Source organism: Virgibacillus dokdonensis, from assembly GCF_900166595.1.
GTDB lineage: Bacteria > Bacillota > Bacilli > Bacillales > Amphibacillaceae > Virgibacillus > Virgibacillus dokdonensis.
On sequence record NZ_LT745763.1, the window covers coordinates 4055756 to 4113426 of the forward strand.

General features: G+C 36.4%; 53 protein-coding genes and 3 pseudogenes (1 of these 56 cut by a window edge). 7 read left to right on the plus strand and 49 right to left on the minus strand.

From position 1 onward, the window contains the following. The 26 genes from B2C77_RS20450 to B2C77_RS20570 all read right to left on the minus strand — a co-directional run. Positions 1-406: the 5' portion of an LPD25 domain-containing protein gene (locus B2C77_RS20450; RefSeq protein WP_077706706.1), read on the minus strand. It extends 1199 nt beyond the left edge of the window; 406 of the gene's 1605 nt are visible here — the first part of the coding sequence; it begins with the start codon at positions 404-406; its stop codon lies off the left edge, out of view. 181 nt (positions 407-587) lie between these two features. Continuing rightward, positions 588-812 carry a hypothetical protein gene (locus B2C77_RS20455; RefSeq protein ID WP_077706707.1) on the minus strand — a complete coding sequence of 75 codons (225 nt, stop codon included), beginning with the start codon at positions 810-812 and terminating at the stop codon, positions 588-590. A 5-nt stretch (positions 813-817) separates the two neighbouring features. Then, a complete protein-coding gene (locus tag B2C77_RS20460) occupies positions 818-2944 on the minus strand; it encodes a type IA DNA topoisomerase (protein WP_077706708.1) in 2127 nt (708 codons plus the stop codon). A gap of 26 nt (positions 2945-2970) precedes the next feature. Then, on the minus strand, positions 2971-4077 hold the full coding sequence (locus B2C77_RS20465; protein ID WP_077706709.1) for a JAB domain-containing protein: 1107 nt from the start codon (positions 4075-4077) through the stop codon (positions 2971-2973). Then, positions 4055-4210 carry a hypothetical protein gene (locus B2C77_RS21830; protein WP_176087386.1) on the minus strand — a complete coding sequence of 52 codons (156 nt, stop codon included), beginning with the start codon at positions 4208-4210 and terminating at the stop codon, positions 4055-4057. Before B2C77_RS21830 ends, B2C77_RS20465 begins: the two co-directional genes overlap by 23 nt. Positions 4211-4391: 181 nt before the next feature. After that, positions 4392-5222 (minus strand): nucleotidyltransferase domain-containing protein, encoded by an 831-nt coding sequence (locus B2C77_RS20470; protein WP_077706710.1) that lies wholly within the window; start codon positions 5220-5222, stop codon positions 4392-4394. A gap of 105 nt (positions 5223-5327) precedes the next feature. Beyond that, positions 5328-6581 (minus strand): MobP2 family relaxase, encoded by a 1254-nt coding sequence (gene mobP2, locus B2C77_RS20475; RefSeq protein ID WP_077706711.1) that lies wholly within the window; start codon positions 6579-6581, stop codon positions 5328-5330. Positions 6582-6584: 3 nt separating this feature from the next. Further along, positions 6585-7055: a hypothetical protein gene (locus B2C77_RS20480; protein WP_077706712.1), complete on the minus strand. Its 471-nt coding sequence runs from the start codon at positions 7053-7055 to the stop codon at positions 6585-6587. A 1-nt stretch (position 7056) separates the two neighbouring features. Further along, complete coding sequence (locus tag B2C77_RS20485) at positions 7057-7389, minus strand: hypothetical protein (RefSeq protein WP_077706713.1); 333 nt, start codon at positions 7387-7389, stop codon at positions 7057-7059. A gap of 218 nt (positions 7390-7607) precedes the next feature. Further along, positions 7608-8708, minus strand: coding sequence for a hypothetical protein (locus B2C77_RS20490; RefSeq protein ID WP_254844019.1), 1101 nt, complete (start codon positions 8706-8708; stop codon positions 7608-7610). A gap of 49 nt (positions 8709-8757) precedes the next feature. Continuing rightward, positions 8758-9870: a M23 family metallopeptidase gene (locus B2C77_RS20495; protein ID WP_254844020.1), complete on the minus strand. Its 1113-nt coding sequence runs from the start codon at positions 9868-9870 to the stop codon at positions 8758-8760. Continuing rightward, positions 9870-10592, minus strand: a complete 723-nt coding sequence (locus B2C77_RS20500) for a hypothetical protein (RefSeq protein WP_077706714.1) — start codon at positions 10590-10592, stop codon at positions 9870-9872. The genes B2C77_RS20495 and B2C77_RS20500 overlap by 1 nt, the downstream gene beginning before the upstream one ends. Before the next feature lie 3 nt (positions 10593-10595). Then, a complete protein-coding gene (locus B2C77_RS20505; RefSeq protein WP_077706715.1) occupies positions 10596-12566 on the minus strand; it encodes a VirB4 family type IV secretion system protein in 1971 nt (656 codons plus the stop codon). Positions 12567-12573: 7 nt separating this feature from the next. After that, positions 12574-13269 (minus strand): TraC-like domain-containing protein, encoded by a 696-nt coding sequence (locus tag B2C77_RS20510; protein WP_077706998.1) that lies wholly within the window; start codon positions 13267-13269, stop codon positions 12574-12576. Positions 13270-13274: 5 nt separating this feature from the next. Continuing rightward, a complete protein-coding gene (locus tag B2C77_RS20515; RefSeq protein ID WP_077706716.1) occupies positions 13275-13598 on the minus strand; it encodes a DUF5592 family protein in 324 nt (107 codons plus the stop codon). After that, complete coding sequence (locus B2C77_RS20520; protein ID WP_141130778.1) at positions 13570-15429, minus strand: pLS20_p028 family conjugation system transmembrane protein; 1860 nt, start codon at positions 15427-15429, stop codon at positions 13570-13572. Before B2C77_RS20520 ends, B2C77_RS20515 begins: the two co-directional genes overlap by 29 nt. Positions 15430-15633: 204 nt before the next feature. Continuing rightward, the gene (locus tag B2C77_RS20525; RefSeq protein WP_077706718.1) at positions 15634-15960 is read right to left on the minus strand and encodes a hypothetical protein; all 327 of its coding nucleotides are present in this window, start codon (positions 15958-15960) and stop codon (positions 15634-15636) included. Beyond that, a complete protein-coding gene (locus B2C77_RS20530; protein WP_077706719.1) occupies positions 15957-17828 on the minus strand; it encodes a DEAD/DEAH box helicase in 1872 nt (623 codons plus the stop codon). The genes B2C77_RS20525 and B2C77_RS20530 overlap by 4 nt, the downstream gene beginning before the upstream one ends. 171 nt (positions 17829-17999) lie before the next feature. Then, entirely contained in the window at positions 18000-18545 is a 546-nt protein-coding gene (locus tag B2C77_RS20535; RefSeq protein ID WP_141130779.1) for a hypothetical protein, read from the minus strand. A gap of 70 nt (positions 18546-18615) precedes the next feature. Continuing rightward, the gene (locus B2C77_RS20540) at positions 18616-18852 is read right to left on the minus strand and encodes a YdbC family protein (protein ID WP_077706721.1); all 237 of its coding nucleotides are present in this window, start codon (positions 18850-18852) and stop codon (positions 18616-18618) included. A 21-nt stretch (positions 18853-18873) separates the two neighbouring features. Continuing rightward, positions 18874-21132: a VirD4-like conjugal transfer protein, CD1115 family gene (locus B2C77_RS20545; RefSeq protein WP_077706722.1), complete on the minus strand. Its 2259-nt coding sequence runs from the start codon at positions 21130-21132 to the stop codon at positions 18874-18876. 34 nt (positions 21133-21166) lie between these two features. Then, positions 21167-22207 carry a toprim domain-containing protein gene (locus B2C77_RS20550; protein WP_077706723.1) on the minus strand — a complete coding sequence of 347 codons (1041 nt, stop codon included), beginning with the start codon at positions 22205-22207 and terminating at the stop codon, positions 21167-21169. After that, positions 22200-22844, minus strand: coding sequence for a hypothetical protein (locus tag B2C77_RS20555; protein ID WP_077706724.1), 645 nt, complete (start codon positions 22842-22844; stop codon positions 22200-22202). The genes B2C77_RS20550 and B2C77_RS20555 overlap by 8 nt, the downstream gene beginning before the upstream one ends. Before the next feature lie 87 nt (positions 22845-22931). Beyond that, positions 22932-23111: a hypothetical protein gene (locus B2C77_RS20560; protein WP_066189366.1), complete on the minus strand. Its 180-nt coding sequence runs from the start codon at positions 23109-23111 to the stop codon at positions 22932-22934. A gap of 39 nt (positions 23112-23150) precedes the next feature. After that, positions 23151-23384 (minus strand): pilin, encoded by a 234-nt coding sequence (locus B2C77_RS20565; protein ID WP_066189364.1) that lies wholly within the window; start codon positions 23382-23384, stop codon positions 23151-23153. Between the two features lie 35 nt (positions 23385-23419). Next, the gene (locus B2C77_RS20570) at positions 23420-23695 is read right to left on the minus strand and encodes a hypothetical protein (protein ID WP_077706725.1); all 276 of its coding nucleotides are present in this window, start codon (positions 23693-23695) and stop codon (positions 23420-23422) included. 456 nt (positions 23696-24151) lie between these two features. On the opposite strand from B2C77_RS20570, the gene B2C77_RS20575 reads away from it, so the two are divergent. The 3 genes from B2C77_RS20575 to B2C77_RS20585 all read left to right on the plus strand — a co-directional run bounded on the left by B2C77_RS20575 (position 24152) and on the right by B2C77_RS20585 (position 25822). After that, positions 24152-24367 (plus strand): WYL domain-containing protein, encoded by a 216-nt coding sequence (locus B2C77_RS20575; protein WP_077706726.1) that lies wholly within the window; start codon positions 24152-24154, stop codon positions 24365-24367. Between the two features lie 104 nt (positions 24368-24471). Further along, positions 24472-24687 (plus strand): YolD-like family protein, encoded by a 216-nt coding sequence (locus B2C77_RS20580; protein WP_438272981.1) that lies wholly within the window; start codon positions 24472-24474, stop codon positions 24685-24687. Positions 24688-24982: 295 nt separating this feature from the next. Next, positions 24983-25822: a tyrosine-type recombinase/integrase gene (locus B2C77_RS20585; protein ID WP_077706728.1), complete on the plus strand. Its 840-nt coding sequence runs from the start codon at positions 24983-24985 to the stop codon at positions 25820-25822. A gap of 168 nt (positions 25823-25990) precedes the next feature. On the opposite strand, the gene B2C77_RS20590 is transcribed toward B2C77_RS20585, so the two are convergent. The 10 genes from B2C77_RS20590 to B2C77_RS20635 all read right to left on the minus strand — a co-directional run bounded on the left by B2C77_RS20590 (position 25991) and on the right by B2C77_RS20635 (position 36270). Next, entirely contained in the window at positions 25991-26842 is an 852-nt protein-coding gene (locus tag B2C77_RS20590) for an AraC family transcriptional regulator (protein WP_066189353.1), read from the minus strand. A 460-nt stretch (positions 26843-27302) separates the two neighbouring features. Beyond that, the gene (locus tag B2C77_RS20595) at positions 27303-27893 is read right to left on the minus strand and encodes a DUF1989 domain-containing protein (protein ID WP_066189330.1); all 591 of its coding nucleotides are present in this window, start codon (positions 27891-27893) and stop codon (positions 27303-27305) included. A gap of 481 nt (positions 27894-28374) precedes the next feature. Beyond that, the gene (locus tag B2C77_RS20600; protein WP_066189347.1) at positions 28375-29082 is read right to left on the minus strand and encodes a Crp/Fnr family transcriptional regulator; all 708 of its coding nucleotides are present in this window, start codon (positions 29080-29082) and stop codon (positions 28375-28377) included. A gap of 64 nt (positions 29083-29146) precedes the next feature. Further along, positions 29147-29380 carry a heavy-metal-associated domain-containing protein gene (locus B2C77_RS20605; protein WP_066189344.1) on the minus strand — a complete coding sequence of 78 codons (234 nt, stop codon included), beginning with the start codon at positions 29378-29380 and terminating at the stop codon, positions 29147-29149. 66 nt (positions 29381-29446) lie between these two features. Next, the gene (locus tag B2C77_RS20610) at positions 29447-29746 is read right to left on the minus strand and encodes an iron-sulfur cluster repair di-iron protein, ric (RefSeq protein ID WP_066189342.1); all 300 of its coding nucleotides are present in this window, start codon (positions 29744-29746) and stop codon (positions 29447-29449) included. 47 nt (positions 29747-29793) lie between these two features. After that, on the minus strand, positions 29794-30027 hold the full coding sequence (locus B2C77_RS20615; protein ID WP_066189340.1) for a heavy-metal-associated domain-containing protein: 234 nt from the start codon (positions 30025-30027) through the stop codon (positions 29794-29796). 193 nt (positions 30028-30220) lie between these two features. Next, positions 30221-32074 carry a heavy metal translocating P-type ATPase gene (locus B2C77_RS20620; protein ID WP_066189335.1) on the minus strand — a complete coding sequence of 618 codons (1854 nt, stop codon included), beginning with the start codon at positions 32072-32074 and terminating at the stop codon, positions 30221-30223. 413 nt (positions 32075-32487) lie between these two features. After that, positions 32488-33921 (minus strand): IS1182 family transposase, encoded by a 1434-nt coding sequence (locus tag B2C77_RS20625; RefSeq protein WP_077706730.1) that lies wholly within the window; start codon positions 33919-33921, stop codon positions 32488-32490. A 149-nt stretch (positions 33922-34070) separates the two neighbouring features. After that, positions 34071-35285: a group II intron reverse transcriptase/maturase gene (gene ltrA / locus B2C77_RS20630; RefSeq protein WP_077706731.1), complete on the minus strand. Its 1215-nt coding sequence runs from the start codon at positions 35283-35285 to the stop codon at positions 34071-34073. A 697-nt stretch (positions 35286-35982) separates the two neighbouring features. Next, positions 35983-36270, minus strand: coding sequence for a hypothetical protein (locus B2C77_RS20635; protein ID WP_141130780.1), 288 nt, complete (start codon positions 36268-36270; stop codon positions 35983-35985). A 468-nt stretch (positions 36271-36738) separates the two neighbouring features. Between B2C77_RS20635 and B2C77_RS20640 the strand changes: the two are divergent. Beyond that, positions 36739-37976 (plus strand): annotated as a pseudogene (locus B2C77_RS20640) (IS110 family RNA-guided transposase). A 153-nt stretch (positions 37977-38129) separates the two neighbouring features. Here the strand turns inward: B2C77_RS20640 and B2C77_RS20645 are convergent. From B2C77_RS20645 to ltrA (B2C77_RS22260), 4 genes are all read right to left on the minus strand, one after another. Beyond that, positions 38130-38525, minus strand: a complete 396-nt coding sequence (locus B2C77_RS20645; RefSeq protein ID WP_077706733.1) for a hypothetical protein — start codon at positions 38523-38525, stop codon at positions 38130-38132. A 182-nt stretch (positions 38526-38707) separates the two neighbouring features. Next, positions 38708-39754 (minus strand): DUF2332 domain-containing protein, encoded by a 1047-nt coding sequence (locus B2C77_RS20650; RefSeq protein WP_438272982.1) that lies wholly within the window; start codon positions 39752-39754, stop codon positions 38708-38710. 897 nt (positions 39755-40651) lie between these two features. Next, positions 40652-41344, minus strand: coding sequence for an HNH endonuclease (locus tag B2C77_RS22255; RefSeq protein ID WP_254844022.1), 693 nt, complete (start codon positions 41342-41344; stop codon positions 40652-40654). Next, complete coding sequence (gene ltrA, locus B2C77_RS22260) at positions 41341-42450, minus strand: group II intron reverse transcriptase/maturase (RefSeq protein WP_254844023.1); 1110 nt, start codon at positions 42448-42450, stop codon at positions 41341-41343. The genes B2C77_RS22255 and ltrA (B2C77_RS22260) overlap by 4 nt, the downstream gene beginning before the upstream one ends. Before the next feature lie 887 nt (positions 42451-43337). Between ltrA (B2C77_RS22260) and B2C77_RS20660 the strand changes: the two genes are divergently transcribed. After that, positions 43338-44252, plus strand: a complete 915-nt coding sequence (locus B2C77_RS20660) for a class I SAM-dependent methyltransferase (RefSeq protein WP_077706735.1) — start codon at positions 43338-43340, stop codon at positions 44250-44252. A 231-nt stretch (positions 44253-44483) separates the two neighbouring features. On the opposite strand, the pseudogene ltrA (B2C77_RS20665) reads toward B2C77_RS20660, so the two are convergent. Both ltrA (B2C77_RS20665) and B2C77_RS20670 read right to left on the minus strand, forming a co-directional pair. Beyond that, positions 44484-46294 (minus strand): annotated as a pseudogene (ltrA, locus tag B2C77_RS20665) (group II intron reverse transcriptase/maturase). A gap of 537 nt (positions 46295-46831) precedes the next feature. After that, positions 46832-47245, minus strand: a complete 414-nt coding sequence (locus B2C77_RS20670; RefSeq protein ID WP_077706736.1) for a hypothetical protein — start codon at positions 47243-47245, stop codon at positions 46832-46834. Between the two features lie 273 nt (positions 47246-47518). Between B2C77_RS20670 and B2C77_RS21835 the strand changes: the two genes are divergently transcribed. Continuing rightward, a complete protein-coding gene (locus B2C77_RS21835; protein ID WP_017186665.1) occupies positions 47519-47668 on the plus strand; it encodes a hypothetical protein in 150 nt (49 codons plus the stop codon). A 1-nt stretch (position 47669) separates the two neighbouring features. Then, positions 47670-48985 (plus strand): annotated as a pseudogene (locus B2C77_RS22620) (ISL3 family transposase). Positions 48986-49071: 86 nt separating this feature from the next. Here the strand turns inward: B2C77_RS22620 and B2C77_RS20680 are convergent. From B2C77_RS20680 to B2C77_RS20710, 7 genes are all read right to left on the minus strand, one after another. Then, a complete protein-coding gene (locus B2C77_RS20680; RefSeq protein WP_054789290.1) occupies positions 49072-49797 on the minus strand; it encodes a hypothetical protein in 726 nt (241 codons plus the stop codon). 16 nt (positions 49798-49813) lie between these two features. Then, on the minus strand, positions 49814-50653 hold the full coding sequence (locus B2C77_RS20685; protein ID WP_077706737.1) for a hypothetical protein: 840 nt from the start codon (positions 50651-50653) through the stop codon (positions 49814-49816). A gap of 947 nt (positions 50654-51600) precedes the next feature. Next, a complete protein-coding gene (locus B2C77_RS20690; RefSeq protein WP_254844025.1) occupies positions 51601-53523 on the minus strand; it encodes an ABC transporter permease in 1923 nt (640 codons plus the stop codon). Then, positions 53507-54292, minus strand: a complete 786-nt coding sequence (locus B2C77_RS20695; protein WP_077706738.1) for an ABC transporter ATP-binding protein — start codon at positions 54290-54292, stop codon at positions 53507-53509. The genes B2C77_RS20690 and B2C77_RS20695 overlap by 17 nt, the downstream gene beginning before the upstream one ends. Before the next feature lie 175 nt (positions 54293-54467). Next, entirely contained in the window at positions 54468-55502 is a 1035-nt protein-coding gene (locus B2C77_RS20700) for a sensor histidine kinase (RefSeq protein WP_077706739.1), read from the minus strand. Positions 55503-55533: 31 nt separating this feature from the next. After that, positions 55534-56217 (minus strand): response regulator transcription factor, encoded by a 684-nt coding sequence (locus B2C77_RS20705; RefSeq protein WP_176087387.1) that lies wholly within the window; start codon positions 56215-56217, stop codon positions 55534-55536. A gap of 1045 nt (positions 56218-57262) precedes the next feature. Further along, positions 57263-57511: a hypothetical protein gene (locus tag B2C77_RS20710; RefSeq protein WP_077706740.1), complete on the minus strand. Its 249-nt coding sequence runs from the start codon at positions 57509-57511 to the stop codon at positions 57263-57265. Between the last annotated feature and the right edge of the window lie 160 nt (positions 57512-57671).

Sequence of the window (57671 nt, forward strand, 5' to 3'; positions counted from 1 at the left end):
TGCCCTTTCCAAAATACAACCCACTTCCCTTTTTCTCTAATTCCCCTTTGTTGATTAATTCTTTTTCCTGCTCTGTCGCCTTTTTGATACTTTTCCATCTGCCGCTTTCATCTTTAAATTTCGGCTGCGTCTTATTTGGCACTAAAATTTGAATGGCTTTTTCTCCTTTTTGCACCTGAAAGCCTTTTTCCTGCCAAAACTTATAACTTCCTACTGCTTGCGCTCCCTTAAATTGACTCTGAATTAAGGCTGTATTTCGTAATGAATATTGATAAAACTGCATCATGAAAGCTAGATGTTCGGCCATTTGTTCAGGTGTTTCAAAATAGGATTCAATGGACTGATTCATCGTTTCTGTTAATTGCTTCACTTCTTCCTGTTTTTGTTCGAATGTTTTCCTTTTCATGAAATATCATCCTCCCGAAAAATAAAAGGGACTCCCACCAGGAAGCCCCTTAGATATATCAGCAATTTATTTGCTCAGCCTATTAATGTTTCATTATGCAAAATAAAAAGACCGCTATATCAGCGATCAACATCACTTTTTACATACAGTTTTCACTAAACGGCTTCCCCTTAGTGGTATTTCAAGCTGGTGCACCATCCAAGATGACTGCCTTCTCCTTTATATCCAATGGAATCAATGCTTCTTCATCTGCCTGATTTATCATTGCTAGGACATCCTTTGTGACTGCATCTACTTCAACTCCTATTTCCCCAGCGTCAACAATGAAGACAACACTAGCCTCTTTAATTTCCTTTACATACCCTAAATCAACCATCTTATTTGCTCCATTTACATACATATCCATCACAATCATCCTTTCGGGAATTCAAATATCATTTTTTGTTCGGTTTGATCATAGCGTAAATACGCATCAAACTTTTTTCCTTTTTTACTCGTAAAACCTTTAATCAAGTTGGATTTTTCGCCGTTCAATATCTTTTTAATGTTTGTCTGGCTTATGGATTTGCCTAGGAATTTCTTCGGTAACGTAAATGTACATCCTTCACGATAACGGCTGCATCCATAAAATTTTACTTTACCTTGAATCTTTCCATCTTCATGATTACAACAGGGACAATCACCAATAAAAGATTTTTCATTCACCTGTTGCAATGCCTTTTCCATGTCACCAATCTTCTTAGGTGCTTCTTGCATCAAAGACTCAATCATTTGTTTTATTTTATCGAGAAACACTTCTTGCGATCCTTTATTTTCCCCAATTTTATTTAGATACGTTTCCCATTTCGCTGTCATCTCCGGACTAGCAAGTAACGTTCCTTCTACGGCCTGACAAAGTATTTTCCCTTTGTCTAATACAGTTACTTGATTCTTTCTAATCTCAATATACAATTGGTGTTTTAAAGTTTCTATGATACTTGCTCTCGTTGCCTCAGTTCCAATGCCTTCGCTTTCTTTCAAAGTATGCTGCAATGCTTCGTCATCTACCTCTTTTCCAGCGTATTTCATCACATTAATCAGTTGCCCCTCGGTATAATACTTAGGGGCTTTTGTCTGTCCTTTCGCTATTTCTACATTAACTTGGCAAGCTTGATCTTTTTCCATTGCTGGTAAGACCGTTTCTTTTTTCCTTGCCTGTTGTTGATTCTTAAATAATGATTTCCAGCCTATTTGTTTTTCTACTTTTCCAGTCACTTCAAAGTTAATCCCTTTCACACCAACCTCTACCTTCGTTTCTTCATATTCATAATCCGGAGCAAACATCGCTAAAGTAGTTGCAATCACTTCTTGATAAATATTCTTTTCTTTTTCGTTTAAAGCACTAAAATTTGGCGTTTGTTTTGTTGGAACAAGGGCATAGTGTTCAGCAACCTTCGTATTATCTACATATCGCTTCTGGGCATCAGGATAAACAACTTCAACATCTACCCCGATACATTCTTGATAGTTCGATAAATTGTTTTTGATATAACCAAATTCGCTATCAGTTATAAAGTGACTGTCCGTCCTAGGGTAAGACAGAACTTTCTTTTCGTATAGGCTTTGTGCAATCTTTAATACTTCGGACGGACTGTACTTCCATTGCTTGTTTGCCGTACTTTGCAAGGAAGATAAAGAATGTAGCTTTGGTGACTTTGTTCTTTTCAGTTCTTTTTTCACTTCTTGAATAATACCGTTATTCATGCCAAGCAGAATGCCTTGTTCTTGCAATACTTTTTGGGCCTCTTCTTTTGTTGCAAAGCGTTGTTTATGTTTCGCTTCAAACGAACCATTTGGCACTTGGACTTTCCCTTGAAAGGTAAAATAGTCTTGGGAAACAAAATCCTCAATTTCCTTTTGACGTTTGTATAATAAATAAAGGGTAGCTGTTTGTACCCTGCCAACGCTGAATACGCCTTTCATCCCTTTCTTTTGTAATAGCAATGTATATAATCTGGAAGCGTTCATTCCTACTAGCCAATCGCTATATTGCCTTGTTTGCGCTTCTTTATATAATAAAAGATAATTATTTCCGTTGTTTAAATGACGGAATCCTTTTTGTATCTCATCCACTTCTAAAGAGTTAATCCACAATCGTTTTGTTGGTTTATGTGATGCGCCAGCAAGTGATAAAATACATCTTGCAATGTTTTCACCTTCTCGGTCACAATCGGTTGCAACAATAATTTCCGCTGGATCATTTAAAAGTCTTTTCACTATATTGAATTGCTTTTTCTTATCTTTACTAACCTGAAATCGAAACTGGTCCGGAAACATGGGTAATTGATCTAACCTCCATACTTTCCATGTCTCGTTATATTGTTCAGGGGAAAGTAGTTCAACTAAGTGGCCATACCCCCAAGTGATATATGCTTTCTCCTTAAAAAAGCGACCATCATTTACTTCTATATAACCATCTTGTTTCTTTGTATGTTGAAGAGCATCTGCATACGCTTTTGCTTGACTCGGCTTTTCAGCTAAAATTAATGTATGTCCCATTAAAACGTTCTTCCCCTTTCTTTTGCTCACATTTCTATTTCAAATGCATGTTGTTTACTGTCTTTTGTCTTTGCCTGCTTTTCAATGAGTTTTCTATAATCTTCATTGCTGCTTACATATTCGGGAATATCTTTCGCAAAGGAATAGACATTCTTTTTTCCGACAATAAAATGATCCAAAAGCTGTACATCCAATTTTTCGGATATCCGTTTTAAATCTCTAGTCACATTTTTGTCTTCAGCACTTGGTTCCGGTATGCCTGAAGGGTGATTATGAAAAACGGCAACCTTTGATACATCTTCTCGCGACAATAATTCCTTTGTAAATACCTTCTTATCCACTATACTTGCATTGGGTGACCCTTTGAAAAGTTCTTTAACAGCTAGAACTTTCCCATCAGCATCACAAGCAATTACTCCAAACGATTCTTGCCAATCATACTGATAACCAACTTTCAAGCTTTTCTTCACCTTTGCATTATCTTTCAACATATGAGATCCAACAATCTCTTGATTAGCGAAAAAAGAAGTAAATTCGTCAAATCCTTGGTAGGTGTTTATGCCATTTTGCAGATTGTAAGCTGTCTTGGTATGACTTTCACTTTCGGCAACATTATTTACAGATGGTGCATATTTATCACGACTATATGGAATCATTTCCTTACTGGATGTGATTGTGTCACTGAATTCGTTATAGATAAATCCATCAATCACATCTATCCCAAATGTTTTAAAATAATTGGTCATTTCCGCTTCCTTACCAGTAGACGTAGAACTGTTTGATAAATTAAACATGGATACACCGCCTGCATGTAAACCTTCTTTCAACACTCTTTTCAAATCATCTTGATCATGGTGCTTATATCGGCTTAAATGCAGTGGCTCATTTTTGGTGGAACAAAACACAGATACCATTTCATCCTTGTCGGGCATTTTATTCTTCATCACGAATTCTATAAAATCTTGCGGGGAAGAGATTCCTGCTTCTTTGCTGCTCATTTGTCCTTTTGAAAAATCTATAAAATCCACTAAACTTCTTACGGAATCATCATCCTTTGTTACCTTTTGATAAAGTTCCTCTTTGGACGTGCAGCCAAAATGCTCATACAAATTATTCATCTGTATCACCGCCATTTTCTATACGGATGAGCAATTCCTTCAATAAAAGAACATCCTTATCTTCCGAATTCTCCTGCATAAACTTCAGTAATTCTTTTTGACTGTTAACACCAAAGTAATCTAAAATATTCTTTTGGCTATTCTTCACTTAAATCATTCCTTTCTGTTGTGAAATCAATCGATAAGTTACATTAAAAAAACTGCATACAAAAAGCACAGAATTAATTATTAACAAATAATGTCTGTGCTTTTAAAAGTGCTATTTACTTTTATAATCTTGTGAGATGGATGGATACCATCTTAAACAATCGCGCCCGATTGCGGAAGATTTATAGTGCTTTGGTTTCAGAAATTAATTCTTTTAAGTTTTCTACAGCTTGGCTTGTCTTATTGCTATCTGTTGAGAGAAGAAAAACAATTTCATCAATACGTTTTTTGTAGTTCATAGGCTTTATCGGAAAATCTTGAATCATGGCTACAGCCTTCTTTTCATTGATGCAGTACACCTTGTTTTTCGCAAAAATAACTTGATTCAAACAAGAAATACTTCGAAAACAATGACCCATTACATATGAAATATCATCTTTATTAGCATTGGTCTCCATAAACATCAGGGAAAAAGAAGCTTCAAAAGAAAAGTATTGAATCATCGCTTCTCTAAATTTCTCGGGATAGGGTTCCGTTTTCTTTTTTAATTCAGCTAATGTGCCTTCAGGGTCAGATAAAACATTACAAATAGCTAATTCACCCATGTACATAGCATTCAAATAACCATGAGGGTGTCCTGTTTGATAATGAATGGATACTAGACCTGACAAACAGTCATCAATAACTTTACTGACTCGTTTAATATCACGAAAAATAAGATCTACATGGTAACCCTGTACAACTAACCAGCCACCACCATTTATCCATTCACCCCATTCACCTAAGGAAGTGATTAAATGCTCTTTTTTTTCGTCATTAAGATTTAATGCTGATTTTTCGATATCATTGGTATTAAACCCTTTTGATTCATCATAGTAAATTCCAATATCTATATCAGAATCCGGACTATGAGTTCCTCTTGCCCTAGATCCACCTAACACGATTCCTACCACACCTGGCAGTCCATCTAGTTCTTCTTTTATGTCTTGAATTATATTATTGACAGTTGCCATTATGTTTCACTCCAATCTTATTCAATAATCTGGCCCGTTAATTGAACACCACAATCTAACAAAAGTATATCAAACATGCCGGAAAATTGTTAGGCTTCCATTAAATTATTCCTTCTCCATCAGTTGATCAAATTCATCCATATGTCTCTCTCGCTTGTAATCATGAAATGTTTTTCGCATCGCTTGCTTCAAACGAATAACGGAAACATGTAAATCATTATTTCCTCTTCCGTTGTACTGTTGGAAAAATGATTGCTGGTTTTCTTTTTCCAGTGCATGAAACTGTCTTATAGCTATTTTTTGTTTGAAGTCCGACATTCTTTCTTTCTTATCGACCGCACGCATTTCAGTTAGAATAGCGTTTCCCATACGCTTTTTAAGGTCATCTAATTTGGTGTTTTTATATTGTTGGTAATCACTTCCTTCACCGTACATTTCTTGCATCACATCTACTTCTTCATCCAATTTTGTTTCTAATGCTTGGATCTCTTCTGGATGAAACTGTTCTAAATAAATTTTATTTATTTCATTTATATATGGCCTGGCTTCATTGATAGATTTATAACCATAACGCCACTGTTTTCGGTCATCAGGCAAACGGTTCATCGCTTCTTTAAATAATGTTTCTGTTTTTTGGAAAGATGATAAGGAAATATTATTTTCCTTTTTGTATCGTATGGTCTCACGCAGCAATTCATCTATCTTATTCCGCTCATGGGCACGATCTAAAATAACATTGGCAACTTTAGACTTCATTTTGTCCAGCGTTTTAGGTTTTCGTTTGGCCCGATATTCTTCATGCCATGTATTCGATTCTTTATCCAATACATTCATTCGTTCTCTTGTTGGATGTGGCTCTACGGTTGCGACATGTACATGAATGTTATCTGTATTGTAATGCAGGGATGCCGTCCAAACTGCTGATTGCTGCATCCCTTCTGCCTGCAACATGGCTTGCATGGTTTCACGCACAACACTTCTCATTTTTGTTTCGTCAACGGTATGAGTAACTGCATTGTATAGTCCTTGCTTACTCAACCATTCATTATCAAAAGAGATCACATCTTGCCACATTGGCGATTCATTTTGCTGCGCTAATTGAAATAGTTCTTTAACTGTTTGCTTTTCTTTGGCATCCAATCTGTCTTTACTAGAGGTAAATAACTCCCCTTGCTTTTCCTCATCATCCATATAATCCATGAATTGATAGAACACATCAAAATCATTTTCTTTATCAGATAAGACATCCATTTTTACATGTTGTTTCGCATCCTCACGATCCATATAATTAATGTAATCGTTAAATGCACTCGACCTAGGTGTAACAAATTTACTTCTCAATACAACTGCTGGACTCATTGTTTACTCCTGACTTTCCGATTGAACTTGTTGCTTTAATTCTTTTTGCCGTTCATAATCTAATTTCTTTTTCCTCTGTTTATGAATCCGTTTTTGAACTAATTCTTCTGCTTGTTCCATTCCTTTTGTTTTAAATTCTTCCGTTGTAATTAAATTTTTGAATTTATTGACCAAGTAGTAATGGTTCATGAATTCCAGAATAATTTTCGTGTCACGATCAATGACATTACTTGCTACTTGAATGCGATTCATTTTCTCTTTGAGGAATGATAATTTTTCATCCAGCAAATCAGAAATCGTTTGTTTGAATAGAACATATTCTTCTTCTCTATTTTCAAAATAAGCATCTACCATTAGGGCAATGGCATTCGCTTGGGACGTATGTTTTTCGTTCGCTATCACTTTAATATTTTCTTTTGTTTCTGGACTTAACAAAAAGTATGATCCCTGTTTTTTCTCTTCTGTCATGCTCATTTTAATTCCCCTCCTTGTCATCTATTGCAAATGTTTTATCTAAAATGTGATCGGCTTCTTTTGGATTTAATCCAAGTGCATCACATAAAATTATATACAAATTAAGTGTACGTTTTTCCAAATAGCTTAAACGTTTGAACGTCATTTCCAATCCATCTGCAACTCGACTCACGGTCACATCTAATTCTTTTTCTGCTAACTTAATGCCATCAAATTTCACTGCATCCTCTACCATTCGTTTCAGTAATACATTCCTTGATACCTTTTGTTTTTTAGCTTCCTCATCCAACACTCTTACGGCACGAACATCTACATCCCGAATTTTTATTTCCATTCAAATCCACTCCTTCCGCACATCATATAGAAAATAGTAAAATCCCCGTTCACAAGAACAGGGATTGTTGAACAGGATAAGGGGAAAGTGTACCCACATAGCGTGGGTGACTAGGCAGCGCCTAGTTTTCCAGTAAGCCCATTTTTCCAGTCAAATATATACCTTTCATATAGGTGTTTCTTGCTGAATATATAGGTTTTATATAGACCTTTTAATGTTTATTTCCCCTCTTTTTCTGAAGGCTTATCTTTGTTTTTCTTCTTTTGCTGTTGCCTTTTCTGCTCCTTTTTAGATTCATCCTTTTTATTTTTGTCCTGCTTTTTCGCATCCTGCTTTTGGTGTTTTTCATGTTTCTTTTTCGCTTCTTGCTGCTGTTTCTGCTCTTCCGACTCTTGATTTTCTTCTACTGATTGACGTTCAGGATGAAGCAATTTATCGAGTTTTTCTTCCCGATTATCGTACTTTTCCTTGAGCTCTTTTACCTTTGATTTGTATGCTTCAATTTCTCCTTCTGCGCTGGAAATGGCATTCTCCTTTTTGTCAATTTCCTTTTCTGTTTCAGTTTGTTCTTCCTTCGTTTCAAATTCCATTTCATTTTTTAATGATGTTTTCTCCTTTGTTAAAGTCGCAATTAATTCCTGTTGGAAAGGAATATTTTCATCTATAATTGTAGATATTTCTTGTTTGATTCGTTCCATGTCTGTGGCAATTACTTCTCTTTGATATGCCTTATCCGATTTTGCAACAAGGTTCTTATTTACTTCAATCTCACGATAATCCCCCACAATGATCACATCTTCTGGCTTCGGCAAATCGGACTTTTCAATTTTATCTGTCTCCGTTGTAGCAACATCACTATCATTTTCCAGTTGTCGTTTATACTCTTGTTTCAATATTTTGTCGTCCCGATGCTCTGTCACAAATAAACCGATAACACGGTATTCAGTTGGAACATGTTCAATGTGAATGACCATCACATTGTCGGATTCATACACTTTTTTTGCTGGGTAGGTTTCTTTTGATGCCTTTCCCTTTGCTTCAAATGTAAATGTTGGTAGTTCTACTGCATCTGTACCCGTATGAACTGTTTCAATTGTTACCTCCATGAGTTGATTCTTCGGATTATATTCCCAACTCCTTAAAATTAATGTTGTCTGATTTAGTCCGTTAATTGATTTATTATATGGCGTTTGTGCGATTGCACTGTCATCATACATCCATGATTTAGACGTTAAAAAAACACCAAGCAAAATGCCTAGTGTAACGATAATACCAATATAGACTTTATTCTCTCTTCTGCGATTGAATTTACTTTTCACGCGACTAAATCCTCCTTCCCCTATCATTTTTTGCCTGTTAAAAATGATTTTACATACGGCATAGGTCAACCTTCTCTCCTTCCATTAAGATCTCAATATGAAGATGAGGTGCAGTTGATGCCCCAGTTGAACCAACATACCCTATTACATCACCTGCTTTTACTTCACTTCCAGCAGGAATACCTTTCTTGTCCATATGAGCATAACGGGTTTTAATGCCATTGCCATGGTCAACTTCTATATACCAGCCATAACCGTTCCCCATGTTTTCTATAGTGGAGTCAAATGTTGTTCCGTTCGATTCACTTATGGTCACTTTCCCATCTGCAAAAGATACAATCGGTGTATTCCTTATCCCAGCACTTGCAATGTCTATTCCAGCATGAAATGTGGTGCAATTTCCACATCCCGACCGATAACCAAAGCCGGAAGTAATGGTTTTGGTATATGGTGAAACCCAAGACTTACCACCGATTAATTCCATATCAACATGATCTTCTGCTTCACAATTCATGGTTAATCCACCCATGTTTGCAGTTAACTTTTTCATCGTTGGTATCCAATGTTTGTTTAAATTGTTTGGATCATTTTCTGCGCCAATCGGAGCATACACTTCCCCCAGTTGTTCAATTGTTACTAATCCATCTACAATAATACGATTATATAAAGTATCTGCCATGGCTTCTAAACCATCTTTTAATGTTGGAAAACGTTGTAGTGCTTGCCAATCTGTTGCAGGATCCATTAAGCCTCCAGGATTATTTTTATCAACTACCCCACTGGAAGTTCCGTAACCTGTTTCATGTAAAGCGATAGCACCAAAAAGAATTGGATCAATTCCCTTTTCTTCAGATAGTTCGATAATATCATTACCATATCCTTTGAAAACGCCTGAGCGATCTTCATGCTTAAAGTAACTATCCCATTCTTTTTGATTCATATCACCTGTTGGCGAACAAATATAACCACCTCCATCATCATCATCTTGATCATTATGTTGATGATCAACACTACCACTTAATGCACCAATAACCGCCATCAACAATGTACAAAGAACAAGAAAGATTAGGACAGGAATAATGTTCGCAATTAAAAAGCTACCCGTTCCTATGAGTAGCTTCTTCCTTATCATATGTTTTGCAAATTGTTTTAAATGCTTCACTACTTCTCCTTCCCCTCTCCTTCCATGTTTTGATTATTCGGTGTCACCATGTTGCTGACAATCCACTTATCACCTTCCTTTTGTAACGTCATATAGTATAACTGCATTGGTTTAGATGTTAATTTTCCTTTCACGGTGACATGCCATGTCGCATATGCGCCATACGTTATTTCTCCATCTTTTAAAGGTTGGGAGGCAAATAGATCAATTGTATTCAATTCTCTTTTTGCTTTTTCGTCTTTAAAGTTTTCAATTTCCTTTTGCACCTTTTCAAGATAATTTGCTGTAACTGTCCCATTCCACTTATCCCAATCCGTTATTTGTAGCAAATAAAGAGCAAGCACTTTTTCTGCCTGCTCTTTCGCCTGTTCCACCTCTTGTTCACTATATTGGATAATATATTTTTGTTCTAAATCGGCCTCTTCCTGAATACTTTCCGTTTGTTCATTCTGCTTATTTTCATCTTTTGTATTCGTTTCCTGTGCTTCTGAATTCTTATCTTCCTCATCTATTAATACATCGTTAATTTTAGCTTCATCTAAACCAGCCGATTCATTCATATCCTCTTGCTGTTCCGTTTTCCCAAACATTTCTTCCGGATCTTGTTCCTTTGGATCATCGGCAGTCCATTTCCATATACAAACAATCACAATTAAACCTGTCACTACTAATAGAAAGATAAACTTATAAAACATTCGCTTTTCATGATTATCTTCTCGCATCGTTTACAACCCTCCAGTGAACAGCTTTAATTCTTCTTCACTCGCTTCAATGGATAACATAATGTTTCCGACACCTGAAATACTTAATAAACAATCTCCCTGCTGGAGTTGAGGGACGTGTTCCAATTCGCTTTCCGTTAGCTGCCCTTCAAAAATTGTTCGTAAAGAGTCCAATGTGTTTGAATCTTGCTGCATCACAAACTTATATTGAGTTAGTTCAAATAACGTACGTATTTTTGTCACGGTTGCAGTGTCTTTATTATCTGGAACAAAGTCTCTGATGGATTGACTTGCTAAAATCATCCCACCAAAGTACTTACGGGCTTCTCTTGCAAAATCTGTTAAAAAAGAGACAGCTAACATATTTTCAGCATTAACTAAACGATGTGCTTCATCAATCATAATTAAAAATCGGACGGCATCATCAGGGTCAAACGTTTCACTCTGATACATCTGTTTCATTTGTCTTGCTCCCACTTGGATCAAGTTATCCCAGATTAAATTTAATGTATTATACATTTGTGCTTGAAACACATTCTTTTCCAATTTCGTCAGGTTACGGATAGAAAAGAAAATCACTTGTTCATCGGTGATATCCTGAATCGTTGTATGACCGTTAAACAATGAAGCGTAGCTGTTCACTAAGTTATCAACGACTAATTCAATTTTCTCCAACCGATCCACCCGTGAAATAGATAATTCAGGACGTATCGTTCGTTTCTCTGGGTTGTCATATAGCTGCTCTCGAATATATTCTAGCAAGTCGCTAAAGATTGGATATTCTTTGTTTCCCAATGTCGTCACACCTGTTGTTTTAGTTTTTTCCATAAAGCCCAGCGATTCATAAAACATGCGTAAGATCTTTTTAAATTCTTCAATTTCCTCTGTAGAAGGACTGCCAGCAAGAAATTCATAAAAGATAGCAACCTTTGATATATGTTGCATAAAGCACTGCTTTTCATATTGTTCAAAGCTTACCTGTTCTTCTTTGTAATTGCTTTTATCATCTGCCCGATAAATTTGGAGTGGATTAATAATCCCATCACTTCCATCCAAGCTAATGGATTGACCTCCTAGTGCACCAACTAAGGTTTTAAATTCCCCTGTCACATCAAACCCTCGAATGAAATTTCCTCTAGCTTCATTATCCATAAGTAATTTTTTTAACGTAGTCGATTTACCGGCGCCCATTTTCCCAACAACGACTGCATTGTAAAAGCGTCTTAATTTATCTTTATGAAACAAATCAAATAGAACATTTCCACCAGTAAACGATGTACCTAAAAAACTGCCTGTTCGATCATTTAACTCTGAAAAGTGATACGGTAATCCAGATGCAAGCGTAATGGCTGGCATCCCTTTTCCCTCTCTTTTATTCGGAAATCTAATTTGCTGCTCATAGGGCAGGAATAATGATTGCCATTCGTAGTAGGTTTCGTTCAAAAATATTTGCCCCTTAAATCCAATGGAATTGAGTTTAGATATGGTTTGCTCCACCTTCCTTTCTAATTCCCAAATTGTTGGTGTAGCAACAAATAAGCGAATATGGAGAAGCTTAATAACTTCTCCCATTTCGGAAATTTGCTGATATAAATCTTCCATTTCTTTATAACTTCGTTGAGCGTCCATCCGGTCAGATTCTTGTTTCGCGCTACGAAAACGGACATCATGTTCCACCATACTCTTATTAATCGAACTAATCGTTTCATCCTGATCCATCGTGGTCACATCAGCTACCACAGTAACATCATACATGGCCATCACTTTATCCAACCAAAGCAAATTGACGTTGGAAGGATAATCCCACACATGGACGCACGCTTCATAACCGTCTCCTTTTTGAATGTACTTATCTTTAAAAGTCATGCCACCTTGGGGTTGTATTTTCGTTAAAAACGCTTTATCCAGTTTTGGTTTCTTAGAATTCTTTTCTTCCTCAATAAAAGTATTTGTATGTTGTTTCACACTTACCATCCTTTCTTTAAAGCTGCGTATTTTGATTGTTTAATAGAAATAATATCTGTTCCTTTTTGTTCTTGGATATTCTCTGTAATGGAAATGAACTTTGCATCCCCTGCATACAGTCACTTTTTCGGTCTTCCAGTTCTTCTTTATCATCTGCATAGATAAACATGAAAAACTCCCGATTATAACGTTCTCTTTCTAAATAGTCGAATTCGAATAACTTTTGATCAATATACTTTAAACGTGACGGATTCTTCGCCTGTTGCTGTTTTTTCAACCAATATGCCCGCTGTACTTCCGTATTGGTTGGGAAGTTTAAAATGACTTCCTTGAAAGAACGAAAATAACTTCTGAGGAATTGCGCTCGATTTAATAGTAAGTAATTTAAGTCCGCATCATTTAAAGCATGAATATTTTTCGTCTGTACCTGAAAAATGTCCATGACTCCTTCTTTCAACAAAATGTACTCATCATGTAATTGCACAAAAGGAAGAATAGCAGATGTCTGTTTTAATAACTTGGGCTTTTTGCCTTGTTCTTTCATACCTTTTTGAAATTCCTTTTTCACTATCCTCTGATGTTTAAGTTTTTGCAGTAGCTGAACCATTTTGTTAGGTTTTTTATTTGTATCTGGAAACCTTTCCTTCACTTCTCCATTTGTGTCCTCATCTGGCTTTTCCGGATCTGATTTAATTAACTTTAAGGGTTGCATTCTGATCAATCACCCTCCTTGTCTTTTAAAAACTGTTCATTCTCTACTTCATTTCGATCCATTGCATGGTACACTCCCTTTTTATGCCGAAACATCAATAGGATAGATTCATAATTTCGCTTCTCGGGATTGTTACCGCTCGGCAGAAACAAATAAATCATGCCTATGATGGCTATACCGAAATAAAATAGAATAAATAGGCTATGCACCAATTCCCGTAAGACCGTTAATAATAAAAGAGAGCTAATCAAAATAATGACCAGCTCCCTCATTTCTAATCCTACTATTTTCGGCTTGGATTTAATCTCTTTCGGTATCTCGTATTTCATTGGATTTCAATCCCCTTTTTTCGATTTTAATTTGCTTTGCCTGTTGTACGTTCCCCTTAAATTGGCTCAATTTTTGTCCAATGTCATAACCTGTATTATGCGCTCGGGAAAGAAAATGATTTGCACGTTGTACAGTTCGATTTCCACCAAGTAACGTATGTTTGCTTTGTGGATGAATATGTCCTTGCCCACCAGCATTGATAATCGGCTTATGCTGACTAGATGAAGTTGCACCTTCACCTACATTACTGGACCCGCCACTATCGCTTCCTGACACATTACTTGTGTTGACAGGGATACTACTTGCCAGCGAACCACTGCGACTAGGAATACTTGCATTTGGCTTTGTTGGAACAGTGTTTGTTTTTGAATCAACACTTGGATTGTTTATCGCATTTGTTGAAAATTGTCGTTCATGTTGAGAAGTTTCTTGATCTGGATTGCGCGGAGGAACAGGCTTCGTATTGTTGTTTCGCATACCAGCTTTCATCCCTTTGTATGCACCAACTCCACTTGCACCAATACCTCCTGCCGTTTTGCCACCAGTTTTAACAACTTTCCCGGCTCCTTTTCCAACCATAGATGCACCAGCGCCAGCCATTTTCGTACCAGCATATGCGCCCATCATCGCCTGCCATCCTGAACGGAGTCCAGCATCTATTCCCATTGTTCGTTGTACGATATCCGGAGCATCAATAAGCGCCCATGCTCCAGCAATGAGCAAGATAATGACACCTACAATTCCAATCTCTTGCTCCAAATCGTTCGCCCACTGTGCATAGATAATGAACAATTTCAGAAGTACAATCATCACAAAGATAACGGCAAACGTACTAACAATTTCAGTTAATACTTTCTTCAATCGTTGACCACCTGTTATGTCTGTTGATGCGGTGAACATGGCGTATATTTGATGAAAAGCTAAATCAAACATGGCACGGCCAATTTTTAATGTTGTTACTATCAAGGCAAATCCTGTCACAGCTAATATCGTAATGGCAATAGCCCAATTGACGTGATAACGATAATAACTTTGCTGCCCTAAGTTTGTCGCTGGTACCGAGTTTTCACTTAATTTTTCAATTCTTGAAGTACCGTCTCCATTTTGAACAAGTCTGTTTTTTAAAAATTCCTTTTCATCGTTCGTCAATTCTTTAACCCAATCTTCTGTAGTCCAGCTAAACCAACCTTCATCTTCATAGATATCAAGCTTTTCAGTTACATCGATCAAATCGGGGTTCTTCAGCTTATTTGCATAATAGTAATTACTCGTTCCAATATCCTTTTCTGTTCGATGAGGAGGATGTGGCAATGTATTCTCATCCCCCATTACAGTGTCTTTGTTTGTCCCATCTGCATAATTGAAATCACTATCGAGATAGTACTTTAAATCAGAGATATTTCGTTTTAAGACATTATCAGAAATGTTCCCATTTGCATCCACCGTATCCAGTCCTTTATGCAGCAAATCCTCCATCATTCCCATTAAACTAGGCAAAATAACAATGACACTCACTGCAATTAACACATTCATAATGATTTCATTCCGTTTTTCCACTTTATTCAGCATGAACATAAAACCAAGGACTGTTACAGAAACGACAAACAGCCCGATTGCAAGGGGCTGCAAGATATCTATGAAGCCACCCATGTCTTCACTATCATATAAACCACCTAAGGTAATTACTTTCGTAGCAACGCCTTCAATCCAATCATTAATCCATACTAAAAGCTGTATAATGCCCCAACCGATATTTCGGAGAAGATCATCATACAGCCAACCACTGGAAATATCGAGAATATCCGATAAATCCTCATATAACTTTTTCATTGCCTCATCGTTCATATATTGTTTTCACCACCTTTTGGAATTAAAAAAAGAACCCATGAAATGGATTCTTAACAGTTTACTATAAGCATGAGATACTCAGAAAATAGTATAAAATTTTCTGTCTCAAATTCCTTGAATTTCCGTATCTCAGCAATTAATCTGTTTGTAGAAGAAGATATTGACCTTAAAAAGGCCCTTATTAAATTAAACTGCTTGCACTCTAAATTCCATATATTCTTTTATTTCTTTATACTTACGTGTTATTTCTTTACTCCTGTCATAAATAACATCGATTTCCCCATCTATATCACCTACTAATGTAAGTAATCGCTTCTCTTTATCGAATTGATACTTATACTTAGCCTCTATATCCTTATCTACGATGCATTCAGTGGTAACCATTAGTCCAATTTGATTCGACACAATGTTTACTGAAATATAATTTGGTAAAGTGGCATTGTTAATTAATTCCTCGGGGTTTACTTTAGGCGAATAAAGTTCGTCATACAACTGTTCAAGTATTTCCTTCATTCATCTTCCTCCTTGTTTTTATCCACTATCTCACGAATATATCTATCAAGAGACTTGGCTAATTCAATCGCTTCCTCATATTGATCTAGTGTCCATTGGTCACGCGGAACTTTCAATTCATTTTTTAAGTATGCATTAAAATATGTCCCTAATAAAGCCCCATTTGTCTTAGCGGTTCCGTAAATCCATCCGTAACTTTTTCTAGGCAAAATATACCTTCCTTTTACCAACTCCACACCGTCTACATCAAGATTATAATCAGCTACGAATTCAGGGATCAGTTCTTCACGAATTAGTATATCTAAATCTTTTCTTCTTTGGAAGTAAAATTTATCCGGACGAAGCAACCTTTCTGAATCTGTGCTCTTTTTAGACTGCCTAATAAAATCTTTGGCTTTATCTTCATCTACACCTAATAATTCCTGAAGTTCCCTAATTTTCTTATTCTCTTCTTCTAACTTCTCTTTTCTTTTCCTTATTAATTCAGTTTCCACAAAGGTGTCTTTTTCAATTCTAAAATCTTCTGATTCATTAGCTACTCCCTTTGTTAAATTCTTTGAACCAAATCCACCTAAATCTAAGTTTTTGTCTTCCTTTATCTTTTTTATAGCATCCCGCTTAACTTTTTCTTTTTTATAATAATCCCACAATGGTTCGAGTCCTAATTCCTTATGATGTATAAGTACAGCTGTGTTATCCTCTTCTGTGAAAGTTCCATCTTCCATTTCAATCGATCTTAAAGTACGACCGACGAATTGGGCATACGGAAGCAGCGTTTTAAATGGCCGAAAAACTGCCGCTATTGATAAAAACTTGTGGTCATATCCTTCGCCTAGCATCGCAACGTTTATAACCACATCAACTTTGTCATCATTTATCTTTTTGAGCTCCCTTTCTTGCTCAAATTTTTCAAGTTTACTATGGACGATTGATGACTCATAACCTTTATCTTTATAAATATTTTGAATATCTTCTGCATGCTGGATACTACATGCTACGGCTATAACCTTATGCGGATTATTTGTTAATTCCTTCTTCTCTTTCAGATGCTTAATCGAAAGGTCAACAATCTTCTCATTACTTTCTCTAGATAAGGCAACGGATCGTTGTATCCAATTTTCTTCCCTAATATTGCCTTCCCTTAATTCATCAAGTGTATATGTCCTACTAGGGTCGTTATCTAGTGTAAAAAACATTTGATCAGGAATATGATCAATTTTTTCCAAACTTTTTATATAACCTTTAGCCATAGCTTGAGCTAAACTATATTTATATATTTCTTTTCCTTCTAAGCTTCTACCATCACTTCTAAAAGGTGTCCCTGTAACCTTGAGTATTTTACTTCCTTCGAAATACTCTATTGCTCTTTTCCACGTTTTAGCTTCAGCATGATGTGCCTCATCAATAATTATCATATCGAAAAAATCAGGACTGACCCTTTTTATCAATGAGGAATCTAAGCGTTCTTGTAATTTATGAACATTTAACACCACTATATCTGCTTGATGAATTATTTCATCCGTCAATATTTTCTCGTATTCTATTAAACTAGGTAAGTGTTGGACTTCATCAAATACTCTTGAAAACATCCAGAAATTTTTTGGATGAGTTGGATCTAATGATCCCAGAACCGAATCTCTTATTACTGTTTGGGGAGTAATAATTAGTACTCTTCCTCTCGCAATTTTAAAAGGTGCTATACCCATCAAACCGGTCTTACCGGTGCCAGTTGGAAGTGTAACTAATGCATGTTCCACACTTTTTTCATTTACAAAATGATTATATATGGCTCTGTATGCATCCTCTTGTGGTTCCCTTAAAAAACTATTACCTACAATGTTAGCAGGTGCATCTAGAAAATATCCCATTCATCAAACCGCCTCTCAGGTATAAATTACTTTCATTATATCAGGTTTCCTATTATTAGAAACACTTTCACACTACCTTGGCAAGCTTGTTGGGGAATATAATTTTATTTAATCGTTTTAAGATATTACAAATATCAATCAACCATAAATCCGTATGGTATCCTAATACCATCAATAACTTAATTCAATATCATTTTGCTTTGCGAAATCCAATGCACTAGCAATCCCTGCATCTATGTCATCCATGTATTCCATGAAGCTAGTTTCATAGCCGTCATCTCCATTTGCTGTGCCTTCAATTAATGATTGAGATAACAATGTTTCTCTTGGATTTTTCATCACAGCCCCATCTGCAATTAGAACCAATCCATCATCTTTCGGTTCCCATACATCCCCTTTATAGTCGGAAGGGGTATATTTTTCACCTAATTGATCAAGGGTGTCCTGACTTTCCCCATCGAAATTCACATAAAAAGCCGTCTGTTCTTCTTTGCTTAATGACTTGTCAAATGCCTCTACTAGTTCCGATTTTTCCACATCTTCCTTACTTGCTGAGAATGTTACTAAAAGAAATGATTCTTCATTATCTAATTTTTCCTTTAACTCTTTTAGAGTCATTTCATTCATGCCAACTTCTGCTTTATTGCCACACGCACTTAAAACAAGCAGAAATGACAATAAAATCAAGCTGAACCACCTTCTTTTTTTCATCTTCACCCATCAACTCCATTTTTGTTCATTTTTTTCAGTATAACAATAATGGTCTGCGGTAGAAAATATTTGCCTATTATATATGAAGTGCTTCTGGTAAAGTGTAATACAGTATTTTTAATTCCTCTTTGGTAAAAGTGAACCCCTTACCAACCCTTGTTTTATCAGGATTCCACCACCTCACGTCAAACTTTGGATTATCTCCATTCCAACTGATCAAATTTAGCTCTTTTGCCCAGCCTCCTTGGCTTCTATGCAATACAACAATTTCCTCAATAACTTCCCAATCCACACGATAGCTCTTTTCCTTCATTCAAAACAATCTCCTCCCTCTTTAATTTGCGCTAATAGCCTTTTGTATTAACGCTTCCTCTTCATTTTCTTGTTCACTTTCATTTTTTTGCTTCCTCAGTTCAAGTTGGTGTTCCATTCTCTCATTTATTTTTTCTTGCCAGCTAGACACAGTATCCTCTGGCAAATATTTATATACCGGTTCCATCAATTTCAAGTGCAATGCTTCAAGATTTGGATGATAGACAAGGTAACTTAAATAATGTAAAAATGACCATTCTTCCACTTCCAGCATTTGTTTTTGCAATGTACTTCTATCTTTTTGCGACAGCCCTTCTACTTGCATTAAATTACGTTTCAGTCTTATAAAGTCATCGGATTCCATTACATCTGCCATTCGTAAATATAAATCGTCCCGTACTTTGGCTGAATATACCATTTCATTTAAATTCATTTCATAATAAGCATCAGAAGCAATCGGCAAGGATAGAATGGACTTGCTTGTATCAAAATCATTTGCTAGGTATTCATAACGGAATTTCTGCTTCGTTTGGACTTTATTAAAAATCGGTTTCGGTTCAATTTTTCTTCGTTTCGTATCTTGTCGTTTGTTTACTCGAATCACAACGGATTGTCCTTCTTGTAATCTCATCAATTCATCTGAGGTCAACAATGCCCTCTCCTTGGTTGATTCACTATGCGATTTATCAAACGAATGTAATTCCCCACTTCGACTCACATCTGTAATCGTTCTTGTTCCCAACATACTCGAATAATGTTCGGCAGTGCTTTTATCTTCCGTTAGAATATATATTTGATTGGAACAGTTTCCAATGATGGTGTCTGATTCTTCGCCATACATTGATTTAACCTGGGAGTAAGCTTGGATAATTAAGTGATAGCGAAAACCTCGCCCAGCACCAACTGTCACCATTCCGGCCATTCCCTCAATCGTTGGCATATTTCCAAATTCATCTAATAGGAAGTGAACATTTCGCTTCATTTTCCCGCTCTGGCTTTTTGTTGCTTTCTCAGAATTTATTCTATAAAGTTGACTGATTAAAATGCTTGCCAATACCTCATTTGACTTATCAGAATCAGGTGTTGCTATGAATAATGCAATTGGTTTATCACCAAACCCTATATCCGTTAGATCCAAACTATTATACCCAGTTACTTTCGCATTCGGTTCTAACGTAAATATCTGCAATTTATCCATGGCCACACTGAAAATACTTCCTCTTGTATTTCCTGTCGCGAAGTTCGATGTCGCATACATCATTCTTGCTGGATTATTTTCATCTCTTGCTTGAAAAAACAAATCCAAGGCATTATTTCCTTCCTCGTCATTGTCACTTCCTTTTGTTGAAAGGAAGTTTGCTACGGAATACATCGTCACCCGTTCTTCTTTTCCTTGAGTGACCATATCCTCTGTTAATGCAAGAATAATTGCCGTCACAAGTGATTTCGCACTGTTTGACCAGAAAGGATCTTTGGCGTTTGGATCATGGTATAAGCTATACGCAACACTGTTTGCATATTTCTGTGCATCACTATGAAGCCCTTTCCTCCATGAATCAATCACCAACTGTAAAGGATTGAAGCCCATACTCATATCATGCTGAATTAGATTGAACACATGGACATCATATCCCCGTTCTATCAACGTTTCATAAGAAGCACCAGATAGCTCACCTTTTGGATCATTGATAACCATCGAAGGTTTTTCACTCGCTCTGCTTTGTACATCTATCATTGGCACAACAAATGTTTCACCCTTACCACTACGAGTAATACCAATCACCATCGTATGGACTGGGGCATCATCAATTAATAATTGATAGTTATTACCTTCATGTAATCCAGCAATAATTGTACCGCCTTTCCCCTCATATTCTTTTATTTTTGATGGAATACTTAAATATTGTTTTTTCATATTCTTCACTTTTTCAAATTCGTTGGTTCCGTGTTGACCTTTGTTAATCGATTGATAGTTCATTTTCACATTGTATAGGAGTTTCAATACACTGATCCCAATCAATATATAAAATCCCACATAAAACTCTATCCACTCGTATTGGAAAATGAAAAAGTAATGCCAATCGACAGAGAATGTATGGAAATTTACCTTTTCTGAATTCGTTGCAAAACCTTCCACTAAATGTAATACTTGTTGCAAAAAATGTAACAGGAAATTCGCAACGAAAAATCCTACAACAGCAATACATACTATAAAGAAACTTATGGTTTTCCAATCGCTTAAACGTTCTGTTAATGACTTTTTATCATTGGCATGCTGCATCTTTTACTCCTTTCTTTACAGATCATCATCATTTTTATGATAATGATATTTCATTTACATTTTGTTTAGTCTGCTCCAACTGATTCGTATCTTGTAAATATCTTTTGGTGAATTGCTCTCGGTTACCTTGTAAAAATTCGTTTGCATCTTGATAGCCGTCACTATAACGGAATAACGAAACATTTTCACCTAGACCTTCCTTTTCTAGTGCAAAAACAAGTTTTCTTGTTGCTTTCCAGCCTGCTTTATCATCATCCATTGCCACTAGAATATGCTTATCTGTAAATGTATCTTTGTTCTCCCGGATATATGCTTGCACTTGCCGTGTTTTAGATGCACCTGTTAATGCAATAAATCCACAATGTTCATCTACTTCACGAAAAGAAAGAGCATCCAACAATGATTCGCTAAATACAACCGTCTTTGTTTCCTCTGGAATCTCAATAAAAAAATCCTTCGTGTCTTTAGAAGGATTCATGATTAACTGTATTTCTTTGGGCTCCAGTGTTGGATCAATACTAGAACGTAACAACACTCGATCTAAAATGTTACTTTTATCATAAAGAGAAAAAACCAAATTTCGCTTACACATCCAGCTATTGTTAGAGTAATCTTTTCCTAACAAGCTACTTGTTTTTTTGAAAAAGTATTTTGCCACCTCTTTATTTTGTAAATCAACAATATGTTTTCTTGCTGTTTCTTTTGATAATCCACGGTAGCCATTATCTAGTGCTTCACTTTTAAACCCTGTTTTGGCAAAAGAAAAGAGCCTCATCGACCAAGTTAATGCTTCTTTTTGGTCATCTGAAAGGCTCGGATAGGTTTCTTGCATCTTTCCTATTTCGGGATGTAAGCTCTTTTTCTCCTGGAACTGTAATAGCATTCGTTCTCCACAATGATTCTCACGGTTGCATTGAATAAAGTTTGTGTTGTTCTTATATATAAATGCCTCATGTTCGTTGCATTCTGGACAATTACAGATATAATAACGTCCTTTATCTTCTGCATTCAACTCAGCTAGCGCATCCTCAATATTTTGATAAACCAACCTTTTATACAAACTTTGTTTATGCATTTTCACCACCCTCAAGCATCCTTCGTATTTTCACGGCATATCTTTGGACAATCGGCTCAATGACTTTCACTTCTACTTCTTCATCCGTATCTAGCATTGTGCCCTCAAACAATAAGTGATGGTAACAATGGTGAAACGATTGGATTAATTCATTATGGAGCTGGTATGCTTTTTGAAATCCTTTATCAACTACGAAAGTTTCCCCAAACAATTTATCTTCTAGCCTTTGATACGCCATATTGTGTATCATCAATATGTTAATACATTGTTCCTGTAGTGATTGATAATTGGTCACTACATGAGTAATGATCCTTTTAAAGTTTTTATCGTTATTCATATATGATTTTAGCTCTATATCGTCACCTACTCTATCAATCACAGCATCAAAACTAGTACGTATTGCAGTCATCACATGTTCCATTTCTGCAAAGATGCTTGTTTCAATAATAGGACTAATTCCATTGTAGAGTGATTTTAATTGTTCATTGTTTAAGTCTAACGGGATGCTTCGTTTCGATGGATCACACATCACTTTACAGAAACGAATTTCAAATGCTGAATATGGATCAACAGATTTTCCATGAACAGTATTATTCTTTGTATTTGAGGACTTTTTAGTTACTTCTTCTACTTCCACCAATTTCACCTCACGTCTATATCCAATTCGTATTGTTCATGCAAGGCTTCTCCATTAAAGAGAAGCCATAAACTATAACTGACTCCCTTATAGTGCTATAAAGTTTTGCACACAAACCGATTCATCCAACTCTTGTTTTTCAGCAATCGCTTGTTCCATAGATCGAATGTCATCAATATTTTGAATGGGTTCAGTTAAGGTAACATCAATGTTTCCCCACCCTTCCGAATAAATGTAACTTACAAAATACTTGTGCTCTTTCGCCATTGTTCAAACACCTCCTGAATGCAAAAAATAATTCAGACATTAAAATCCAACAACACGTCCTCCCATCCAACTAACAAGGCTCGCTGCTAAATAAACAATGCCAAAACCAATGGCAACATTAACCATCCAACCAGTGTACAATTCCTTCTTTTGAGGATCTTTTGCAAAAGTCCACAGTAGACCAATGACAACAAGTACTAGCCCTGCTAGAACTGGTGCAACTGGTTTAATTCCATCAGTTATATTTGTGATTGTTTGAATTGCATCTTGCATAGATTTTCAACTCCTTTCCCTTCAAGTAGTTGTCTTTAGGATTGCTTAGCTACCTCTGTAATTTGTTTTCGATTATGAACATTAAAATTCAAGATAATTTCCTGATGTTGCATATGAAGCCACTCATAATAAGATTCACCATTTGCTTCTACAATTTCTTTTGCCAATGCTTCAAATTCTTTAAAGGCAGTTGGTTTTGTTGGTTTCTTCTTTTTTGATTGTGAAGCCTTCTTTTGTGAATCAGGTGAATGTTTCTCTTTAACTTTCAATGTTTCGACTTGTTGATTTTCCTTTTGTGTATGATCAGACATTCTGTTTCACCTCCTAAAAAAGAGCAAAATAAAAACTCTTTTCTCGTAAAAGAAAAGAGTTAATAGGAAGTATCAAACTTCCTGATACTAATACTTTAACACCGTTTTTATGGAATTTGGTTCGTCATTTGTTCGGTAAATGTTCGCAAAAAGTTCGTAAATCATATTAATTTTAATGGTTATTGGCAGACTTCATTGTAATGGATGTATCCAAGTGGTTAAAGCAAGATCATCTGTAGTTATCAGTGAATTTCATACTTTGGCTCATGAAAAATGTTTTCATTTGATTAGAGTGTCGAAGAAGGACTGCGGAAGACTTGAATGCATAGTAATAACATATTTAAAATGAAAAGCTATCCAATAGGACGGCTTATTTTTTTGTTTACATTATACAATTATTTGCTATAATAAGAACAAGTGTTCCAAAAGAAGATTCCTATTATGGGAGGGTTCAACATGAAGATATTGTTTTTAAACTCAATTGAAATTAAAGAAAAGATTGTTATTTTTTATATGGATAGCAATAATAAGGTCACACAGCGTTATATAAGGGTACTGCAGGTACATGATAATTACATACTTGCGTATTGTTATTACCGTGAAAAGGTGCGAACATTTAGGTTAGATAATATCCTTTCTGCTGGACCTTCAAGAAAAAGGGTAGGTGCTTAAATGAACGAAAGAGGAACAATCAAATGGACATCACTAATGCTGCCAGAACATGTCCAAATGTTAAATGAATGGACGGAAGAAGATAATTGGAAAACTAGCCTATCCTGGATGAACAACAAATAGAAGAAAACAGTATGAAGCTCCAGCTGGCTATACACAATAATTTAACTGTAGAAATTAAGCATTATAAAGATCGTTATTTTCATATGGCTAAAGGGAAACTGTATAAAATTGATATCGTGAATAAATACATCAAAATTGATAACGAAGAACGTACTAAAATTAATTTGAATGATCTAATAGATGTCGCTATTGATTAACCCCCAGTGCATAAAGGGGTTAATTTTTTGTCTTTCAAAATAATCATCCACAATCTTAACTAAATCCTCAATACCCTGCTATTTTGCTTCCAGGTTCATTTTGTATCCGTCCTTCCATAGAGATCATCGACTTAATACAACAATTCAGCGAGTTTCACAACTTTATTGAATAACTCATATTAATTTAATTTGATCATTAATTTTTATTACATTCATCGTAATTGTAAAAATAGTTATTTAATTCTACTTATCTGGTAAAAATGTATAACAAAGATCAATATGGGAGTGAATTTTATTGTTGATGTCTGAAGCTGCAAAATCTTATGAATCTGATAAAAGAATTGAAGGATTTTCGCCACAAACATTGATTGCTTATAAGCTTCAAGCAAAGTTGTTAATGAATTATTTTGGCAACACCAAAATAAAGCACATTACAACCCAGCATCTAAAGCAGTATTTAGGTGAATCAAGCAAAGAATTGAAACCATCGAGTTTGTCTCATCGAATAAGGTTTATTCGATCTTTATTTCGTTGGTCACACGAGGAAGGAATTATTGGGACTAATCCTGCTAGTAAAATAAAAGAACCAAAAGTTGGTAAACGTATTCCAAAGTTTTTAACAGAAAGAGAGATTGAACATTTAAGAGATGCTTGCTTTACCTCAATGGAGAAAGCCTTATTTGAATATATGTTTTCTACAGGATGTCGAATTGGAGAAATTGTTACACTTGACCGAAATAGTATTAACTGGGGAAGTCAATCCGCAATTGTTCGGGGGAAGGGAGATAAGGAGAGAGAGGTATATTTCAATATACGTTGTGATATTTGGCTAAAAAAATACCTCGATAGACGAGATGATAATGATCCAGCTATATTTGTCACGGAGCGCAATCCACATAGAATGAGCATAGCTCAAATGAGATACGTCATTAAACGTATCTCTAATCGGACTGGAATTAATAAAATCATCCACCCCCACCAATTAAGGCACAGTTACGCAACTCATCTATTGAACAATGGAGCCCCACTTGAAGTTATACAAAGTTTGCTGGGACACGAGAAAAGCGAAACAACACGAATCTATGCTCAATTAACTGGGAGGCTGCGACAAGAGTTTTATAGAAAATACTTTTAGAGGTTAAAGAGCAACAAGATATTGCGTTGCTCTTTTCAATTTTTGCACCAATATAGTTGAAAATGAAAAAGAGACTTTCATTTCAGAATCGCGCCCGATCGTATTGCGGATTAAAATAATTTCTTGAAGCAGTGGATTCATGATGAAATCCACTGCTTATATAGGTTCCTATTTTACAGGGATCCAGATTTCTGAATATAAATCAGGACTGGATGGATTTTCATCTGAATATACCTCTAGTTCTGGTGCACCTGCATGTTTGTAACCACTTGAAGGAAACCATTCTGAAAAAATTTGTTTCCACGCTTTTTGCATAGCATCCGGCATCGGCCCGTGAACCTCAAATACGGCCCATTTGGATTCGGGGATTTCCAAAGTTGATAATCCATTAGGAGCACTGCCCTCGTGTGCTGTACCTATCCAATAATCAATGGACCCGGAATCTATTTCAACACATACACCCACTACACCTTCAACTGGACCATTGTTCAATTTAAACAATCGCTCGTCTGTGCCCTCTCCGTTTATCTTATCCCACATTTTGGGGATACCCACTAGGTTCTCCTCATTAACCAGTGAAAATTCCTGTTTAAACCCCACAATCTGAAATCCCTCACGTTCAACAATTTTGACCTGCATTGGTTCTGCTCCCTTCAGACTCACCTGTACTACCAGGCGGTTATAAGATTTTAGCTTTCCCGTGTACTTTCGTGCTTCACTTGGTGTTACACCATGTTGCCGCCTGAAGGCCTTCGAGAAAGCTTCAGGAGTGTCGTAACCATATTCGTAGGCGATATCAATAATCTTTGTGTTTGATCTTGTTAACTCATAGGCAGCTAATGTTAGGCGACGACGTCTAAGATATTCACCAACAGATATATCAGTTAATATCGCAAATGTACGCTGAAAGTGAAAAACCGAAAAGTTAGCCTGTTGGGCAATGTTTTCTATCGGAAGGTCATCAAGTAAATGATCTTCCATATAGTCTATTGCTGCCTGTAATGATTCAACCCACGTCATGTCACTCACTCCTTATTTAAAATCCTAACAGAGCATCATCAATTAATCCTGTCTTTCCGTGCTTTGGTCGGACAGTATTTTTGAGTTAGTTAAGCTAACTGGCCCGTTTTTTGAAAAGATTATCAGACCACACTCTTAAACTAAACTACCAAATGGCACAATAAAAGGCGACTGCTCTTATTGTGTTATCGCACCAGTTCGTTTAAGTACATCATTTCACAAAGTTTATTTTCCGATAAACGAAACTGTAAAAATTAAACCTTTCATTACGAAGATTGCCAATGGAAATAACGAAGTAAATAAGGATATAATTATTTTCGCTTTTTCACGCTCAAAATTAGCTTTGAACAAAGGGAAAGCTGAAAGAAGCCCTAAAATAAATGTGGATAATGTACCCAACAATAAAAAATTATGGCTGTTTCATTATAAATCCATAAAAACAGAGGTGCGAGGTTATAAATTAATCTATAAATTGAACCAGTACAGGCTTACATCTCCCCGCATTACAAGCCCCTTCTGTAATACTGCAAGCAGAAATCCCTACGATTAAATTCATTTCTGCATTAAATGTGATTTTGCTTCCTGCTTTAGATACAGGTGGCTCAATAATAATTTTTTTGTCCTGTGTGATTGTAGTATTCATAAATATATTCAATGGTTGAATCGAATGAAAGTGAGAAATGCCATATGTCTTTAAACTATCATTAAGATTATCAAAACAATTGCTATGATGGTGGTTCACATTATAGAAATGCTGATAGGTTTCCAGTCGACATGATGGTATCATCATATCATGAACACCAACGTCATCTTCTATGATTGTGAGCATCGGTAAATATTTGTTACTGTATAAAATGTCCCCTGTTGAAAAAAATAACGATTCTTTACAATCTATGGTAACAGGTGCAGAAAAAAATTCATTGAATGCAGAAGCATTTACAGCAAAAAGATCTGCAACCTGCTGTCCTTCAATATCGATAACGGAGAATTTTTCTCCCCTATTTATTTTAAAGGCTTGTCCTGTTTGTTTATCTATCATTAACTCTCGCATTTTGTTTTCCCTTCTAGTTATAATTAGTGTCATACAATTATGTTGCTTAGATGTAAGGCCAAATCATTTTTCAATGGACATAAACACTCTTCAATTAGCCCCATTACTTAATATATTCGATAAAAAAGTGTTAACTCTTGTTAAATTAACGCACCATTTACTTTAAGTACACTAATTCACAATCCAAATTATAATTTTAACATAAATTTCCAATTCCTTAGCTATTTATCAGAGGAATTCGCTAAGTTATTAGGGAGTTGTTCTGCTAAATAATGAAGTTGACACAAAATTATGTCATCTTGGTAAAATAAGTGCCAAATAAGGAGCCATTTTTCTTTCTTTTTTGTAGATAGACATTGTTAAACCAACAAAAATTAGCAATCCATTTTATATGCTAATTGGATTGCTAAAAGGTTTGTTATTTTATGTTTTGTACTATTAAACTTAACCCGTTAGATGATGGCACGCTACTCTCTTATATTTATTCAGTATGAAGTAACAATTGATCTAAATCCATTATTTTAATTTTCTTTTTCGGTAACTGTTTAATCAATCCAAGTTCTTCTAGAGTAGTAAATTTACGGCTGATTGTTTCTGGTGTGGTACCAAGATACGAGGCTAAATCCTTTTTGGACATTGGTAAGATAATCGTTGGACTATTGCCACTTCCCTTTTCAACATTCTCAGCTAAAAAGGATATAATGCGGGTTTCTACATTTTCAATCGCTACTTGTGTGGTTTGTTTTTCAGAATCCTTCAAACGCATCGTTACTTCTGACAGTATTTTTAATGAGATCTGCGGATATTCCACCAAATACTCTTGTAAATCCTCTCGTTTAATTAAACAAATGGATGTATTTTGTAGTGCTTCCGCATAGTTCTCATGAATACTTCCAGGTTGGAAAATGGCGACTTCACCTGTAAAATCACCGGGATTTAAAATGCGAACAAGTTGTTCTTTTCCAGAATCCGATAAGCGGTAAATCCGAGCCTTACCTGAATTGATAATATATAAGGTATCATCTTTCTCACCTGCACGGAATAACATTTCCCCTTTTTGTAGATGAAGTGTCTTGGCAGATTCCGCAATCAAATCCATTTGTGAGTCTTCCAGATGGTTGAAAATGGGAACAATACGAATACATTCTGCATGTCCATGTTGGTGATGACAACATTGGTTTTGTTCCAAAATAACCTCTCCTTTTTATAAAAAGCCTAAGAGGGCATCTTAGGCTTCCTTTCTATTCACTCGATTAAGCAGGTTTTACCTTTGATTTGACAACAGGATATCCTAAGTCTTCAATTGCCTCTTCGATATCGTTAATAACGACTGCTTCTGAATCAAAATCTACTTTTACTTTACTAGCATTGAACATTACCTTCAAGCTATCTTGATTCACACCGTTTATTCCTTTCACCGCATTTTCAATCTTTTGGAGACAAGATGGGCAAGATAAGGTTTCTAATTGAATCGTTGCTTTTTGCATAAATCATTTCTCCCTTCATTTTTTAACGACCGTAAACCAATTTATTCTTTTGTTTTTGGGTTACTTTTAAGCCTGATATGCTTTGTCTACTTCTGATAACATTTCGTAGGTGCCTGCATATGTTTCACATACATCTCCAGGAATGGCGTAGTTGTCTGTGATTTTTCGTAACTGAGCAAATTCAACATCCAAGTCTGGTTTGTTTGCACCAGCATCTTTTACCTTTTTACTGAGTTTTTCAAATAGTTCACGTACTTCAAAGGCTTCTGGATGGTTCTTACCATGGGCCCGTGTAATCGCAGTAGTGTATAAATCCAGTTTTTCAAAATGGTTTGTTATTACTTCGTTAAATGTTTGTTCAGACATTATTATTTCCCTCTTTCTATATATAATTTTTGTTATGTGTGTTTGTCTTAGGCAGATTTTACTTTTGATTTAACAACGGGATATCCTAAGTCTTCAATTGCCTTTTTGATATCGTTAACGGTGATCGTTTCTGAATCAAAATCTACTTTTACTTTACTGGCATTGAATAATACTTTTAAGCTATCTTGATTAACCCCATTTAATCCTTTCACCGCATTTTCAATCTTTTGCATACAAGATGGACAAGATAATGTTTCTAATTGAATAACTGCTTTTTGCATGAATTATTTCTCCTTTCATCTTATCTTTGACTTTTTTGTTTTCCCTCTTCTTCTTTACAATTTAAGTATAGCTGAGGTTCAACGAAATGAAATTGACGCAAATCAAGTTTTAAGAAAAAAGTAGGGGAGTATTTTGTTCTTCCTACCTGAATACTTCCCCTTTATCATTCGTCAAGACCGCTTTCTATTAAATTTATCCTCTCAAACGGTATCGAAGCAATCTCATACCATTCAAGATGACTACTAAGATACTTGCTTCGTGAACCAACATCCCGATTGACATATTCATCCATTCACTAAATAGTAGGCTAGCAAGTAAGACTAATACCACACCAACTGCTATGGTGATGTTCTGTTTCATGTTTCTTGAAGTTAATTTTGTTAAGCCTAATGCGTGTGGTAAACGACTAAAGTCAGAATTCATTAAAACGACATCCGATGTTTCAATTGCAACATCTGTTCCACTTCCCATTGCGATTCCGATATCTGCTAAGGCTAATGAAGGACTATCATTCACTCCGTCACCGACAAAGGCAATGAGTTGGCCTTTTGCTTGCATTTTTTCAATATATGCGGATTTTCCTTCTGGAAGCATATGACCGTGTGCTTCTGTTAATCCAAGTTCTCGAGCAACTAAATCTACGGTTCCTTGGTTGTCCCCTGAAAGAACGACTAGGTTTTTGACTCCAAGTTTTTTTAGGTTTTGAAGATCTTTTTTAACACCTGGACGGATTTGATCCCGAATACCCATCAGAACTTTTAATTCTCCGTCAACCGCAGTTAACACAAGAGAATTCCCATTTTTCTCAAAGCGTTCGACGTCTTTTTTAGCTTTTTCGCTTAATTTCACATTTTCTTTTTCCATTAAAGCTACGTTACCAACGGCTATACGATGAACACCTATTTTTGCTACAATTCCGCCACCTTTAACGACTTCGGTTTCTTCAACAGTATAGAAAGTTGTCTCGCCAATATCCTGTAAGACAGCTTTTGCTAGTGGGTGGTCCGATTCGCGCTCCACACTTGCTAAGTATCCTAGAATTTCTTCAGTGTTGTTGCCGTAAAATTCTTTTTCGGCAACTTCAGGGTTTCCTACTGTCAATGTTCCCGTTTTATCAAAAACGATAGTATCTACTCTGCTAAAGTCATTGATAACTTCACTACCTTTTAGGAGGACACCATTACGTGCACCGTTTCCGATACCGGCAACGTTGGATACAGGAACCCCGATAACTAATGCACCTGGACATCCTAAAACAAGAATCGTGATAGCTAGTTCAATATCTTTTGAGAATAGCCAAACAATAAAACCAAGGACTAAAACAGCTGGTGTATAATATTTAGAGAATCGATCAATAAACCGCTCTGCTTCTGATTTGGAATCCTGTGCTTCTTCCACTAATTCGATAATTCTACCAAATGTTGTATCTTCCCCTACACGGTCAGATCGAATTTGAATCGTTCCATTTTCTAAGATTGTTCCCGCAAATACTTCAGAATCGACCCTTTTGCTTACTGGAACAGACTCTCCGGTAATACTTGCTTCATTGATGTGACCTTCACCTGTTAACACGGTTCCATCTACGGGGACTTTTGCACCCGTTTTGACTAATAAAATGTCACCTTCATCTACATCATCGACATCAACTTCTTCAAATTCTCCATTTTCCATTTGCTTTAAAGCACTTTCTGGTGCCAGCTCTGTTAATTCTTTAATGGCAGAACGTGTTTTGTTCAAGGTACGTTGCTCCAAGTAAGAACCAAATAAGAATAAGAAAGTAACGATGGCTGATTCCTCATAATTTTGAATCAATACTGCCCCAATTACTGCAATGGTAACTAAAACATCAATACTGACAACTTTTACTTTTAATGCCTGAAAGGCTTGAATCGCAATTGGTGCTACACCAAGAATAGATGCAATGATGAGCGACCAATTGAAAATGGCCATGTTGTCTAAGGAAAATCGTCCGAAGAATGCAAGTGCAATCAAAATTGCACTGATCAGTGTAATGGAATTCTTTTTACTTAATATATATCTTTGCATGTTGATTCCCTCCAATTTCATTTTCATTTGTATTCCTTGTTGATGACTCTAGTATAGGATGTTTCTATGAAATAAAAATTGATTAGGATCAAGTTCTATTGTAAAAGTGAAAAATTATAAAAGAACAGCAAAACAAATCCAACTGTTTTACTGAATAACTGAATAACTCTTATATATTATCGAACATACAATCAAAAAAAATCATTATATTGTACATTCTTTATTCAGCAGGCTTTAGAAAAGCATTATAAACTGCAAATCGAGTAGGAGGGGGTGACTAACCCCCGACCTCTCACACCACCGTACGTCAGACTGTCTAACAAATATTTAGCTTTTAAATCTTGAACGTATTATTCGTTCATTTAATTGTAAAATTATTGAAATCGAAAAAATTTAAAGGGTTTTTGGGATTGTTAAGCTACTAGTAGCTTAACAATTTCCGAAACCTTTTTGATTTTCGTTAATCTTTTGAAGTTATAGGCTACACCAATTAGAGCTGCCTCCGCGTTTACAGAGTCCAGCCCCTTTCCTAGAAAGAAAGTATAACCCAAGGATCGCTTAATGGTTCCAAAAGGATGTTCTACAATTTGCGATCGTTTCTTATAGGTTGCGTTATTGGCTTCCGTATCTTCTTTCAATTTTTCAAGAAGTTCTTCATGTTCCCAGCGTTGAATATTCCTTCCTGTTTTAGCTTTTGTACATAAATTATATACAGGGCAAGATAAACAAATATCTCCCCCTTTATATCTCTTGTACTTCATACCATTTTTAGACGTATTTTCCTTATAAGGAAGTTCTTTTCCTTGAGGGCAACGATAAGTATCTGTTTCTTTTTGATACTGAAAGTTATCTTTTGAATAAGTAGGATCTCCTGACGTACTTTTGTTTTTTTGAGGTTTTAAATATAAAATGTTTCCATCATCTAAACACTCTTTTATTTCTTTTGCGTTATAATATCCTGTATCAGCCAATACGATTCTGTTTTCGTTTTTTGATAATATTTTATTTGTTTCCGAAACCATGGGAGTTAATTGGCTTTGATCATTTACATCGTTTACTACATCTAAAGTGACAATCAGTTTATGTTTATTATCAACGGAAGATTGCATATTGTAAGCTACATCTATTTTTCCGTTATTCTTCATAGCTCTAGATTCAGGATCTGTAGTCGTTAATTGATTCTTACCTTCTTCTATCATTTTCTTTTTCAGTTCAGTTAGGTTCTCTTTTTTCTTTTTATATGTATCAATTTTTGATTCAATAGACGAAACAGTCTCTTCCATTAGCTCATCCTCTTGTGCTGTTTCTTCTAGTTTTTGAAGATAGTGTTCTATCTTTTCATCCATATATTTCATCTTCTTTGTTAACCCATTTGGAGTAATATAATTTCTCTTACTATTTTGCTCCCGTATTTTTGTTCCATCAATGGCAATGAGCTTACCATCAATTAATCCCCATCCTTTAAGTAAACATGTAAAAGTACGCATGATTTTCTTAAACCCTTTACGGTTTTCCTTTAAAAATAATGAAATAGTTCCGTGATCGGGACGAATTCCGTTCACTAACCACATTAATTCAAGATTCCTTTTACATTCGGTCTCTAAAGATCGGGAGGACCTAATTTTATTAAAATATCCGTAGATGAATAATTTCAATAAATCTTTTCTCTCATACGGTTGTTGGCCAGGATTGTGTTTTTTATATTCTTTAATCCCCATTTCAGCTAAGCAAAGGGATTCTACAAAAGCATCAATTGCTCGAACAGGATTTTCTTTCTCAATCATTTCATCTAAAGATAGGATTTGAAAACTCATTTGATCTCTTGAAAAACCATGAACATCGCTCATTTTGCAAAATCTCCTCTGCTTATAAGTTACTTATATTATACCTTTTTTTAGCTTTATTTGTTAGACAGTCTGACGTACGGTTCCGTATACGGCGGTTTCATTTAGGTCCAACGCATGGTCTGATATCGCTTGGATAGACTCTTCAACCCTTACTCTAACCAATATTGGTTGCCAAGGGCTCTAGACAAGATGGGGCTCTTGGCTATACGCCAATACGCCTTCCTTGAATTTGCCCATTCCCACGCTTTTCCTTTCTTAATTCCAAGTTTCATGAGATTCTTGTATTTTGTTTTGACTTTCTTCCATTCCTTCCAGCGTATCATTCGAAGTCTTCTTCTTATCCAGCCATCTAGAGCTTCAAATATGGTAGGTGTTTCTGCTAGCTGATAATAACCAAGCCAGCCTACTAAATATCGATTTAGCTTTTCGATTCTATCCCTCATATTCATAGATCTCTTTCTGGAGGTTAGTTCTCTGACACGGTGTTTAAACCGTTTGATACTCTCTTTAGAGACCCGAATCTTTGGGTTCACCTTATGGAAAGTGAAAGAAAATCCAAGGAATTTACGTTTCCATGGGCGGTCTACTGCACTTTTCTGTTCATTTACTTTTAACTTTAGTTTTCCTTCGATAAATTCAGTAGTACTTTTCATCACTCGTAAACCAGCTCTCCTGGAACGGACATAGATATTACAGTCATCCGCATAACGGACGAAGCGAAGTCCTCTTTTCTCTAATTCCTTGTCTAGTTCATCTAAAACAATATTAGAAAGTAGTGGACTTAATGGTCCACCTTGAGGTGCTCCTTCCATGTTCGGCTGTACAATCCCACCGTCCATAATACCAGCTTGGAGATATCTGCGAATCAGTTTAAGCACTCTCGCGTCTTTGACTCGTTGGCTCAACGTTCGCATTAATCTGTCGTGATGTACTTTATCAAAGAATTTCTCTAAATCCATATCGATAACCCACCGATAGCCATCTTTGATATAGCTTCTTGCTTCTCTTACTGCGTCGTGGCCTCGTCTATTTGGACGAAAACCATAACTGTGCTCTGAGAAGGTTGGGTCATAAATGGTTGTAAGAACCTGTGCGATTGCTTGTTGGATGAATCGGTCTAACACGGTAGGAATTCCTAGCTTCCTCATTCCGCCGTTTGGTTTCGGGATTTCGACACGACGAACGGGTTGAGGATAGTAGGTACCTTCTTCGAGTTGTCCTCGAATGGAAGTCCAGTGTTCCATGATATGCGCTCGTAGGTTTTGTACAGGCATCTCATCCACACCATGACTTCCTTTATTTCGCTCAACACGTTTAAGTGCGAGTATTAGGTTTTCCCGTGATAGAATTCTTTCCAACATGATATCTTACTCCTACGTGAATTGTTCCTTCTTCTTGTGTGGCAATAACTTTCAGCCCTTCTAATGTCCCCCGCGGGATTCACCGTTTCCTCCACTAGGAAGGTTTACATGTTTCTGCTTCATCAAGTTTTGCGTACGCAAAGCGACAATTCTTCTTAAATGATTCAGCCCTTCCTAGATATCCTAGAAATATCTAGTACTACGGCTTCGGCTGACTTCTGATAGTTCAGCGAACACTTACATGTTCGGTTACGGCGTGTGCACCGCATTTCTATCAGACCTCCCAGGGTAAGCACACATTCTTCCTCTCCATGTCCCCACTTCATTTACTTTGTATACCCTTTGGCAGTAAGGGTTTTAGTTTGTAATGCAACCTCACCCAAGTATACCTAGCCTGATGAAGTTCGTGTTCCTAAGGGCGGAGATTTGCCGCCGACTTCCTTCAGATTCTGGGTCGCCCCAGACACCCTTGTCTTAAGCTAACCACTACTACTGCCTTCGTGGCTCGGGACTTCAACCCTAAAGAATGTGTGCATGCCTGGCACACACTAAAACGCTCAGAAAATATTCTGAGCGTTTTTATCTTAATATTTAATTTTTCTTCTTCAACTAAACTGCCACTTACCTCAATGTCGCTTCTTTCGCTAATGCACCATATAGTATAATAAAAAAATATTCCAAATTACTAACCACAATTTTCCTATATCTGCTTTATTAACGTAAAAATATCGATTAAATATAACAGTATAGCTGGAACAACTAAAATCGCTAATCCTAAAATAGCTAAAAACATAAACGGGTTCCAAACCATTCTTCTATTCAATAGAAGAACAACGGTTGAACTTACAACACTTACCATAAAGGCGTATTTGATTTGTATTCCAAATTGGTACAAAATTCCGATTGGCATTGGTCCAAATTCGGGCGGCTGAATATATGATTCGGTCCAAATAGTAGAAACGATAAGAATTATCAAAGCATAACTCAATAGAAGTAAAATACTACTAATAACTTTATTAAGGCTAATGTTTTTCACCCTTTCTTTCAATTTTCATTAGATAAATTTCGTTATCGCTTATTCCACAAAACTGCCCCGTTAGCTAAATAACACCTATCTAAATACTAACATAATATTCCAATGATAAAACTCGAATTTTATAAAGCAAGGTGACCCCATAAGGATCACCTTGCTTAACTCTTGCACCCGTTCGTAATATAAGGTTAGCCAGAATTTACTGGTTGACCTTTTTTTATAAGGTTTTATTATTACGGTAGTCGGGGTAGAACGTCGCACCCGTGGGACTAGATCCCGTCAGCTAAACTGTTCACCCCCTACTTGTATAAACATGTTTCAGGCTGGTTGGGACAACTTGATCCCGTTTAACAAGCGAACCTATGACATTACAAGAAGCCTTAGGGGATACCGACAAATTTATATTCTAGGAGGAGATAGTATATGAATCCAGTAATTGGTCTGGATGTTTCTAAAGGAGAAAGTCAGATTCAAGCATTTTTAGATAAAGGCAAACCTTATCGAAAGAGCTTTAGTATTAAGCATGATATTAAAGGGTTGGGAAATTTACTAGAATTCCTTCATGAAGTTGAAAAATTGGCTAACGGCAACCAGCCTACGGTCGTGTTGGAATCAACTGGTCACTATCATTATCCAGTTACTCAATTTTTGGAAGAACAAAATTACGTTTATATTATTGTTAACCCTCTTATTTCACATCGGGCAAAAAGTTCAAGTCTGCGTAAAGTTAAAACTGATGCAATAAATGCTTATCATCTTTGTGAGCTGTTTTATAAAGAAGAGTTAGAGCCTTATAAAAAGCGAGGTGTTCAACTTTTAAATCTACGCAACCTTACTAGACAACAAGAAAGTATTGCAGAAATATCAGCCAAGACTAAGCTACAGTTACATTCCCTGTTAGATCAGGTTTTCCCTGAATATAGGGGGGTGTTTGGAAGTTTATATTCAAAGGTATCATTGCTTACTTTACTAGCATTCCCAACATCTCAGGCTGTATTAAGTGCAAGTGAGGGGGAAATAGCTGAGAAGATACGTGCACTATGTAAGAGTCGTTCTGAGCTTTGGGCACAAGAAAGGGCCAAAAAATTAAAAGAAGATGCCCTCCGCAACCCATTTCAGAACAACCTGTATCAGAGTAATATCTTTAATCTTGAGATGTTAGTTCATCTTGTACTTCAATACCAAGAGCATCTATCTAAGATTGCGACGAAATAGATGCCCTCGCTAAAGAAGTTGAAGAATATCATCTCCTCCAATCTATTCCTGGAATCGGAGAAAAAATCGCTGCAACGATTATTTCCGAGATTGGAGAGATTAACCGATTTGATAGTGCCAAAAAGCTCGTTGCATTCGCTGGTGTGGATCCGAGTGTTTACTCTTCTGGTAAGTTTACAGCATCAGTAAATCGAATCACTAAACGAGGCTCGAATAGACTACGGCACGCTTTATATATGGCTGTTCAAAGTGGCATTCGTGATTCTCGTAAAAAGAAAACAACCGATGAAATCATAGCACGCAATAAGAGACTAAGAGAGTTTTATGATAAGAAACGTGAAGAAGGTAAACCCTTTAGAGTTGCCGTTATTGCATGCGTTAATAAGCTCTTACATTGGATTTACGCCTTACTAAAAAACAGAACCACATTCCAAGATATAGCATAATACCTATATCTAACTAAATATAACAAAACCTTCCAGTCACTAAGTAGTGGAGGGTTATTTGGCATACGTAATTTTAGTATATCATGAGAGAATTAATTTTTTTAGAGAAAAATATTGACAACTATTAGCTGGTTTAGCACAAATATAAGTGAGTTATCCTTCTCTCAACCCTAAATACCTTATTTCCTTATCATCCACTTTTACTATATAAATGTCGCTATTTTCGACAGGTTCGTATATTTTAGTTCCAACTGTCAGTTTGGTAGCTGTATAATCCTCAAATGCGTCACTATCGTTGGTTTGTTTTTTAATCTCACCAACTTCTTCGCCCAATGTTAATTCCTCTTCATTAACCCATTCAATATCTTCGGCATTAGTATATACAATGCCATTCAAGACAAATATATCTGCATCCTTATTCTCTAATAAAATTTGTTCAGCAGTAGGGTTGCCAATATCGTTTCCCGATTTTTTGGGTGTTGTTTGGTTATTGCAAGCTACCAATACCATTGATAATAATAAAATTAACAATACCTTTCTTTTAAACATCCCAAATCACCCCTTTACAAAATTAGACGGTTGACAAAAGATTTTAGTTTCATCTTATTCAACTCTACTGCCCTTTACATCAATATTGCTTCTTTCGCTAATGCCCCCGTTTGTTTAAGTACATCTTTTCACAAAGTCTCAAAGGGCAAAAAAGTTGCCCATAGAGTAGCAGCTTTAGCATTTTACTGAATTGGCATTTGGCGTTTCAAAAACCATTCAAACCATCTACCGTGTCCATCGGTTTCAGCTATAGTGCTTTTACTTTCAATACCATCCAAATAATAATCAAGGTGTAAATACCTATCTTGAATGTTATTGTAAATATGGAATACGTCTCTATTTTTACCAATAGCTTCAACAATTTGTAAGAGTTGTTTTTTCATTTCTAAAGGGACTTGGTTAGCAACGTGAGTATGGAAAATACAAATCACACTGTCCTCTGGAATGTTATCAACAAATTTAGATAATAAACTTATTCCATCACCATCAAATAAACTCACTGGAACTTCCTGAATATATTTTGCAGCTTCTTCAAACATAAACAACCTCTCTTTATGTTCGGTCCATATTAAGGATTTAAGCCACAATTTCTCATCCTCATCATTGAGATCAATTGTATTTAAATCTAGACCAACCCTTGTCGATACTGGTGGTGGTGTCGAATGGAGAATTGGAGTATTTTTCCCTTTTATTTCTGCTGTAATATTAAGATTGGAATCAATATTACCATAAATGTCATTTTGTCCGTATGAATATGAATATTTATCCCAAAGAAGCTGTACCCCTGCACTTGTTCCAATTTCAATAAGTGCTAATGGTTTCTTCGCTTTCTCGTAAATAGTACAAAAAGCAGGATAAAGGTATGCACATCTTCGTACTTCATTCGTTTGGACAAGTCTAGTTTTGAGAATTGACTCAATTTCACTCCGATATTTACAACAAAAATCCTTAAAGAATTCAAACGAGTACCTATATGCCTTTGGATTACTTACTACGCTCGGGTAAAACTCTTTTAATGGGTGTTCCTTACCTTTTAGTAAAAGATAATGCACTGCACCAAATAAAAGGTTTGGGATAGGTTGCCCCTCGCCTGCGTTCTTGCAAATTGTAAGAAGTTCATCATCCTTAGAAATTTTTATGGACAAATATTCATATAACATACTCGAACCCTTACATTCCTTTTCAGCAAAAGTCAAAAAAGTTTTAGATAAAGCTTCGTTATAAACCAAAGAGCCTTCCCCCTTAAAAACAATATCCTCTTTATATTCGATAACCATAATAACTTCTATCTCAATAGTAACATAATATTCCAAATATATTATTGGAATTTTACCATAAGAAAAAGGCGACCTTTATAGATCACCTTCTTTATCTAACGCACCCGTTAATTTAAGTGCATAAATTCACAAAGTCTCAAGTAAATAAAAGTAGTTTTACTTTAATTTTTGATTGTTAAGTAATGAATCGCAAAATGGTTTACACAAACCTTGCTCTGACATACGTTCTAAAAGTTCTTTAGTAGAAATTTTATTCGAAGTATTTCTTTGGATAGCTGAATCTAATAATTCATATTCAAAATAGCTTATGAGTATTGCGGACAGATTGAGCCAGCAGTGCGGAGTTTTAAGCCACTGTATGCGGATGTTTGAGCCAGTAATTGCGGAAGGGAGATCCACAGTAAATGCTTTGCCATAAATAGCGCCGCCCCCATTGACTTAACTTTTGTCTGTGTTAAGGAACAATCGCAGGTCTGTCATAAATATTACCAAAGAGGCACACCTGCTCAAGTATGATAACACAGACAATCCCCCTGTAGCTTTAAAATAAAGATTGATATAAAAACATCTTCCTTTCCCTATACAACAAAAAACAGAAAACCGTAACTTTAATCAATATTGATTAAAAATTACGGTTTTCTGTTTGAATGAATATTATTTGTTACAATAAAGTTTGATCGTTTCTTTGTTAAGCTAAAGTTAGCAATAGGTAAGCGTTTGATGCTATCTCCAGCTTTTCCCCTGCTCCGCACCGAACGTGCTAGTTTCCCAGCATTCGGCGGTCCATCTACCGTTATGTACTAGATTATAAGTTCTTCGTTACTTTTAGACGTGAGATTATTCTACCTTTTAAAGCCCGCATTCCATTCGGTATTGATTTAGTTTTTTTATCGTTGAGTGATTAAAACCGAATTTTTGTATTTCTGATGCAATCTTCTCTTTATCCTTACGATGTACAAGCCGATGTATGTCTTTATGAAGAATGCGAAGATTGTTGAACTTATCAGTTCCTCCGAGATTTTTGGGTATATAATGATGGCAGTGAACTTCATAAGCAGTTAAGTCCCAACCTGTGATTTCACATTTTCCCATTTTCATACTGAAACGACTAATGCGATTATCCATGTATTCAACCGTTCTATTAGGAAGGGTTGCCTTCATTAGTTCGCTAATTTCTGACTTAATATTAGGCTTTAGTTTATCGTAGATTTTCTTTCTGCCTTCTTCTGTAAAAAGAGATAATGTTGGACTAAAGTTCATTGCATTTACTGTTTTGACGTTTCCTATAGGAAACAAATAGACAGTAGCAATCTTAAACGTTTTAAATCCTGTGCTGTAAAACTTTTTATAAGTCGAATTAGGATTGATTGGATGCCCATATTTCCCAACAGAACGAAGGCGGTTGTACAGAAAGGCTTTTATCTCGTAGGCAAGACGTGAGAATTCTGGATTAACGTGTGTAGCTCGGTTAAAGTAATTATGAATACCTAAAACAAAACTGTTATAGCGTAAGGCATTTTGAATTGTAGGAGAGTTTTTCATTTTTCGTATGTGCATTTTAGCTTGTTCTTTGAGTTTCTCCCGTTTTTTGTGTTTAATGCCTGTGTGGCAACTCTTTTCTTCCCTTTAATATCTGCCCTAATCGTGAACCCTAAGAATTCGGATTCTCGTTTTCGTAAGTTTACGATTTGCGATTTCTCTGGTGAAATATCTAGTTTTAGTCGTTCTTTTAAGTACAATCTTACCGCATGGTACCACTTTCGAGCCGTTTTTCCATCTCGACAGAGAATTTTAAAATCGTCCGCATAGCGGACGAGGTACCCCTCTTTGAGATTTGTACGCTTCTTAGCGTATAGCTCACCCTCTCTTGTTTTATAATTTTTTGTGAGAGGGAAGAATTCCCATTGTTCGGAAACCCAGTGGTCCAAGTCATTGAGTACAACATTTGATAATATTGTCGATAACAAGCCACCCTGCGGTACGCCCTTGGATGGTACGCCCTTGGATGGTACGCCTTCTTTATCAATTTCAGCTTTTAGCATTTTAGCAATGCAAGCTAAAACCTTTCTATCACGGATACCTAAGTTCCATAATTGTTTAAGAAGGAGGGTATGGTTGACATTGTCGAAAAATCCCTTGATATCAATATCAACAACATAATGCAGTTGCGATTTATTGATTAAGAATTGAATTCTTGCCATAGCATGATGAGTAGACCGTAACGGTCTAAAACCGTAGCTATGTTTATAAAAATAAGTTTCAACGATTGGATCAAGAACTTGTTTAAAACATTGTTGAATGATGCGGTCAAGAATACATGGAATGTCAAGTGGTCTAAATTTACCGTTTTCCTTTTCAATCCATTTTCTTTTGACCTTCTTAGGGTGATAGTTTTCTAGTTTTGTTTGGATTGTTTTCACTAATTCATTTTCCGATAACTTTTTAATATCTTTGATGGTTTTCCCATCTGTACCAGGTGTTCTCGAACCTTTATTGGATTTCATTGTTCGATAGGCTAATAAAATATTTTCCCTTGATGTGATGATTTCATATAAACAATCGAAGGATTCTTTATTATTGGCTCTTTCGTGTAAATCCGTAAAGGCTTCTGTCATATTGTAGTAATCCCAATATCTCAAAGTGGACACTGCGGCATCCCTCCTTATGAGTGATGTCCCCACATTCTTACCCGATCGGTGTCATTCACGTGAAGAAAATAATCGTTCTATCTCGCTAGACTTGGGGCTGTTCCTCCACTCCCATTACAGGAGATTCATCAGTTGTAACCCTACCTTCGCAAGAATAAATGCATTTCAGTTTTTAACCTTATAGCAAACGTTTCGGATGACAGTCCTCACTTCAACGTTCCTTGCTTCCCAAGTCCCTTACAATGTAGCTATCCATTCTAGACGTAGGTGCTTCCTCTAAGCCTGCGAGCTTGATACCGCCATTGTTCGGTATAGCGTTTTTCAGAGGGTGCAGTTTTACTCAACACCACTCGCCCCAACGTTAGTTGGGACATAGCTTTACACTATGTTCTTAACTTTAGACCCTTAAATTCGGAAGTTCGTCGGTTCCTTTAGGATGAAACATTCTCACCGTATCTAGTTTTTCAGCCATCCGGCATATCAGTTAGCATACCTTTTCCATTGGAATGGCTATAGCCTTCCTTCTGCCGACTCTACCTGTGCTTCGAACCCTATGAACTGTCACTCATAACGCACGCAGGAATCTTAATGAGGTCGTTTCAGAAAAAACATGGCTCCATCATTCCGACCTTCCATTGTAAAGTTGGAATTCAAATAAATGAATTCCCTGCATTTTCACGCTACAGAACGCTTATAGCAGAACTTGTCGCGCGCACCCATTAATCGAACTAGAATTTTTTATTAAAATATTTCCCTATAATACACAATCATTAAATTTGACAAAATAATTTATTTGTGCTATAATTTACGGTTATCGTTTAATTGTGTATAATAAGATTCTCCTGGCCAGGAGAATCTTATTCTTTTATATATGGGAGGAAAAGGGTATGAAAAAAAATGAATCCAGTTTAACTTCCTTAGTATCGGCTTTCGGTCGTGCATATCATAATAAATATGACACACCCAAAATTTTTGATGATTTTTTGGCAAACAATTTAATTTCCGAAGGAGAGTTTTCAGCTATCAGCAGTAATATGATTAACGGTATACAGTTTTTCAACAGAGATATTGGGCAAAAATTTAAAGATGATTCAGAGGAAATTTTAAAATGGATTACACAGGTCCAACTTTCCCCAACACCCTTAGCACGCTCTGCCTATTGCGAAAAAGTATTACTTAATGAAATTAGGTTAGGTGTAAAACAATATGTCATACTTGGAGCAGGCCTGGATACTTTCTGTTTCCGATATCCAGAGTTGAAAAGCAGATTAAAGATATTTGAAATTGATCATCCAGCTACACAAGAATTTAAAAAGAAAAAGTTAGAGGATGCTAAACTTAATATCCCGAATAATCTTCATTTTGTTTCTATGGACTTTACTACTGAATTTTCCCATCAAGATTTAGCAGATGAAGGGTTTAATAACAAAAAAACTTTCTTTAGCCTCTTAGGTGTTTCATATTATTTAACTAAAGAGGAAAATAAGGCCTTAATCAATCATTTATTTTCTAACGTCCCACCTGGTAGCTCCATTGTTTTTGATTATGCAGATGAAAAACTCTTTAAAGAAAAAGGAATATCTAATAGAGTTGAAAATTTGGTAAAAATGGCTTCAGCAAGTGGGGAACCAATGAAATCGAATTTCACTTATAATGAAATAGAGAACATGTTAGAAAAATCAGGTTTACTAATTTATGAACATTTATCACCAACTACGATAAATGAGCTTTTCTTTAAAAATAGGACGGACTATTTGTCTGCGTTCGAGACAATCCATTTTATCCACGCTGTAAAGAAATAATTTTCTAATTTAAAAGCCTCTCAATGATACTGGTGATTGAGAGGCTTTTACTATTCAATGCGACATTCAGTTAATATCGCTTATTAATACAGATAGGTAAGGGTTTGAAGTTATCGCTCCCTTTTCCCCCTGTTCACACCGTACATGCGACTTTCACCGCATACGGCGTTCCAACTAATCCAATTCATTCAATTTATGTATTTTTAGATTTGACTTTTGCTTTCTCCGAAATCAAACTGTTTGATTATGACATTGTAATCGAAGTTCGTTAAGTTTTTCTACTTGCTTTTTGGAAAGATTTAATACTTTTATTAATGCATTAATTTTATCATTATCTTTCATGTGTACTAATATGTAGGCTGACTCATGAAGTATTACTAAATTTGAGAATGAATCATCTTTTGAAAAATGATAGGGATTCTTATGGTGGCAATGCCAATCATTTAGACCTAGTTCTACTCCAGAAATGGCACACTTACCATACTGAGCGATAAATTTACTTATTCGATTGTCGTTATATTCAATTGTCCGATTAGAAATAAAACTTTTCATGATATGCGATAAAACATCTTTGTTTATGGCTTTCAATCCTTTGTGTATCTTCTCTCTACCTTCGGTAGTGTAATTACACGTATCCTGTGAAAAACATAAATTCGTTTTGTATTTTTGGGCATGAATAGGTACAAAAACCATGTTTTGTATCTTATACAGTTTGCACTTGTATCCTTTATACCTCTTTTGTAATGTCTTAGTCATGTCATGGAATTCTGCGTCTGTTCTAAGAATCATTAGGCGATTATACATCGTTTTTCGTAGATAAGAGTTTAACTCATTAAGATTTATCGAAATTCTAGTGGCTGCTGAATAGTAATTTTGTATCCCCATAACGATAGTGTTGAAATTCCAAACAGTTTGATTGCTAGGATGTTTCTGAACAGCCTTTATTGCTTCTTTTATTTTGTTAGAAGTATTTATCTTTGCTTTCTTAGACATATTTGACTTGGCTACATAGCCAAATCTCGTTTTGCCCTTCCTTATTGCTTTAATGGAAAACCCGAGAAATTCGGAAGAATTTTTCTTTAGGTTTATTACCTTAGATTTTTCTTCACTAGTTTCAAGGTGCAATCTAGTCATCAAGAAATCTTTAATTGCGTAGTTCATTCTGATTGCTTGTGAACGTGTGCGGCAAAGTACCTTGAAGTCGTCCGCATAGCGGACAATATAACATTCTTTTAGCTCAAACTTCTTTAGTGCTTGATATTTAATCCCATTTGTCTTATATTGAAAGTCACTGGCAAAAGTTTCCCATTGATTACTTATCCACCAATCTAGTTCATTCAAAACAATGTTTGATAATAGGGGAGATAAAATGCCACCTTGCGGTGTTCCTTTAGTTGGTACACCTTCACCATGAATTTCAGCTTTTAATAGTTTCGAGATAATGGCAATCAATGATTTATCTCTTATCCCTAAAGACCAAATCTGTTTTAAGAGTTTACTGTGATTTACGTTATCAAAGAAACCTTTAATATCAACATCAATACAGTGATGAAGTCCAGATTGATTTATTAAAAACTCAAATCTTGCTTTCGCATGATGGGTGTTTCTATTAGGACTGAATCCATAGCTATGCTTGTGAAACTTCGCTTCACAAATTGGCTCTAATACTTGTGAAACACACTGTTGAAAAATTCTATCCCAAATGGTTGAAATTCCTAGTGGTCGTACCCTGCCATTTGCTTTGGGAATTAAAACACGTCTAACTTTTTGTGGTTCAAATGATTGAAACATAGATTGAACCTTCACTGTCACATCTCCACTGATAAATGACTAATATCTTTAATTGTTAATTTATCTATTCCTGCCGTTTTACTTCCTGTATTCCTTTTGATATTTCGATAGGCAAGCCTTATATTTTCATTAGAACTCATCAATTCTATTAATCCATAAAACTTTTCACCATTGACACTTCGAGTATAGAGAGTGTCAAAACACTCTTGTAGATTATAATACTCATTATGTCTCAGTTTCTTCCGTTTCAATAAGTCGGTACCCCTTTCGGAGTTAACCTCTTTTAGTCTCACGAGAACCTTATTAACCGATAAAGATCTGCCTTACATGGTTGAATGATTCTTCATTAGTCTAGTGGCTATCCCTCTGTGTTGATTAGACACTTCATTGGTCCCGTGCCACCACTTTCACTGATACAAAAATAAGTTATATCATAACTATTGTCATTATAATTTTCCTTATTACCATTTCATTAGAAGTAAGTCCTCCATGTTACGGTAAATTCCTACGCCTTTTCACCGAGCTTTTAACACTATTATTCTTACTAATTCAAGTGCTAATCGACTTAGAGAGAACCCTTCCGAGCGTTACCTCCTCATTTGATTCTTAAATATAATCCTTCAATTCCGTAGAGAATCGCCTAGCCTTTACCAGAGTGATGTAGCCATCCTCCATTTAAACTAGGAACATTTCGCACAACTATTCTGCCACGTTAGTACAACAATTTCAAAACAAAGGCGCGTTAATCCTTCCTGAACTAACGCATCAGTTACTTTAAGTGTTTTACTTCACAAATCATCGATATCATTCAGATTGTCATTGTTTAGTTTTAGTTCCTCCGAGTTTTCTTTCCAACATATAGTTACTTTTATAATTTCAGATTCATCAACGATAAATGTACACTCACTGCAAGATTGCTTATTCCCACCTAATTCTATTACACCTTTATCATCTAATGGAGTATTACCGGCCATTTTACCACTGTCGGTTTTGATAACATAACTAATTTCGCCGCTAGGAATAGGTTTCTCACCAATATATTCTATTTTTGCTTTTGTATGCTCTCTTTGTTCATCTAGTATTTCTACCGTATAGATTACTTTCCAATTATCACTTTTACCTTCAAAATCAACTATTTCTGTTTTCGAACATGCACCTAAAATTACAAATATAAGCAATAATAACAAGACCTTTTTCAACATAAAATTCCCCCAAAATAAATTTCCTACGACTTATTAAAACATCCACTTAAAATAACCTGCCCCTATACTTCAAAAAAGGTGCCTTGAAGAAATGGGCAGTTTAAGTGAAAAACTCACAATGTTTTCCCTTTATAAAATCGGGTCTTCGGAATATATAGTGGAAAACCCAGTTTAATAGTTTAACAACAATTTAATCATAAATCGGATTATTTAGTGGAATATCATTATCCTTTATTGGTATAATTAACCTATCAAATGATAGGAGTGATGGTAATGAGAGAGTTTAAGTTTCGTGCTTGGATAAATTTGTACTCACATTGGCATATGACAAATGAAGTACAATATGTGGATGATAAGACACTTGAATGCAATTTAAAAATTATTGGTAATATCTATCAAAATCCAGAGTTGGTTCAGGTGTAATATGAACGACTTATTATTCCTCCCAGATCTTACAGCAATCGAACCACCACAAGAGAATGAAACCGATATGATGTTTAAAGTGGAAGCAATCTATCCTCCAGAACGTTGTCCAGAATGTGGTTTTGACAAGTTATATAAGCACAGCTCACGAAAACAATTGATTATGGATTTGCCCATTCGTTTAAAGCGAGTTGGCTTACAATTGAACCGTAGACGTTATAAGTGTCGTGAGTGTGACTCGACCTTTTGGGAACGTCTTATATCCATTGACGAAAAGCGTAGTATGACCAGAAGGCTGTTAGAATCCATTGAAGAGCAATCAATGTCTAAGACCTTTGTTAGAAGTCGCAGAAAGCGTTGGTGTTGACGAGAAGACCGTTAGGAACGTCTTTAAGGACTATGCGGCATTTAAAGAAAGAGAATACCAATTTGAGACTCCTAAATGGCCTGGGATAGATGAAATACACATCATTCGTAAACCTCGTCTGGTACTTACCAACGTCGAACGGAGAACTATCTATGACATCAAAAAGGATCGTAACAAGGATACAGTCATTAAACGCCTTTTAGAGATTGAAGATAGGTCTTATATCGAATACGTCACAATGGATATGTGGAAACCTTACAAAGATGCAGTGAATATCGTCCTTCCACACGCTAAAGTGGTGGTAGATAAGTTTCATGTAGTCCGTATGGCAAATCAAGCCTTGGATAGTGTTAGGAAATCTTTAAGAACTAATATGACACCAAAAGGAAGAAGAACACTTATGCGTGATAGGTTTATACTTCTCAAACGCAGGCACGATCTAATCGACCGTGAATTGCTACTTTTAGAAACTTGGCTTGGAAATATTCCTGATTTGAAGGAAGCCTATGAACTCAAAGAAGAATTCTATAAGATATGGGATACGCCAAGTTCACAAGAAGGTGAAAAACGATATATAAATTGGCGTCAGCGTTGTGTATCCAGTAATGTTAAAGATGCTTATAAAGACCTTGTTAGAGCCGTAGACAATTGGAATGAAGAAATATTCAATCACTTTGATAAAAGACTTACTAACGCATATACAGAGTCTATAAAATAGCATTATACGTCATGTTGAACGACTGGGAAAAGGATATTCTTTTGATTCTTTAAGGGCAAAAATTTTATTCAACGAAAAGCTTCATAAAAAGCGGAAACCTCGTTTTAATAAAAATGCTTTTTACGATGCTTTACCAAATATGTTTGACCACGTTACAGATCACAACGTTTCAGATAACTTTGGTATCGACTTCACCACATTTATTAAGGAGTTGGAAAAGGGAGAGCTATAAGTTCCGTTCCACCATAAATCCGAAAATCCAAGAAAAAAGCACCCTATATAAATTTCAGGGTGCTAGAAATATTATGTTACTGAACATTATTTATTAATAATTTGTACTTGCTCATGTTTATGGACATAATCTTCTGGTAAAGGAAGTTGACCATTCTCGTCCATTTTGTACTCTTTACCTTGAATTATAAATATAGTATTTTCATCATGTCCAAACTTTCTCCAGTCCTTCTCTTTCATTCCTCTACTCTCAAGATCAACTTCATGAATAACACCAGAAGGATCGATCCTATATCTTGTCGGTTTATTATTTATAGTGAAAGGCTCTTCGGTATTGATTCCCAATCTATTAAATCCTTCTAGTACTTCACTAGCTTCTCTTGCAGTATACATAATATTAATTCTTCCAGTCTCTGCAAACGTCTGTAAATGAGTTAAAAATTGCCTGTTTTTCTCTAGATGGACACGTTTCTCATCACTAATTTGATTATCGTAATGCAGTGTTTGAACGTAACTTGAATTTGAATCATTATTAAATTGATAGTTTATCAATCCATAATCTGTATCCACACTGTATACTTTGTTTTCTTCAATAGTTAAATTGTAATTTCTGTCAACCTGTAACCGTGGTGAAATAGATTTATCATTGTATTTCACTTTATTAGTTTTGGGATTATATATTTCTACATTCTTATTAGAATGAACACCATCAGTTCTCTCTATTGATTGTGAAACTGTGTTACGGAAATTTTGTTGTTGGACATTACTTTTATCAAAATAATTATTTAGTAATCTTTGAATACTAGAGACCATTTGACCTTTTCAAACCTCACTTCATCTCTATTTTATAATCTAAAGTAATATTTGGAGTTAAAGTATAGGTAGCAGTTTCGCCTGGATAAAAGTCGGCAGAATGCCTAAATGCCCAACCCTGCTTTACCAAGATTTGATCACTCTTAGGTGCAACATCTAAATCACTAGGGCTATATAAAGGATAGGTTGCATCTATCCAATTTAAGCTAGAATTAGGTCTCAAACTTCTTTTTATACTATAAAGGCTAAGAGAAGATCGGTTAACTTCAGTACCCCCCACTGTAAAGCCTGTTAATATCGAGCCTTCAGGTATAGAATCTATGTCTGATAAATCAAAGTATTGTATCCTACTGGTAGTGTTAGTAGGTGTTAAAGACGAATTCAGAAGATTGATTTGGTACTCATTTCCATAATATAAATAAATAGGTTCCCCAACTATGACTCTTAAACTATAGGGATATTGGGTTCTCCCATCATCTGAAGGTGTGATGAATAAGTAATAGTCACCATAATTGTCAGTTGGGAATTCTACTTGTCTACTACCTTCCTCGCCAATTTCATTTCTTTGTATAATAGTATTACCATTCGAATCAGTTATCACTATGTCATAGGTTTTTTGTGATACAATAGTTAATTTCTCTGTAGGGTTCATTCCTAACTCAATTTTATAAACTCTACTGTCAGTATCTGAGTTGATTTCAGTTAGGTGATTCTTCTCCGGCATTGTTCTATCGGTCTTATCGTTTCTAGGCAATTCTATGGCATCTTCTACTTGATCCGGGGTGCTCGTATCCGCACTAATAGCAATTGGGGACATTAATAAAGTTACAAGAAATATTAAAATAAACTTTTTCATTTTGAGTACCACCTTTCAAAAATTTTGGGAATTGATTAACTTACAACTACAACAAATATAATAGTCATTATAAAGTTATAAGTAATATCCCTCCTTAAAAAGATATTATTTTTAATATCGGAAAAAATCCCATTAATTTAATAGATATAATGTACTATTTTTTATTTAATTTTTATTCAAATTTTCAATTTATATTTAGATTCGCACTAATTATACATTGCATTAGGTATTGCAACAGAAGGCTTTTGAACTAAAACTTTACTATAACTATATGGGTAGATGAATAGAAAAGTAAATTAAATGCTTTTTTTATAGTTTTTTAACTTCTAAAGTATATTGGATATTTTTTTCATAATTCATCTATAACGAAAGAGCATCTTTATGGAATTTAGTTAACTTTGGTATTCGTTTTTCCATATTTCTAAAGAAATTGAAGAAGGGTGAATTATAAGCCCTTTTCCACTATATATTCCGAAGACCCATAAAATCTCACCCCTTAATGTGTAAGGCATATCAAAAAGACGCCTTCTTATTCAAGAAAAGCGCCCGATGATTGAATAAGCTCTTTCTGCTATTTACTAGCATTCTATAACAGATGTTATTGAATAGTATATTTTTAAATTCTCATTTGTATATTTTGAACAAAGATTGGTTATATAGTTGGTTATTGTAGAGGTTATTGTACCGTATAGTAAGATAACTGGAAAACTATACAGATACACAGGTACTGATAGTACAAACAAATGGAGATATTCACCAACGGAACTAATGCCTCCACCAAATAGATTTGGTACAAAGCTCTATTCAACGAGCGCGATTGTAAAACAAAAAAATCGACTCCCTGTACGATAAGGAATCGATTTTTTTAGGTTGGAAATATGCTTAGCGTATAAAATGTCCAAAATGTTGGCGGTACCCCATATAGCTTATCCCCTTTTAAGTGATGGTTATGATATAGCGTTTTTTACAATGTTGCGGTAGTAGCCTATAGTAAACAGAGCGAATACAAAATAGATAACCGTGTAAATCGACATGGCGATGGATGCCGGGATCATGGTGTCCGACCGGATCATAAATGAAGATGCCTTGATAGCAAAGATTGAATGCAGCAAACCGATTGAGAGAGGGAGTAGAAATACGATGGCCTGCTTTCGGATAATGCCTTTCATGATCATATTCACGTCAAATCCGAGCTGACGCAACGTCTTAAAGCTTTGCTTTTCCTGCTCGGCTTCGGTCATTTGCTTGAAGTACAAGATGCTACCAGTTGAGATTAAAAAGACAAGTCCAAGGAAAGCTGCGATGAAAATGAGCATACCTGTCATTTGCAGCACTTCTTTGTACTGCGAATAGAAATCCTCCGTTAATCGATCAAGACTGACGGATTTTGCGTATAGAGCGGAAGCGATGGCGAGCTCTTCCTTGTCCCGAACTTGATACGTATCAAAGTGAATTTTTTGATAATCGGGGGTACCGGCCATTTGTTCTGCGATCTTGTCCATCGTCGCTTCTGACACCAGTAGTTGAGTTCCGGAAGCATCTAAATTCATGATGTTCCTTTCCATCACTGTCCTCAATGTATATTTAATGGTCTGTCCATGCTGCTCTAGCTCTATTTCGGTTGGATATCGCTTATCTAAGTCCCCAGAAAGTGAGGCACCAGCATTGTACAAAATGGCTTCTCCATCTGGCGGCATGTCGACATCTGCGCCTGTTTGTTTAAGCTGTTCAGCCGGAAGCCATAACAAACTTTCTTCAAACTTGTAGGATTCGTCATTCGGATCAAGGATGACGCCTTGCGTCAGAACCGCTTCAACGACGTGGTGTTTCACATCGATGCCTTCCTCCTCCAGCTCGCTCTGGAACGACAGCGCCTCCTGCTGCTCGTTTTCAAACATAAAATCATAAGGGAGATCACGGCGGGTCTCTTGCTCTACGGAGTAGTAGAAGGAGTAAGCCATAGAAATCATCGTGATCGTCATCGCCGATAACAACGTAATCAAAGTAAGTGAGTTGGCATTTGCTTTCGTATGGTGCATCAGCGGAGCCATCGACAGGCTGTTTGTTAAGCCTAGGTGTCCATCTTTACGTTTGCGGAACAGGTAAAAGCACCATCTGATCGTAACGCGAAACAATAAGTATGTCCCTGCAACGATGGATCCGAGCATCAATAATGCGTTGACGAATAACTGTTTATTGATATGACCTGATAATTCATAGCCGTATCCAATCAATGCCAGACCGAGCAGGGCGAAAATAGCAGATGCCACTGCTTTAGGCGGCTTAGTGAGATCAGGTCGCTTATCGGCTTGAAACAGATCCAGAAGGGTGCTGCGATAAACCTTCTGGATCATCTGAATGGAAGTGATGACGTTGATGAGAAAATAGACCATCACCGTTTTAAAAGCCGCGGTTACGGAGAAGCTGATGCCGACAATCCCTTCTAAGTCGAGCAGATTCAACAAAATCAGGACGAACATCCTTGAAATCATCGGCCCGCAAATGATCGCAGCAAGTAGTGCACCTAAGCCAATCAGGATATTCTCGATCATGAGATATCGGGCTACCCAGCCTTTGGAAAGACCAATCAGCTGGAATAATCCGATTTCTCGACTACGGCGACGCAGGAATATGCCGTTCGCCGAGAGGGTAAAAATCCCAATGATGACAATTAGCATGACTCCCGCAATTTGCAAGCCGCCAGAGAAGTCAACGCTCGGATGTGTCATATTTTGAACAGCCTGATCGTGCTGTAGGGAGGTGAAGACAAAGTACAGGCTCATACTAAAGGTCAACGCAAAGAAGTACAAATAATAATGCTTCATATTTTGTCGCATGCTGCGAAGAGCTAATTCAAATACGGTCAACATGGTCACCCCCTAGTACAGCTTGTACGTCCAAAATTTCATTAAAGAAGGCATGTCTTGTTTTATCGCCGCGGTACAGCTCGGAATATATCTTCCCGTCTCTTAAAAACACAACACGGCTGCAGTAGCTGGAGGCTACCGGATCATGGGTTACCATGACAACAGTGACGCCTCGCTGCTGATTGACCTTCTCCAATACGTCCAGTAACGAGGAAGCGGATTTGGAATCCAGTGCACCGGTCGGTTCGTCCGCAAACATGATCGAAGGCTGGTGGATTAGAGCGCGCCCGGCAGCTGTCCGTTGTTTCTGGCCTCCTGATAATTCATGTGGATATTTGTGTGCCAGTACTTTAATATCAAACACATCTGCGAGGGCTGTGAACTCGCTTTCCGCCTTTTTCTTGCTCATTTTGCTAAGGGAGATGGGCAACAGGATATTTTCCTTCACTGTCAGCGTGTCCAGTAGATTATAATCCTGGAAGATGAATCCCAGCTTGTTGCGACGAAAGGCGGAGAGCGCGGAATTACTCAGCTTAGAGATATCTTCATCATCGATTAAAATAGTTCCATCTGTTTGATGATCAATCGTGGCTAAAACGTTAAGCAATGTCGTCTTGCCTGAGCCGGAAGGTCCCATAATGCCGACAAATTCACCGCGGGTGACGCGTAAATCGATTCCTTTTAATACATGCTGTGTGTTTCCTTTCGTACCATATGTTTTGTGAACATTTCGTGCTTGTAAAACAGTTTCTTCTATATTTAACTGATCCATAACGTACCTCCAAATGATAAGTGTGGCTTGATGATAGCTTTATTATACGGTTGGATTTTTTGCTTGTCGTACGTTTTACATGATAATCTGGCAAGGTAATGTGACAATATTGTCAGGTTCACTATTCTACACCAAAAAACAGCCAGGAATCATCCTGACTGCTTCATAGCTGCTATTACTCGCCCGCCCCTCTTCGGACAGCTTCGAATGCGTTGGGATTGACAAAAATCATTCGCATCACCGAACCTTTCGTTTGACTGGGTTGCACCTCGAGGGTAATTCCTAATTTATCTGCAACGGTATTTGCAAGATAGAGCCCCATTCCGGTCGCTGCGTTTTGAATCCTACCGTTTTCACCCGTGAAGCCTTTATCGAAGATACGTGGCAATTCGTGCGGCTGTATTCCCGGTCCTTCATCGATGACATCCAAAAAGACTTGGCCTGTCTCCGTTACATCTGTCACAATCATTATTGCTGTATTCGCAGGAGTATATTTCACGGCATTCGTTAACAATTGCCGAAGGATAAAGCGGCACCATTTTTGGTCTGTAATCGCCTTTACATCCGTTCCTTCGATACTAACCGCTAGATTTTTTTCCATACACCACGGTGCCAGTTCCCGTATTTCTTCTGCGGCAAGGTGCTGGACGGAGGCAGATTCAAGAACATAGTCTGCTTCGAGCGCAGGCAATCGAGTCATATGCAGCTGACGATCGACCAACAAATACACCCGTAACCATTCCGCTTCAATTTTACGTATTTCCGGATCACTTGGCAGGGCATCTAGGATTAGCTTAATGACGGTGAGAGGAGTCTTCACCTCATGAATCCATGAGGCCGTAAATTCTTTCGCAATCAGTTGATTTTCTTTATAGTCAGAAAGCTTTCGTTTGAACTGAAGGGTGGCCTCCCGTAGAATGTCGTCGGTCATCTGTTCTAGGCCGTCACCAGGTTCAGGAAGTGTCTCAATCCAGTCTAAGGCCATGTTTTCCTGCAAAGCAGCCAACGCGGCGGTATATTTTGTCTCTCTTTTGAAGCGCCATAAAAAAAACAGGAGAAAGAACAGAATAAATGCGGCGTTAAAATAAAGGAGAGAAGTCAATGTAACCTGGAAGCCTTGATCAAGAAGGATCAGAGCATCGGCAAAGCCGAGTAAGCCGACAAACAGTAAAATCCAGCTTTTCCTTGCACCAACGTAACGAATAAACATGGCACAGTTCCTCCTTTTTAGTACAAGTTCTCTATAAAGTGATGGCCATATAACCGAGCCCTTTTTTTGTCACAATCGCGTCTGCCAAATCGATCGTTTCCAGCTTCTGCCGCAAACGGGTTATATTCGCCGTGAGGGTATTGTCGTTCACGAACTGTTCATCCTCCCACAGCTTTCGTATCAAGTCATAGCGCGAGATAATGACATTGTTCGATTTCACGAGCGTGATCAGGATAAAAAATTCATTTTTTGTTAAATCCACTTCTTTCTCAGCGTTTCGAATGACACCTCGATTCAAATCAATCAAGGCACCGTTCCATTCAAGAATATTCACTTGCTCTTCGCCATAAGCATAGGTCCTCCGGAGAATGGCTTGAATTTTAGCATAAAGCACGTCTGTATGAAACGGCTTCTGGATGAAATCGTCCGCCCCCATGCTTAGCGCCATGACCATATCCATTGGATGATCGCGGGAGGAAAGAAAAACAATGGGTACTTTGGATACAGCGCGAATCTCGCGACACCAATGAAAACCGTCAAATTTCGGGAGTGTTACATCCATGATGACGAGCTGAGGCTGTTGTTCAAGAAATGAACGCATCACACCTTCAAAATCATCTGGTCTCGTGACCCGGAACGACCAAGCCTCTAGACCTTTCTTCAACGCAGCAAACAAGGCATCATCATCTTCAACAACAAATATGTTTATCTTCATCAAGCTAGCCTCCTAGTCTCGCAAATTTGACTGTTCTAAATAAAATAATTTGAGGTAACAAAGAATTACTCCTCATTAATATATCACAGATTAATGTTTCACCTATGGATTGCGGAAAGGCCCTATAGTTCACATATAATTCAATGTCTGTAAGGATTTTAACGTTTCTAACAAATCTTTTTATTTTTCCTTACCCATACCATTTTCAACTTTTTCTTGTATCTGTAACCAAATAGGTGTTGCTTCTTCTAAATTGGCAAGGCCGAATGTGCACCAAAATTTCTCATTTCATTTTCCTCTTTTCTTTAAGATATCAGATACGATTCATAAAGAATAGTATGGGTTGTTTATAAAAACCCATAACCTTTCTTCTTATGACAATAAACTGCCCGTTAGCATTCCTGTAGAACGTTAAATTTATTTATGACTCCCTTATTCCCGCATGCCTTCATGTAGCCTTTATTATCAACACTCATTCCATTTATCCGTTATTGTACTGAAAAGTGGTTTGAAATCCTGCGAATAAGCGAGCATTTACGAGTAAATTGAATCTATCTGAGGGAGTTTAAGTGAATATTTTCACAATCCATATATAATTTGATATTAAATCAAGCATAGTATCCATTAGATAATCCTGAAAGCCACTTTTAAGAAATTATCAAACTTTATTTCAAAGCCTCAACCCCGACCCCTTCCAGCAAATGTGCAAAGAACCGGGAGCTACAGTCAATGGCAAGCAGCTCCCCTGTGGCTCCGAATCTATACTTTAAAGACCGGTTTTACATTAGTGGCTCTATGGTGGCTCTATTTTCCGCAATCGGTGGCTCAAAACTACGCACAAGTGGCTCAATTCATCCGCAATAATCAGCTTAACACTGGTTCAACGAAAAAGGTTGGAAATTGTTCATTAAACATTTTAAATGCCTCTGTTTTTTTATCTGGACTTTTTTGCAAAACAAACGCACCAGTTACTAACACAAAGCTGTTACATTCCAGCTCATAAAAGAGTAAACTTACATGAAAAAAGAGTGCGTATTTAGCACTCTTAGTTACTACTCTTATTCTTTAAAATGTAAAGGTCCTTCTCCAGTTTATTTACCTTATCAGCAATAAAATCCACTTCATTAATTCTTGATTCATTTGTTAATTCGAACTGCCCACCAACACCTTCTAGTTTTGCTTCAATAGTATCAAATCGGTTATGCATTTCTGATTTTAAAGAATGAATATCTGATTTCATGCTTTTCATTTCTTTACTCATTTCTGTAAGTAGATCAAGAATTTGCTTATCCAATTTTATCACCTCTATCATTATTATAATAGATATTTATTAAACAAGCACTACCTATTTATTAATTGTTAGCTTTTGCCACAAAAGCACCCGATAGTTTAAGTGAAACCCTTCACAAACTCTTCTACACCCAATCTATTAAATGTGTTGCTCCAGAATCTGA

What these genes read in the sequence shown, in the direction of transcription:
- B2C77_RS20480 (WP_077706712.1), bottom strand. Translation starts at nt 7,055, where the DNA reads ATGAGCATGACAGAAGAGAAAAAACAGGGATCATACTTTTTGTTAAGT.
- B2C77_RS20570 (WP_077706725.1), bottom strand. Translation starts at nt 23,695, where the DNA reads ATGTCTGATCATACACAAAAGGAAAATCAACAAGTCGAAACATTGAAA.
- B2C77_RS20595 (WP_066189330.1), bottom strand. Translation starts at nt 27,893, where the DNA reads ATGCGAGAGTTAATGATAGATAAACAAACAGGACAAGCCTTTAAAATA.
- B2C77_RS20680 (WP_054789290.1), bottom strand. Translation starts at nt 49,797, where the DNA reads ATGGTCTCTAGTATTCAAAGATTACTAAATAATTATTTTGATAAAAGT.
- B2C77_RS20690 (WP_254844025.1), bottom strand. Translation starts at nt 53,523, where the DNA reads ATGTTGACCGTATTTGAATTAGCTCTTCGCAGCATGCGACAAAATATG.
- B2C77_RS20540 (WP_077706721.1), bottom strand. Translation starts at nt 18,852, where the DNA reads ATGAAGGAAAAGAGCTATCGTGTGGATTGGGAAGTTATTGAGGAAATT.
- B2C77_RS20510 (WP_077706998.1), bottom strand. Translation starts at nt 13,269, where the DNA reads ATGCAACCCTTAAAGTTAATTAAATCAGATCCGGAAAAGCCAGATGAG.
- B2C77_RS20455 (WP_077706707.1), bottom strand. Translation starts at nt 812, where the DNA reads ATGGATATGTATGTAAATGGAGCAAATAAGATGGTTGATTTAGGGTAT.
- B2C77_RS21835 (WP_017186665.1), top strand. Translation starts at nt 47,519, where the DNA reads ATGAGAGAGTTTAAGTTTCGTGCTTGGATAAATTTGTACTCACATTGG.
- B2C77_RS20605 (WP_066189344.1), bottom strand. Translation starts at nt 29,380, where the DNA reads ATGCAAAAAGCAACGATTCAATTAGAAACCTTATCTTGCCCATCTTGT.
- B2C77_RS20545 (WP_077706722.1), bottom strand. Translation starts at nt 21,132, where the DNA reads ATGCAGCATGCCAATGATAAAAAGTCATTAACAGAACGTTTAAGCGAT.
- B2C77_RS20515 (WP_077706716.1), bottom strand. Translation starts at nt 13,598, where the DNA reads ATGAAATACGAGATACCGAAAGAGATTAAATCCAAGCCGAAAATAGTA.
- B2C77_RS20645 (WP_077706733.1), bottom strand. Translation starts at nt 38,525, where the DNA reads ATGTTTAAAAGAAAGGTATTGTTAATTTTATTATTATCAATGGTATTG.
- B2C77_RS20460 (WP_077706708.1), bottom strand. Translation starts at nt 2,944, where the DNA reads ATGGGACATACATTAATTTTAGCTGAAAAGCCGAGTCAAGCAAAAGCG.
- B2C77_RS20660 (WP_077706735.1), top strand. Translation starts at nt 43,338, where the DNA reads ATGAAAAAAAATGAATCCAGTTTAACTTCCTTAGTATCGGCTTTCGGT.
- B2C77_RS20525 (WP_077706718.1), bottom strand. Translation starts at nt 15,960, where the DNA reads ATGAAGGAAATACTTGAACAGTTGTATGACGAACTTTATTCGCCTAAA.
- B2C77_RS20470 (WP_077706710.1), bottom strand. Translation starts at nt 5,222, where the DNA reads ATGGCAACTGTCAATAATATAATTCAAGACATAAAAGAAGAACTAGAT.
- B2C77_RS20700 (WP_077706739.1), bottom strand. Translation starts at nt 55,502, where the DNA reads ATGTTTATTCGTTACGTTGGTGCAAGGAAAAGCTGGATTTTACTGTTT.
- B2C77_RS20505 (WP_077706715.1), bottom strand. Translation starts at nt 12,566, where the DNA reads ATGGTAAGTGTGAAACAACATACAAATACTTTTATTGAGGAAGAAAAG.
- B2C77_RS20620 (WP_066189335.1), bottom strand. Translation starts at nt 32,074, where the DNA reads ATGCAAAGATATATATTAAGTAAAAAGAATTCCATTACACTGATCAGT.
- B2C77_RS20485 (WP_077706713.1), bottom strand. Translation starts at nt 7,389, where the DNA reads ATGGAAATAAAAATTCGGGATGTAGATGTTCGTGCCGTAAGAGTGTTG.
- B2C77_RS20705 (WP_176087387.1), bottom strand. Translation starts at nt 56,217, where the DNA reads ATGAAGATAAACATATTTGTTGTTGAAGATGATGATGCCTTGTTTGCT.
- B2C77_RS20530 (WP_077706719.1), bottom strand. Translation starts at nt 17,828, where the DNA reads ATGGGATATTTTCTAGATGCACCTGCTAACATTGTAGGTAATAGTTTT.
- B2C77_RS20670 (WP_077706736.1), bottom strand. Translation starts at nt 47,245, where the DNA reads ATGTTGAAAAAGGTCTTGTTATTATTGCTTATATTTGTAATTTTAGGT.
- mobP2 (WP_077706711.1), bottom strand. Translation starts at nt 6,581, where the DNA reads ATGAGTCCAGCAGTTGTATTGAGAAGTAAATTTGTTACACCTAGGTCG.
- B2C77_RS20590 (WP_066189353.1), bottom strand. Translation starts at nt 26,842, where the DNA reads ATGACGTGGGTTGAATCATTACAGGCAGCAATAGACTATATGGAAGAT.
- B2C77_RS20560 (WP_066189366.1), bottom strand. Translation starts at nt 23,111, where the DNA reads ATGGCGAAAGAGCACAAGTATTTTGTAAGTTACATTTATTCGGAAGGG.
- B2C77_RS20610 (WP_066189342.1), bottom strand. Translation starts at nt 29,746, where the DNA reads ATGTCTGAACAAACATTTAACGAAGTAATAACAAACCATTTTGAAAAA.
- B2C77_RS20500 (WP_077706714.1), bottom strand. Translation starts at nt 10,592, where the DNA reads ATGCGAGAAGATAATCATGAAAAGCGAATGTTTTATAAGTTTATCTTT.
- B2C77_RS20565 (WP_066189364.1), bottom strand. Translation starts at nt 23,384, where the DNA reads ATGCAAGATGCAATTCAAACAATCACAAATATAACTGATGGAATTAAA.
- B2C77_RS20550 (WP_077706723.1), bottom strand. Translation starts at nt 22,207, where the DNA reads ATGCATAAACAAAGTTTGTATAAAAGGTTGGTTTATCAAAATATTGAG.
- B2C77_RS20695 (WP_077706738.1), bottom strand. Translation starts at nt 54,292, where the DNA reads ATGGATCAGTTAAATATAGAAGAAACTGTTTTACAAGCACGAAATGTT.
- B2C77_RS20575 (WP_077706726.1), top strand. Translation starts at nt 24,152, where the DNA reads ATGAAGATATTGTTTTTAAACTCAATTGAAATTAAAGAAAAGATTGTT.
- B2C77_RS20685 (WP_077706737.1), bottom strand. Translation starts at nt 50,653, where the DNA reads ATGAAAAAGTTTATTTTAATATTTCTTGTAACTTTATTAATGTCCCCA.
- B2C77_RS22255 (WP_254844022.1), bottom strand. Translation starts at nt 41,344, where the DNA reads ATGAAAAACTCTCCTACAATTCAAAATGCCTTACGCTATAACAGTTTT.
- B2C77_RS20625 (WP_077706730.1), bottom strand. Translation starts at nt 33,921, where the DNA reads ATGAGCGATGTTCATGGTTTTTCAAGAGATCAAATGAGTTTTCAAATC.
- B2C77_RS20615 (WP_066189340.1), bottom strand. Translation starts at nt 30,027, where the DNA reads ATGCAAAAAGCAGTTATTCAATTAGAAACATTATCTTGTCCATCTTGT.
- B2C77_RS20520 (WP_141130778.1), bottom strand. Translation starts at nt 15,429, where the DNA reads ATGAAAAAGTTATATGAGGATTTATCGGATATTCTCGATATTTCCAGT.
- B2C77_RS20465 (WP_077706709.1), bottom strand. Translation starts at nt 4,077, where the DNA reads ATGGCGGTGATACAGATGAATAATTTGTATGAGCATTTTGGCTGCACG.